General features: G+C 35.6%; 47 protein-coding genes, 3 tRNA genes and 1 pseudogene (2 of these 51 running past the window's edge). 19 read left to right on the plus strand and 32 right to left on the minus strand.

Features of this window, described 5'->3' with window-relative positions; genetic code table 11:
• A protein-coding gene (locus FNW21_RS05970) for a nitrate reductase (RefSeq protein ID WP_144255829.1) crosses the window boundary here: on the minus strand, nucleotides 1-2,380 show its 5' portion. 1,133 nt of this gene lie to the left of the window's left edge; the window shows 2,380 of its 3,513 coding nt (coding positions 1-2,380); its start codon is at nucleotides 2,378-2,380; its stop codon lies off the left edge, out of view.
• Nucleotides 2,381-2,658: 278 nt separating this feature from the next.
• Here FNW21_RS05970 and FNW21_RS05975 point away from each other — a divergent pair, with 278 nt between their 5' ends.
• The 5 genes from FNW21_RS05975 to FNW21_RS05995 all read left to right on the plus strand — a co-directional run bounded on the left by FNW21_RS05975 (nucleotide 2,659) and on the right by FNW21_RS05995 (nucleotide 8,643).
• Nucleotides 2,659-3,363, plus strand: coding sequence for a Crp/Fnr family transcriptional regulator (locus FNW21_RS05975; protein ID WP_144255830.1), 705 nt, complete (start codon nucleotides 2,659-2,661; stop codon nucleotides 3,361-3,363).
• Nucleotides 3,364-3,939: 576 nt separating this feature from the next.
• On the plus strand, nucleotides 3,940-5,391 hold the full coding sequence (locus FNW21_RS05980) for an alginate export family protein (RefSeq protein ID WP_144255831.1): 1,452 nt from the start codon (nucleotides 3,940-3,942) through the stop codon (nucleotides 5,389-5,391).
• A gap of 37 nt (nucleotides 5,392-5,428) precedes the next feature.
• Nucleotides 5,429-6,655, plus strand: coding sequence for a CmpA/NrtA family ABC transporter substrate-binding protein (locus FNW21_RS05985; protein WP_144255832.1), 1,227 nt, complete (start codon nucleotides 5,429-5,431; stop codon nucleotides 6,653-6,655).
• 151 nt (nucleotides 6,656-6,806) lie between these two features.
• Nucleotides 6,807-7,673, plus strand: coding sequence for a nitrate ABC transporter permease (gene ntrB, locus FNW21_RS05990; protein ID WP_144255833.1), 867 nt, complete (start codon nucleotides 6,807-6,809; stop codon nucleotides 7,671-7,673).
• Nucleotides 7,674-7,836: 163 nt separating this feature from the next.
• Nucleotides 7,837-8,643 (plus strand): ABC transporter ATP-binding protein, encoded by an 807-nt coding sequence (locus FNW21_RS05995; protein WP_144255834.1) that lies wholly within the window; start codon nucleotides 7,837-7,839, stop codon nucleotides 8,641-8,643.
• 56 nt (nucleotides 8,644-8,699) lie between these two features.
• Here the strand turns inward: FNW21_RS05995 and FNW21_RS06000 are convergent, their stop codons facing one another.
• The 6 genes from FNW21_RS06000 to FNW21_RS06025 form a co-directional block, all read right to left on the minus strand.
• Nucleotides 8,700-9,056 (minus strand): helix-turn-helix domain-containing protein, encoded by a 357-nt coding sequence (locus FNW21_RS06000; RefSeq protein ID WP_144255835.1) that lies wholly within the window; start codon nucleotides 9,054-9,056, stop codon nucleotides 8,700-8,702.
• Nucleotides 9,057-9,059: 3 nt separating this feature from the next.
• On the minus strand, nucleotides 9,060-9,353 hold the full coding sequence (locus FNW21_RS06005; RefSeq protein ID WP_144255836.1) for a type II toxin-antitoxin system HigB family toxin: 294 nt from the start codon (nucleotides 9,351-9,353) through the stop codon (nucleotides 9,060-9,062).
• Nucleotides 9,354-9,436: 83 nt separating this feature from the next.
• Nucleotides 9,437-10,438: a hypothetical protein gene (locus FNW21_RS06010; protein ID WP_144255837.1), complete on the minus strand. Its 1,002-nt coding sequence runs from the start codon at nucleotides 10,436-10,438 to the stop codon at nucleotides 9,437-9,439.
• A gap of 235 nt (nucleotides 10,439-10,673) precedes the next feature.
• Entirely contained in the window at nucleotides 10,674-10,973 is a 300-nt protein-coding gene (locus FNW21_RS06015; RefSeq protein ID WP_144255838.1) for a helix-turn-helix domain-containing protein, read from the minus strand.
• The gene (locus FNW21_RS06020) at nucleotides 10,960-11,310 is read right to left on the minus strand and encodes a type II toxin-antitoxin system RelE/ParE family toxin (protein ID WP_144255839.1); all 351 of its coding nucleotides are present in this window, start codon (nucleotides 11,308-11,310) and stop codon (nucleotides 10,960-10,962) included. The genes FNW21_RS06015 and FNW21_RS06020 overlap by 14 nt, the downstream gene beginning before the upstream one ends.
• 229 nt (nucleotides 11,311-11,539) lie before the next feature.
• Nucleotides 11,540-12,520 (minus strand): endo alpha-1,4 polygalactosaminidase, encoded by a 981-nt coding sequence (locus FNW21_RS06025; RefSeq protein WP_144255840.1) that lies wholly within the window; start codon nucleotides 12,518-12,520, stop codon nucleotides 11,540-11,542.
• A gap of 1,113 nt (nucleotides 12,521-13,633) precedes the next feature.
• Between FNW21_RS06025 and FNW21_RS06030 the strand changes: the two genes are divergently transcribed.
• The gene (locus FNW21_RS06030; RefSeq protein ID WP_235889596.1) at nucleotides 13,634-14,311 is read left to right on the plus strand and encodes a M15 family metallopeptidase; all 678 of its coding nucleotides are present in this window, start codon (nucleotides 13,634-13,636) and stop codon (nucleotides 14,309-14,311) included.
• On the opposite strand, the gene FNW21_RS06035 is transcribed toward FNW21_RS06030, so the two are convergent.
• From FNW21_RS06035 to tsaD, 7 genes are all read right to left on the minus strand, one after another.
• The gene (locus FNW21_RS06035; protein ID WP_144255841.1) at nucleotides 14,308-14,874 is read right to left on the minus strand and encodes a hypothetical protein; all 567 of its coding nucleotides are present in this window, start codon (nucleotides 14,872-14,874) and stop codon (nucleotides 14,308-14,310) included. The genes FNW21_RS06030 and FNW21_RS06035 overlap by 4 nt on opposite strands.
• A gap of 2 nt (nucleotides 14,875-14,876) precedes the next feature.
• Nucleotides 14,877-16,058: a THUMP-like domain-containing protein gene (locus FNW21_RS06040; protein WP_144255842.1), complete on the minus strand. Its 1,182-nt coding sequence runs from the start codon at nucleotides 16,056-16,058 to the stop codon at nucleotides 14,877-14,879.
• Nucleotides 16,059-16,060: 2 nt separating this feature from the next.
• The gene (locus tag FNW21_RS06045; RefSeq protein WP_144255843.1) at nucleotides 16,061-17,152 is read right to left on the minus strand and encodes an AI-2E family transporter; all 1,092 of its coding nucleotides are present in this window, start codon (nucleotides 17,150-17,152) and stop codon (nucleotides 16,061-16,063) included.
• Between the two features lie 82 nt (nucleotides 17,153-17,234).
• Nucleotides 17,235-18,185, minus strand: a complete 951-nt coding sequence (locus FNW21_RS06050) for a zinc metalloprotease (protein ID WP_144255844.1) — start codon at nucleotides 18,183-18,185, stop codon at nucleotides 17,235-17,237.
• Between the two features lie 348 nt (nucleotides 18,186-18,533).
• Complete coding sequence (locus FNW21_RS06055) at nucleotides 18,534-19,172, minus strand: DUF4159 domain-containing protein (protein WP_144255845.1); 639 nt, start codon at nucleotides 19,170-19,172, stop codon at nucleotides 18,534-18,536.
• A gap of 63 nt (nucleotides 19,173-19,235) precedes the next feature.
• Nucleotides 19,236-19,946 (minus strand): 16S rRNA (uracil(1498)-N(3))-methyltransferase, encoded by a 711-nt coding sequence (locus FNW21_RS06060; protein WP_144255846.1) that lies wholly within the window; start codon nucleotides 19,944-19,946, stop codon nucleotides 19,236-19,238.
• A 3-nt stretch (nucleotides 19,947-19,949) separates the two neighbouring features.
• Nucleotides 19,950-20,972, minus strand: coding sequence for a tRNA (adenosine(37)-N6)-threonylcarbamoyltransferase complex transferase subunit TsaD (gene tsaD, locus FNW21_RS06065; protein WP_144255847.1), 1,023 nt, complete (start codon nucleotides 20,970-20,972; stop codon nucleotides 19,950-19,952).
• Nucleotides 20,973-21,267: 295 nt separating this feature from the next.
• On the opposite strand from tsaD, the gene FNW21_RS06070 reads away from it, so the two are divergent.
• Nucleotides 21,268-25,638 carry a translocation/assembly module TamB domain-containing protein gene (locus FNW21_RS06070; protein WP_144255848.1) on the plus strand — a complete coding sequence of 1,457 codons (4,371 nt, stop codon included), beginning with the start codon at nucleotides 21,268-21,270 and terminating at the stop codon, nucleotides 25,636-25,638.
• A 508-nt stretch (nucleotides 25,639-26,146) separates the two neighbouring features.
• On the opposite strand, the gene FNW21_RS06075 is transcribed toward FNW21_RS06070, so the two are convergent.
• The 3 genes from FNW21_RS06075 to FNW21_RS06085 all read right to left on the minus strand — a co-directional run bounded on the left by FNW21_RS06075 (nucleotide 26,147) and on the right by FNW21_RS06085 (nucleotide 26,422).
• Nucleotides 26,147-26,220: transfer RNA gene (locus tag FNW21_RS06075), tRNA-Arg, on the minus strand.
• A gap of 23 nt (nucleotides 26,221-26,243) precedes the next feature.
• Nucleotides 26,244-26,318, minus strand: a tRNA-Pro gene (locus tag FNW21_RS06080).
• A 20-nt stretch (nucleotides 26,319-26,338) separates the two neighbouring features.
• Nucleotides 26,339-26,422: transfer RNA gene (locus tag FNW21_RS06085), tRNA-Ser, on the minus strand.
• Between the two features lie 239 nt (nucleotides 26,423-26,661).
• On the opposite strand from FNW21_RS06085, the gene FNW21_RS06090 reads away from it, so the two are divergent.
• Together FNW21_RS06090 and FNW21_RS06095 are read left to right on the plus strand one after the other, a co-directional pair.
• Entirely contained in the window at nucleotides 26,662-27,840 is a 1,179-nt protein-coding gene (locus tag FNW21_RS06090) for an acetyl-CoA C-acyltransferase (protein WP_144255849.1), read from the plus strand.
• 54 nt (nucleotides 27,841-27,894) lie between these two features.
• Nucleotides 27,895-28,656, plus strand: a complete 762-nt coding sequence (locus FNW21_RS06095; protein WP_144255850.1) for a C40 family peptidase — start codon at nucleotides 27,895-27,897, stop codon at nucleotides 28,654-28,656.
• Nucleotides 28,657-28,723: 67 nt separating this feature from the next.
• Here FNW21_RS06095 and FNW21_RS06100 read toward each other — a convergent pair whose 3' ends face one another.
• Nucleotides 28,724-29,608, minus strand: coding sequence for a hypothetical protein (locus tag FNW21_RS06100; protein ID WP_144255851.1), 885 nt, complete (start codon nucleotides 29,606-29,608; stop codon nucleotides 28,724-28,726).
• 89 nt (nucleotides 29,609-29,697) lie between these two features.
• Between FNW21_RS06100 and FNW21_RS06105 the strand changes: the two genes are divergently transcribed.
• Complete coding sequence (locus FNW21_RS06105; RefSeq protein ID WP_144255852.1) at nucleotides 29,698-30,741, plus strand: formimidoylglutamase; 1,044 nt, start codon at nucleotides 29,698-29,700, stop codon at nucleotides 30,739-30,741.
• A 118-nt stretch (nucleotides 30,742-30,859) separates the two neighbouring features.
• The gene (locus tag FNW21_RS06110) at nucleotides 30,860-32,113 is read left to right on the plus strand and encodes a DEAD/DEAH box helicase (RefSeq protein ID WP_144255853.1); all 1,254 of its coding nucleotides are present in this window, start codon (nucleotides 30,860-30,862) and stop codon (nucleotides 32,111-32,113) included.
• On the opposite strand, the gene FNW21_RS06115 is transcribed toward FNW21_RS06110, so the two are convergent.
• From FNW21_RS06115 to aroC, 3 genes are all read right to left on the minus strand, one after another.
• Complete coding sequence (locus FNW21_RS06115; protein WP_144255854.1) at nucleotides 32,110-34,317, minus strand: tetratricopeptide repeat-containing hybrid sensor histidine kinase/response regulator; 2,208 nt, start codon at nucleotides 34,315-34,317, stop codon at nucleotides 32,110-32,112. The genes FNW21_RS06110 and FNW21_RS06115 overlap by 4 nt on opposite strands.
• Before the next feature lie 192 nt (nucleotides 34,318-34,509).
• Nucleotides 34,510-35,778 (minus strand): dicarboxylate/amino acid:cation symporter, encoded by a 1,269-nt coding sequence (locus tag FNW21_RS06120; RefSeq protein ID WP_144255855.1) that lies wholly within the window; start codon nucleotides 35,776-35,778, stop codon nucleotides 34,510-34,512.
• Nucleotides 35,779-35,841: 63 nt separating this feature from the next.
• Nucleotides 35,842-36,903 carry a chorismate synthase gene (gene aroC / locus FNW21_RS06125; protein WP_144255856.1) on the minus strand — a complete coding sequence of 354 codons (1,062 nt, stop codon included), beginning with the start codon at nucleotides 36,901-36,903 and terminating at the stop codon, nucleotides 35,842-35,844.
• Between the two features lie 188 nt (nucleotides 36,904-37,091).
• Here aroC and FNW21_RS06130 point away from each other — a divergent pair, with 188 nt between their 5' ends.
• From FNW21_RS06130 to FNW21_RS06140, 3 genes are all read left to right on the plus strand, one after another.
• A complete protein-coding gene (locus FNW21_RS06130) occupies nucleotides 37,092-37,931 on the plus strand; it encodes a UDP-2,3-diacylglucosamine diphosphatase (RefSeq protein ID WP_144255857.1) in 840 nt (279 codons plus the stop codon).
• A gap of 75 nt (nucleotides 37,932-38,006) precedes the next feature.
• On the plus strand, nucleotides 38,007-38,441 hold the full coding sequence (locus tag FNW21_RS06135) for an outer membrane insertion C- signal (RefSeq protein ID WP_144255858.1): 435 nt from the start codon (nucleotides 38,007-38,009) through the stop codon (nucleotides 38,439-38,441).
• A gap of 162 nt (nucleotides 38,442-38,603) precedes the next feature.
• Nucleotides 38,604-39,110: a hypothetical protein gene (locus tag FNW21_RS06140; RefSeq protein WP_144255859.1), complete on the plus strand. Its 507-nt coding sequence runs from the start codon at nucleotides 38,604-38,606 to the stop codon at nucleotides 39,108-39,110.
• A gap of 63 nt (nucleotides 39,111-39,173) precedes the next feature.
• Here the strand turns inward: FNW21_RS06140 and bshA are convergent, their stop codons facing one another.
• The 7 genes from bshA to FNW21_RS06175 form a co-directional block, all read right to left on the minus strand.
• A complete protein-coding gene (gene bshA / locus FNW21_RS06145) occupies nucleotides 39,174-40,307 on the minus strand; it encodes an N-acetyl-alpha-D-glucosaminyl L-malate synthase BshA (RefSeq protein WP_144255860.1) in 1,134 nt (377 codons plus the stop codon).
• A 68-nt stretch (nucleotides 40,308-40,375) separates the two neighbouring features.
• A complete protein-coding gene (locus tag FNW21_RS06150; RefSeq protein ID WP_144255861.1) occupies nucleotides 40,376-40,993 on the minus strand; it encodes a phosphatase PAP2 family protein in 618 nt (205 codons plus the stop codon).
• Between the two features lie 69 nt (nucleotides 40,994-41,062).
• Nucleotides 41,063-41,545 (minus strand): ABC transporter ATPase, encoded by a 483-nt coding sequence (locus tag FNW21_RS06155; RefSeq protein ID WP_144255862.1) that lies wholly within the window; start codon nucleotides 41,543-41,545, stop codon nucleotides 41,063-41,065.
• Nucleotides 41,546-41,625: 80 nt separating this feature from the next.
• On the minus strand, nucleotides 41,626-42,417 hold the full coding sequence (locus FNW21_RS06160; protein ID WP_144255863.1) for a (Fe-S)-binding protein: 792 nt from the start codon (nucleotides 42,415-42,417) through the stop codon (nucleotides 41,626-41,628).
• A gap of 133 nt (nucleotides 42,418-42,550) precedes the next feature.
• Nucleotides 42,551-43,879, minus strand: a complete 1,329-nt coding sequence (locus FNW21_RS06165) for a (Fe-S)-binding protein (RefSeq protein ID WP_144255864.1) — start codon at nucleotides 43,877-43,879, stop codon at nucleotides 42,551-42,553.
• Between the two features lie 5 nt (nucleotides 43,880-43,884).
• A complete protein-coding gene (locus FNW21_RS06170) occupies nucleotides 43,885-44,850 on the minus strand; it encodes an MlaD family protein (protein ID WP_144255865.1) in 966 nt (321 codons plus the stop codon).
• 50 nt (nucleotides 44,851-44,900) lie between these two features.
• On the minus strand, nucleotides 44,901-46,067 hold the full coding sequence (locus FNW21_RS06175) for an N-acetylmuramoyl-L-alanine amidase family protein (protein WP_144255866.1): 1,167 nt from the start codon (nucleotides 46,065-46,067) through the stop codon (nucleotides 44,901-44,903).
• A gap of 82 nt (nucleotides 46,068-46,149) precedes the next feature.
• Between FNW21_RS06175 and FNW21_RS06180 the strand changes: the two genes are divergently transcribed.
• Both FNW21_RS06180 and FNW21_RS06185 read left to right on the plus strand, forming a co-directional pair.
• Nucleotides 46,150-48,900, plus strand: coding sequence for a putative LPS assembly protein LptD (locus FNW21_RS06180; RefSeq protein WP_144255867.1), 2,751 nt, complete (start codon nucleotides 46,150-46,152; stop codon nucleotides 48,898-48,900).
• 203 nt (nucleotides 48,901-49,103) lie between these two features.
• A complete protein-coding gene (locus FNW21_RS06185) occupies nucleotides 49,104-49,484 on the plus strand; it encodes a RidA family protein (protein WP_144255868.1) in 381 nt (126 codons plus the stop codon).
• A gap of 24 nt (nucleotides 49,485-49,508) precedes the next feature.
• Here the strand turns inward: FNW21_RS06185 and FNW21_RS06190 are convergent.
• Both FNW21_RS06190 and FNW21_RS06195 read right to left on the minus strand, forming a co-directional pair.
• A pseudogene (locus tag FNW21_RS06190) lies at nucleotides 49,509-49,739 on the minus strand (N-acetylglucosamine kinase); the annotation flags it as partial.
• 40 nt (nucleotides 49,740-49,779) lie between these two features.
• The gene (locus tag FNW21_RS06195) at nucleotides 49,780-50,328 is read right to left on the minus strand and encodes an REP-associated tyrosine transposase (RefSeq protein ID WP_144255869.1); all 549 of its coding nucleotides are present in this window, start codon (nucleotides 50,326-50,328) and stop codon (nucleotides 49,780-49,782) included.
• Nucleotides 50,329-50,636: 308 nt separating this feature from the next.
• Between FNW21_RS06195 and FNW21_RS06200 the strand changes: the two genes are divergently transcribed.
• From FNW21_RS06200 to FNW21_RS06210, 3 genes are read left to right on the plus strand one after another with little or no spacing between them, the layout of a single operon-like run.
• On the plus strand, nucleotides 50,637-51,011 hold the full coding sequence (locus FNW21_RS06200; protein ID WP_144255870.1) for a helix-turn-helix domain-containing protein: 375 nt from the start codon (nucleotides 50,637-50,639) through the stop codon (nucleotides 51,009-51,011).
• A gap of 1 nt (nucleotide 51,012) precedes the next feature.
• On the plus strand, nucleotides 51,013-51,228 hold the full coding sequence (locus FNW21_RS06205; protein ID WP_144255871.1) for a hypothetical protein: 216 nt from the start codon (nucleotides 51,013-51,015) through the stop codon (nucleotides 51,226-51,228).
• Nucleotides 51,218-51,544: a type II toxin-antitoxin system RelE/ParE family toxin gene (locus FNW21_RS06210; RefSeq protein ID WP_144255872.1), complete on the plus strand. Its 327-nt coding sequence runs from the start codon at nucleotides 51,218-51,220 to the stop codon at nucleotides 51,542-51,544. Before FNW21_RS06205 ends, FNW21_RS06210 begins: the two co-directional genes overlap by 11 nt.
• A gap of 48 nt (nucleotides 51,545-51,592) precedes the next feature.
• Here the strand turns inward: FNW21_RS06210 and FNW21_RS06215 are convergent, their stop codons facing one another.
• Together FNW21_RS06215 and FNW21_RS06220 are read right to left on the minus strand one after the other, a co-directional pair.
• Nucleotides 51,593-52,054, minus strand: a complete 462-nt coding sequence (locus FNW21_RS06215; RefSeq protein WP_144255873.1) for a hypothetical protein — start codon at nucleotides 52,052-52,054, stop codon at nucleotides 51,593-51,595.
• 2 nt (nucleotides 52,055-52,056) lie between these two features.
• A protein-coding gene (locus FNW21_RS06220; RefSeq protein WP_144255874.1) for an FG-GAP-like repeat-containing protein crosses the window boundary here: on the minus strand, nucleotides 52,057-57,671 show its 3' portion. Its footprint extends 733 nt past the window's final position; the window shows 5,615 of its 6,348 coding nt (coding positions 734-6,348); the start codon falls outside the window, past its right edge; its stop codon occupies nucleotides 52,057-52,059.

Below are 57,671 nucleotides of genomic sequence, written 5' to 3' on the forward strand. Positions count from 1 at the left end.
CCGTGATGGTATTGTTTTCTTTGTCAACATGCTCGATACCTACTTCGGTTTTTAAGGTGATGTTGAGTTTGGCAAGGGCATCTTCTTTTATTTTCAAAAGCTGCTCCCATGTTAATTCTTCGGTTAAATATTCAGGCAATAATACCCGATTGTAAAACGGATTTTTTTCATTCGAAAAAACTATAATTTCATCCTCGGTATTGATTTCTCGATAATTTTGAATGAATCTAAAAGCGGCAGCTCCAGCACCCACAATAGCAATTTTCTGAAAAGGCTTTACATATTTAGTGATCGACACGGTGGTGTATTTAAAATCAGGTTCCTTCGAAACAGGATCTACCAGCGTATTGGTCAAATTATTGGTTCTATTCAAGTCGTTTTCCAATTGTTTTCCCCAGTGCATAGGCAAGAAAACGACCCCTTCCCGAATTAAATCCGACACTTTTGCTTTTACTCGCACCGTCCCATTCTTGCTGGTTACCACAACAATATCGCCAGTTACAAGTCCTAATTTATAAGCATCTATAGGATTTAGATCTAATAATGGACTTGGTGTATGGGTCATTAATCGGGATACTTTTCCAGTTTTGGTCATAGTATGCCATTGATCTCGAATTCGACCTGTGGTCAAAATATAAGGAAATTGTTCGCTTGGCGGTTCAGAGGTATTGTCAATAGCCGTTGGGATATTAAAAATGGCTTTTTGTGAGGGCGTATAAAACTTTTTGTCGGTAAATAAACGAGGCGTTCCGGGATGTCCGTAATCAGGAACAGGCCATTGAAAAGTACCTTCGTTTTTGAGTCGGGTGTAATTTAAAAATGAAATATCAATATTCGTGTTCTTGGTCAAAAGAGTGTGTTCCTTATAAATTTCTTCGGTGTTGTTGTAATTGAAACCATTGAAATTCATTTTTTTGGCAAAGCGAGTCACTATTTCCACATCCGATAAGGCTTCGCCAGGTGCATTGATAGCTTTTGGCAAATAGGAAATACGTCTTTCGGAATTGGTCATGGTGCCTTCTTTTTCTAACCAACCTGCAGCTGGCAATAATAAATCGGCGTATTTTGAGGTATCTGCGTTGTGCGAAATGTCTTGAACAACAACAAATTTGGCGTTTGCCAATGCTTTTTCTACTCTACGAGCATCGGGTAAACTCACTAGAGGATTGGTACAAATAATCCAAATCGCTTTCATTTTTCCCGATTCTAATGCGTCAAACATTTCGGTCGCCGTAAGTCCTGGTTTTTCGGATATGCCATCAACGCCCCAAAATCCAGCTACTTCTTTGCGGTGTTCTGGATTGTTCAATTCTTTGTGCGCAGCCAATAAATTAGCCATACCACCCACTTCTCGACCACCCATAGCGTTGGGTTGACCCGTTAAGGAAAATGGTCCAGATCCTGGTTTTCCTACTTGTCCAGTCAGTAACGAGAGGTTTAGCAAGGCTGTGTTTTTGTCCACGCCAATAGCACTTTGGTTCAAACCCATTGCCCAAAGCGATAGGAAACCTTTGGCTTTGCCTATAATATCAGCGGCCAACTTGATGTCATTCAAAGGAACGCCGCATAATTTTGAGGCTTTTTCTAATGAACTTGAGAGCACTAAATCCTTATAAAGGGAGAAGTTTTCGGTGTGGTTTTTTATAAAATCGGTATCGGCATATCCTTTTTCGATTAATCGTTTGGCTAATGCGTGGTATAAAATAATGTCGGTTCCGGGGATGATTTGTAAATGTAAATCGGCTGCTAGGGCTGAATCCGTTCTTCTAGGATCGACAACTATGATTTTTGTTTTTGGATTTTTCTCTTTGTGTTGTTCGATGCGTCTAAAGAGAATAGGGTGGCACCAAGCAGGATTGGCTCCTGTGATCAGGAAAGTATCCGCCAATTCAATATCGTCATAAGCAATTGGCACGGAATCCTCACCAAATGTTTTCTTGTACCCCGCCACCGCTGAACTCATGCACAAGCGAGAATTGGTATCGATGTTATTGGTTTTCAGAAATCCTTTTACGAGTTTGTTGATCAAATAATATTCTTCGGTTAAGCATTGTCCAGAAATGTAAAAACCAACGCTATCTGGGCCATGTTTTTTTATAATTGACGAAAAAACCGCTGCTGCTCTATCTAGTGCCGTGTCCCAACTCACTCGTTCCAAGGGATGGGATTTGCTCCAGCGCATTTCGGGGTGTAAAATCCTATCCGAAGTGTCATTGACCACATAATGCAGGTTCATTCCTTTGGAGCAAAGCATGCCTTTATTTACGGGATGATCTTTGTCGCCAGTAACGGTTACGCCATTTTTAGGATCATTGGTAACGATAATTCCACATCCAACTCCACAATAAGAACAGGTCGTTTTGATTTCTGAATTTTGCATTATAGTACTTCTTAATTTATAGTTTCTCTAATATAAAAAGCAAAAAATCGCTTTTCTATAATTCGATTGTAAAAATACGTATTTTTACGTATAAATACGTATTTCATCATTATTTTTTTATAAGTTTGAACAAAATAAATGACAAAGGTGTTTATTGGAATTTATTTTTTAGAATTATTAAAATAAGGGGTGCAATATTGCGAAAAGTACTATTTGAAAAAGTGGACATTGCCCTACCGCAATAAGTTCACTACTAATTTGACTATAAAAAAGAGGTTATGAAAGAAGCATTAGCCAATTGTAACAGCTGTTTGAATGAAAATTGTTTTATAAAAAAGCACCTTCATTTAGAACAAATGAAAAGTTACATCGAGAAAAAGCATAGTTTTATTTGCAAAAAAGCACACCAATTTATCATTGAAGGAGCCCCCATTCAAGGTCTTTATTTTATTTACAAAGGAAAGGTAAAAACGGTAAAAACAGGAATTAATGGGCGAGAGCAAATAGTTCGTTTTACAAAAGAAGGCGATACGGTGGGTTTTAGAGGTTTTGGTACTAGTAAGCGGTATTTGATTGGTGCTTATGCACTTGAGGATACGGTTTTATGTAATTTCAGCAACGAAATCATGTTGGAAATTTTGCATACGGTTCCTGAATTCACTTTTGATTTAATGCTTTTCTATGCCGATGAGTTGAATAAAAGCGAAAATAATATTCGGAAAATTGCCCACATGAATGTTCGGGAACGCGTGATTGATACCTTATTATACATACATCGAAAATTTGGACAAACCAATGGCATGATCGATCTAGAATTATCCCGTAAGGAAATTGCTGATTTTGCAGGAACTACCGAGGAGCAAGTGACGCGAATGATTTCAAGTCTGAAAAAAGAAGCCCTCATTAAAACGGTGGGAAAAAAAATTGGCTTGCTAGCAATCCCTAAACTCCAATCCGAAATCATAGAACACAAGTATATTTAGAGAATGGCACGACAGCTTATTTTTCGTCAAAAGCCACTGCTGTAGCACTTTCTCATTAATCCTAAAGCTTTAGTCTATTGAAAATTAGGGATAAAGTACTTCCCAATTTAATAAGATACCCATTCGCTTTTAAAAAATTAGCCACGGATTTAACGGATAAAACTGATTTTCACAGATTTTAATTCAATTTTTGGCACACTAAATAAAAAAAATCCATGCGAATCTGTTAAATCCGCATCATCGTCAACAAATTTTATAATTGCTAATACAGTGATTGCTGTAATTAATACCCCCAATTCGTTGGGCTTTTTTTTATAGAAAAACTTCCAATTGCAATACTACTACTTTCTATTATTTGCTTCTTATTCTTCAATAAGTACGTATTTCACACTATTTGTTTCATTTGTAAGTCCAGTAAACTAGGTGTTTAGCTGGGTTTTCTGCGAAAAAACAGGTTTTTTAATGGTATTTAAACCTTTTATGCAGTGTAAAAAAGTGTTTCAGACCGTAAAAAACACAATACTTAAGTATAAATACGTACGTACATTTGCTTCATACTAATTAAAACATATCATTATGCAAAAGAGTACCACCACATTACAAAAAGTTCAAGGTTTTACAGCCAAAAAAATTGGAGCTGTAAATGTATCTAAATCCGTTTTTTTAGGAATCGCTTTAACCGTTTTGGGTTACAACAACACATCGGCACAGTTGACGGCTACGGGTCAAATTAGAGAAAGAACCGAAATTAAAGCAGGACAAGGAACATTGCAGAAAAAAGGCGAAAAAGCAGCTTTATTCAACTCGCAACGTACACGATTAAATTTAGGATTTACAGGATACCGATTCAAAATATACACGTCCATTCAAGATGTGCGCGTTTGGGGACAAGATGCTTCTTCTATCAATAGAACAACTACCGAGGCCAATAACGGAATTTTAGTGCACGAAGCTTGGGCCGAAGTAAGTTTGATTGATACCATTAGCACCATTCAAAATTTATCACTAAAAATGGGTCGCCAAGAAATATCCTATGATGATCAAAAAGTATTGGGAGGATTAGATTGGTTGCAACAAGGGCGCAGACATGATGCGATTGTACTTAAATATGCTAACAAAGGATGGATTGCTGATTTTGGAGCGGCCTTTAATCAAAATAAAGAACTCGCAGTTGGGACAGTATATACAGGAACAAATCCTGCTTATGGCGCAGGAACAAACGCAATTGGTACCATGTACAAATCGTTTCAATATGCTTATGTAGATAAGAAATTCTTTTTTGGAGACATTTCCTTCTTGTTCTTTAAAGATGATTTTAATAAATATACCACTGTAACTTCAGGAACACCAGCTGTGACTAGCAAAGTATATGGCGAAGGCGTTTGGAGTCGCAATACTACAGGTATTTATTTCAACACCAATCCTACCAGAAAAATAAATCTTACGGGAAGTTTTTACCACCAAGGTGGTCATGACAAAGACGGTCGCTCGTTGAGTGCAAATCTAGCTTCTATATCATCAACTGTGCAACTTGGACGTAAATTATTTGTAGGTCCTGGAATTGATTACTTATCAGGAGATGATGGAACCAAAACAGTAACAGCAACATCCGAGAACAATCGTTTTGATCCATTGTACGGAACACCACATAAATTCTGGGGAGGTATGGATTATTTTTATGCCGCAAATGGTTTTGGAAAACAAGGATTGTTGAATTATTTTTTCAAAATGAAATACAACGCCAAAGACAATTTGACTCTTTTACTAGACATTCACGGTTTTGAAGCTGCAAACACACTTTCGAACGGTACAGGCGGAAAACTAAATTCGTATTTAGGTACCGAAGTTGATATGGTTGTAAAATACAATCTTACCAAAATGATCAACCTGGAAGCTGGATATATGTTCATGAAAGCTACCAATTCTATGGCATCTGTCGCTGTCAAAAATGTGGCTAATGCGGATCTTTCTCCTGATTTCGCCTATATTTCATTGAATATCAAGCCTAATTTTTTAGCCAAAAAATAATATAAATTCCAATAGTAATTTTGTAAAAACAAATACGATGAAAAAATCAAACCAACAATTGACAACGATCAAAACCTTATTTTTAGGATTGATGGTTCTTATTCTTACTTCTTTTTCAGAGGTTGCGGCTCAAAATGATCCTGTTCGATTGGGATTTATTCCCCTAACCGATTGTTCGCCAATTGTTATGGCAAAAGAATTGGGATTGTTCAAAAAATATGGTGTCGAAGTGGTAGTAACCAAGGAATCTTCTTGGGCAAACATTCGTGACAAAGTCCTTACTGGCGAGCTTGACGGCGCACATTGCTTGTATTCTATGCCTTTTTCAGTATACACTGGAGTAGGCGGAAAAGCAGGATCCGAAATGATGATTGCCATGATGCTTAACGTAAACGGGCAAGCCATTACCTTATCAAATGACTTTTGTGGAAAAGTAGGTTTCAAACAAATGAACAAAGTAACACCCGTTGTTGCTGCAAAATTGAAAGCCGAAAAAGAAGTAACCTTCGCCATGACTTTCCCTGGAGGAACGCACGATTTATGGTTGCGTAACTGGATGTCTATTGCTGGTTTGAACCAAAAAGCGGTCAAAATCATCACGATTCCGCCTCCGCAAATGGTAGCTAATATGAAAGTTGGGAACATGGATGGATACTGCGTAGGAGAACCTTGGGGCGGAGTTGCCGTAAAACAAGGAATTGGTTTTACTCAAATAGCGTCGCAAGACATTTGGAAAGACCATCCCGAAAAAGCATTGGTTGTCAACAAAGAATTCAGCGAAAAACGCAGAACTGATCTTGTAAAAGTAATGAAAGCCATCATGGAAGCGTGTATCTGGTTAGACAATCCGGCTAATCGTAAAAAAGCGGCTGCAATAATTGGTAAAGCACCGTATGTAAACGCTCCAGCAGATGTAATCGAAAACAGATTGATGGGGAATTATGACCTAGGTTGCAACCAAGGAACCGAAGTATATAGTAATGATTATATGTTATTTCACAAAGGCGGTATGGTAAATTACCCTCGTAAATCCTACGCAATATGGGCTATGGCACAATATGTACGTTTTGGCTATTTGAAAGAAGCACCTAATTATAAAGCCATTGCTGACAAATTAATATTGCAAGATTTGTATGAAGAAGTGGCTAAAAGCATGAAAGTAAAAGTGCCTAATGACGATATGAAACCGTTTTCTCTTACTATGGACAAAACCGTTTTTGATCCCAATAACCCAGCTGCTTATCTAAAAGTAGTGAAACGATAATATCCCCAGTCCAGCATGAAGGGAAGGGAGTACTTTACAAAAATATCCTGCAAGGTCTTTTTTGACCTTGTAGGTATAAATAAAAAGGATATTCGACCCTTACCAATAAAAACTTAAAAAAAAGATTACAAAACGTTTAAATTCTAGTACCATGTCTGATAAAAACACGCTAACTATCGAGAACTTATCATCAGAAATCATTGCCGATTCAGCCGAAAATAGTAAACTCAAAGAAACCTTAATTACCCTTTTAGAAAAATCAAAATCAGTCCTATTGGCAGGAGTTGGATTACTCTGTTTTGGCGGATTCTGGAGTTTGTTAAGCTTTTATACCAAAGATGCACTTCCGGGACCAACAGCCACTTTAACGGTATTGAAAGAAATGTTGAGTGACCCATTTTACGATTATGGCCCTAACGACAAAGGAATTGGGTTGCAATTGTTTCAATCCATAAAAACGGTACTTTCGGGGTTTTTGTTAGGATCATTAATCGCAATTCCTATTGGGATTTTGATGGGTGCCAGCACAATTTGCAAACAAATTTTTTACCCCATTGTACAACTGTTAAAACCCGTTTCGCCCTTGGCTTGGTTCCCAATAGGGTTGGTAGTTTTTAAGGACACAGGTTTAGCAACTATTTTCATCGTTTTTATCACCTCACTTTGGTCAACGCTTATCAACACCTCTTTTGGCGTTGCATCAATACCACAAGATCATAAAAATGTAGCCAAAGCGTTTGGATTTTCAAAATGGCGGTATTTGACCAAAATTTTAATACCCTACAGTTTGCCTCACATCATAACCGGATTGCGATTGAGTATAAGCGTAGCGTGGTTGGTAATTGTTGCGGGCGAAATGCTATCAGGTGGTGCAGGAATAGGATTTTTTGTATGGGACAGCTGGAACGCCTTGAGTTTAGAGAAAGTAATTTCGGCCATTATTATCATAGGAATCGTAGGTTTATTGTTTGACAGAATCTTCACTTTTATCGAAAGTAAAGTCTCCTACAAAGCCTAATTACTATGGCGTGCCCCTCCGTAAAAACTACGGGTCGTGCTGTACGTTCCCGCTTTTTTTGAGCCAAAAAAAGGCTCAAAAAAGAGCTCCACTGCCATCACTCACGCAAACACATCACGCAAACACATCATGCAAACACCAAAAACGTAAAACCATCAAAAACATGAGTTATTTAGAAATCAAAGATTTGGAAATCTCATTTCCAACTCCAAAAGGAAAATACATTGCCGTACGAGATATCAACTTGTCTATCAAAAAAGGAGAAATTATTTCAATTATCGGGCATTCCGGTTGCGGAAAATCGACTATTATGAACGCCATTGGTGGGATGCTTACCCCAACAGGCGGAACCGTACTTTTAGACAATAAAGCCATCAAAGGCCCAGGCCCAGATCGAGGAATTGTGTTCCAAAATTATTCCCTATTGCCTTGGATGTCCGTACATGAAAACATTTTTCAAGCCGTCGATTCGGTTATGGATTGCTCCACAAAGGAGAAACATGAAATCGTAGACAACAACCTTAAAATGGTCAATTTAATCGAGCACCGCGATAAATTACCCGGACAATTATCCGGCGGAATGAAACAGCGTGTGGCCATTGCCAGAGCATTTGCCATCAATCCAGGCGTTTTGTTGCTTGACGAACCCTTTGGCGCACTCGACGCACTGACCAAAGGTTCCATGCAATTAGAAGTTTTAAAACTATGGAATCTTAACAATCGGGAAAAAACCATTGTAATGATTACCCACGACATTGAGGAAGCCTTGTTTTTGTCCGATAGAATTGTAGTCCTAAACAACGGCCCAGCAGCAACCATTAGAGAAATTGTCGAAGTGCATTTGCCAAGACCAAGAAACAAAATCGAAATTGTAAAAATGCCCGAATACATTGAGTTACGTGACAAATTACTACACCTATTAACCGATAAATTTTCTATTGAGGATATGGGAATGGTCTATAAAAATTAGTTTAGATTGGTTGTTTTTTAGAATCCCTGTGATGAGAATTGCAGGGATTTTTTATACTAATAGGTTTGGATCAAAACTTCGGTAGGAATATTTAAACTCGTGTGCAATTGCCGAATCATTTCTAATGATAATTTTCTTTTTCTGTTTAGAATTTCACTGGCACGGCTTTTAAATCCAATAATTTTAGCCAAATCATTCTGATTGTAACCCATTTGCTCCATTCTGAATTTTATCGCCTCAATTGGATCTGGTAAATCTATTGGGAAATGTTCGTTTTCGTATTGGTCAATCAGCATTCCCAAAAGTGCTAGCTCATCGCCTTCGTCAGTTCCTTTTTTTGCATCAAATATGATTTCAAGCCTTACCAATGCTTGATTATAATCATTTTCAGTTTTTATAAGATTGATGTTCATAATCTAAATAGTGTTAGCGTTAATTTTGTCATATTCGGCGTGAGTTCCAATAAACCGAATCCAAACCATTTCATATTCATAGTTTATTTTTACAATTAACCTGTAATTATTCCCTTTTATATTAAAAACTGCTCGATTATCATTCAAAATACTAGCACTTGGATATTCGTTTTTTATTTCGCTTGGATTTTTCCATTCAGCTTTGGAAGTTTCTCGAAACCAAGATTTCAATTGTTGTTCACAATCGGAATGCGCTTCCCAGAAGTCTCTCAAAATCTTTTTTGCAACTACTCTCAAACTTTATTTTTTTACAAAGATAGAATTAAATTACCAATTTGGGAACAAATGTTTTTATTATTTGCTTTTCAAAATTCCCGTATTTATTCCAAGCTTACTTCTGTCTTTAAAATATCCTTAAAATCATTTTCCAATTCAGCAAAAGTTTCATAGTTACTTTTTAATGAGAAGGAAGATTCTCCCCACCAACCGGTTATATTCCTTTTATAATATTCTTCAACGCTTCTGCGCGGAAATTCAGAAATATAACTGTCAAAAAAAGAAGTGTGTAATTCTAAATGACCGTTTGAAATTTTAGAGAAATGCTCCCAAGAATCATATAATTCGTCTCTGTCTTCTTTTATATCAATAATTTCTACATTATCTAAATATCGAGTATTCGTACCATATCCTTTTTTTAATAAATTTAATGCTCCTTCATCAGTTTTAGGAGCGCCATATCCAAAAATTGTAATAAGTAAAGATTGTTGTAGATAATCATGAATTTTATTCCATTGTTCAGAAATAAAAATGTCTTTTGTGTAATCTTTATTTTTAATTGGATACAACAAAGGAATAAACTCAAATCTATTTCCACATATTTTACATTTAGAACGAATATGCCCATATTGGTTATCTTTTCTGCATATTCCTGCATGAACATTTCCATGTAAAAAAATCAATTCAGGTAAATCTTTAGTTATTTTACTTACTCGGTGAAAAGCTTCAAGTAGCAACGGATCCCAATTGAATGATGCAATTGCATCTTTTCGCCTTAAACTTAAAACTAATAAATCATATATTGTTGGTTTGTCCGGTAATCGAAGTTGAGAGAAATGATTACGTATGGCAGTTTCTAGAGTTAACTTTATTTCAAGTGCATCTTCACGTTCATTAATTTCAGAATAAATATCTTCAAGGTTATTACTTTTTGTTTTAAATTTAATTTTGTTGAGGCAATCATTTAATCCAAGTTCTGAAATAAAGTTATTCATTACGGAACTTTTTCGTCCGTTTTTATCTCCATTTGGAATCGTTGCCATAGTTGCTCCTGCTCCTAATATTACCAAATGTGAACTGTTTTTTAATTTTTCTAATTTTTCCAAATTATTTTAGATTTTCATAGAACAGGTTAATTTGCAATACGAATCAAATTATTCCCTATTATAATTCAACTTCAGTCAGCTATATTCCTCCCAAATATACACTTTTTCAACCACAAAAAAAAGCCTTTGAAATCTATCAAAGGCTATGTTTAATAGAAACTTACAATTTAAATAAGTGCCAGTTGTAACTTTCTATGCAGTGAAGGACTTGTCATTTTAGGATAATATTTCCTATTTATAGTTTAATGGCAAGTTCTAATTTCCCTCCTAATCCCAATTCAACGATTTTTTGTAACGTAGAAAACCGTACTTCTTTTACGTTGTTTTCTATTCTTGAAATATACGATTTAGTTGTACCGCTTTTGGTTGCAAGTTCTTCTTGAGTCAATCCTTTTTCAATTCTGGCATCATGAATTAAAGCACCTAGTTTAAATTGCTCGTATCCTTTTTCTAATTTATCTCGTTTTTCAGTTCCATTTTTACCGTAAAATTCCTCTTTGAATTCAGCGAGTGTTTTTAAGTTATTTGTTTTCATTTTCGTATTCTTTTTTTATTTTTAATGCTTTTTCAATTTCTTTTTTTTGCGTTTTTTGTTCTTTCTTTTGGAAACCATTAGCTAGAATTATTAATTTTCCTTTATCGAAAAAACAAAATATTCTAAAAATATCACTTCCTTGTTTTACTCTTATTTCGTATAATCCTTCTGTATTTTCAATATGCTTTAAATAAGTTTCAGGAATTTTTTCTAATTGTTCTATTAATTCTAATGTCCAAGTTATTTTGTCTTGAACTTTTTCACGTTGTTTTACAAAGAATTCGACAAAGTAATTTTTGTAAAATGTTACGGTTCGTATTTTAATTTCTTTCTGCACAAAAGCAAAATTAATAAAGTTGTACTAAAGTACACTATTTTTATTCTTTTATCTTTATTTATATTTTATAAATTTATTTTCCCAAACCTTTTTTTGGGTTTCAATCAACTTATAATTTCAAAATATAATCTTTTTCCATTCACAAAAAAAGCCTTTGAAATCCATCAAAGGCTACATGTAGTCGCTGTTAGTTTACTCCAGTTTCAGTAAATAAAAGCACGTTTTTTCCTTATTCATAAAACTCAAAAGCATCAATAATGTCTAAATAAGCGCCATCAAAATGGGCATTTATTATTTTTTTGAGGTACGAATTTTCATTGCCATAAATGATAGTTTGCCATTCGGGAGTCCAATATTTTACTTTATAATTGCCTGGCCAATCGGGATTTTCGGCATCTATCCAAGTGGGGTTGTTGGGTTTCCAGCTGGGTTGCCAATAGTACCTGTAGTTTTCGGCTTCGCCAATGGAGAGGTACGAAATCACCAATCGTTTGCCACCATTGGCTTTGTTTTTTAGTTGATCGATTTCGGTTGCGGTAAATTCGCTGCCATCATGAAAATACAAATCCATAATAAGCAAGTCATAATTGGTTGCGGTTATGGCATTTATAAAGGCGGTTTTTGTGGTAAAATTATCAGGATTGATGAGGTACAAAAAGTTTTTGACCTGCTCCATAGCGCTTACCACAGCATTGTTTTCCTGATATATCGTGCTGGGAACATTTGGAATGGTGTTGAGCTCTCTTTGGCTGGCCGCAAACGAAACGTATCCTGCGGCATGGTTATCGGCATACGAAGTAGTCATTTTGGAGGGCGTAGAACAATAATCGGTCACCAGAATTTTTTTGCCTGCATTTTTTGAAATCGCCAAAAAACTTTTTAGATAATTAACCGTAGTAGCAGGAGTTTCTTGGTTGTCATTGTCATAGCCATAAAACAAATCCTCTTGCCCATTGCCGTCAATTGCGTTGAGGTACGCGGTGTCTGGCGCACCAGAACTTTCGCCTGTACTGCTCACTAACTCTATTCCGTTTTGTGGAATAATGTTGAATTTTGGATTAATTCCTTTCGAATACTGACTGATTCCTATGACAAAATCACGCATTTTTTGCTTGGCATCCGTCACCGAATCGCCATTAGAAACAGTTTCATCTTTGCTGCACGATGAAAGAAATAGTAAGCCAAGTACCGTAAGGGATAGAAATCGCATAGTTGTTTTTTTATAGGATAACAACGCCATTTGCTGGTGTAAATTGTTTTGTAGTAATTAAAATCTATTTTGGGTTAGCTGTTGCCAAAGTGGCAATGTGAATTTGGATACTGCCAATGCAAAATTTACCAAAACCTTTGGCGTAATGCCAAAGACAATTCGGCATAAAGAGAACTACTCGTTTTTTGGAAGATAAAAGTAGTCTTATGCTATAATAAAATAGGTTAATACTATTATTTTATAGTGTAACACTATAATAAACGAGTTTTATACTATTTTATTGTAGTATAAAACTACAATAAGTGGAGTAACTTACTATAAAATTATAGTGTACTACTATAAAATAGTAGTATTATACTATAATAAAGTAGTATTAACATACAATTAGTCGTTTTTTTTACCATTTTAACCTGTTTTACAAAAAAGGAAAAAATATTTTTTTGCTATTTTACCTCATTTTATGCTACACAATCAATTGATTCTAGTTTTAGTTGGAAAAAAGAGGGCTAGTTTTTAATGACTTCAACCAAATACAAGGCTACTTTTAGAGAAAACTGGATGCAATGTAACTTTTTCAATAGGCTAAAAAGAGCTGCTTTTTTTCAAGTCATTCGCTTTTAACGCCAGAACGTTAGTATTGGATACAATTTGCCCACGGGTGAGAGCGATGTAACAGATTGTATAGATTTTTTTTGTTCAGTGTGTCAAAAATGGAATTAAAATGGGGATAAACTTGTTTTATCCGTCAAATAAAACACTCAAAAACCAAAATTTTACAGATATTATTGAATGTATTTTTCGGTTTTGATTTCCATTTTCGATGAAATTTGTGTAATTTAAGATTCAACATAATTTAGGGAATTCTATTTTTTTTAAACACTTAAAAAACAAAACATTACAGATGTTGTTGATTGTGTTTTTCGGTTTTGATTTCCATTTTCGATTGAATTTGTGTAATTTTCAATCCAATATAATTTGTGTTAATTTGTGAAATTTGTGGCAAAAAGAAACAATTAGTATATATTCGAGTTAGCTTCACGTTGTCAAAGTACTTTCGTTTTCTTCAAATCCGGGGCTAACTTTTTTTAAAACCCGTACTGTTGCTAATTTAAAATGCCTATTTTTATAGAAAAAAATATGTATTTCCGAAACCAGTTTGGTCTGCTTCTCTGTTGCTTTTTTGGGAGTATTTCCTGTAAATCGCAAACTACAAGCCATCTTCCTAGAGTGTTGCCCGCGGTGAGTGACACCACATTTGTAAACTTAAAAGACTATAGTTTAGATTTTGTTTATGATATGAAATACGCCACCGATGCCAATTTCCTGAAAGCCAAAGTATACGATTGTGCCGAATGCTTTCTTCGTTTAAAAACCGTGCGCGCATTGCTCGAAGCCAATGAAAAGTTTATGAAAAAAGGCTTTCGCATTAAACTATTTGATTGTTACCGACCTTTGGATATCCAAAAAAAGATGTGGATCCTAGTTCCCAATCCCGAGTATGTTGCCAATCCTGCCAAAGGATCCATTCACAATAGGGGTGGAGCGGTCGATATTACCTTGGTGGATGCCACTGGAAAGGAATTGGATATGGGAACTACATTCGATTTTTTTGGAAAAGAAGCGGGACATAATTATCTTAATTTTTCACAGGAAGTACTGGAGAACAGGGCTTTATTAAAAAAAATAATGAACAAAAAAGGCTTCAATTCTTTTGATTCGGAATGGTGGCATTATAATTTAAGAACCGCCTTGAAGGATCCCGTTGCAAATACTAAATGGGATTGCAATTAGTTTTCGATACACTTAATGGTATCCATAAAATAGGTTTCTGGTTTGTAAACTACATTATTCAACTCTGATGTGAACTCTTTTTTGAGGACATAATCCTCGGTATCGGTCAAATATTTTATGCGCATCATGGATATTGGGGAGCTTTTAAGAGCTGCAAAACTATCTTTCATAAACATAAAAACCCCAGTCGTTACTCTATTATCAAAGCCTTTGTCGTCACGCAATAAGGTGCCACAATTCTCGTCGTTCATGTGCAGGAGCGTGATTATTTTTCCGTCATTTAACTGCAGGAAAATTTTTGAATCTTTATCAAAACAATTAGCCTTGATGAAACTTTTACTTTTTTGAATTAATTGTACGTTGACTGTAGGCAAACCATCGGTTAAGGACAACGAGAAAAATACATAATTGGCAGTTCCTGCAAAGTTTTTTTCGCACAACATGTATTCTTTGGTCGATTTGTAGGTACCAAGCGAGTCTGTAACATTTACGCTGTATTCGCATGGTTTTTGGGCATATAGATTCAAACTTAACAGTAAGGCGAGCAGTAATAGGTATTTCATTTTTATTTTATTTTGGTGCAAATTAAAACTATTTTATGATTATTTTCGGTTGTTGTAAAAAAACAATAGGTATTTCCACCTTCTTTTATTTTCCATTTTTTACGAATGCTTTCTACCGAGTCTGGAAAATTCCGAGTGGTGATATTTGTTTTGGTATTTTCGAGGTTCCTTTTCATGTCGTTTTTGCCATACGGAATCACTTTTTGTATTTCAAAAATTCTGCCCGGAAAGTCAATAATCATTTCGGATGTGTACAAATGCGACTGTTTATGCAGTTTTTTTAGGTTATAAAAAACACCAATTTCATCAAACCCACCCGATTTCATGACGGCACTATTGGGTTCATACAAATAGTTTTGAGGCAAACCAAAAGTGGGAACTTGTGTTTTGGCATTCCAAACAAAGTCAAAAGTTTCGTTTTTATCTTTTGTAATATTCACCGTTTTAAGGGTAATTTCCCCATTGTAGTGGTGGTGCAATTCCCATAATAGCTCTTTTACTTCGTTTTCTAATGCTATAATATGAATGGTTTTAACATTTTTTAATTCTAATAATCCAGCTGATAGATCCAGTAAAGGTGCTGTTTTTATTAAAATCGAAGGAGCATTTTCAAAATAAAAATCTAAATTTTCAGGAACATTGGGCAAGCAATCTTGCAGCATAAATACTTTGCCTTTGGCGTCATTTCGACGGGAGGGATCAATGTAAATCCAATCCCATTTTTGGTGCATTTTTTTCAAAATAGCGGCACTATCTCCCGCATAACAGCTCATGTTTTGCACCGCTAATTGCTTAAAATTGTGTGCTACAATTGTTGACAAAGTGGTATTTATTTCGCAATGAACAACCGTTTTTAGTTGTTGGGCAAAGTAGTAATCATCTACACCAAAACCTCCAGTAAGATCAATTAAGGAATTTCCAGAAACGATTTTTGATTTATAATCAGCTGTTTTTTCGGAGGAGGTTTGCTCGATTGAAATTTTGCTGGGATAAAAAATAGAGGGCGTATTAAACCAAGTGGGCAACTTGTTTTTGGCTTTGGCTTTGGCTTCAATTTGGTTCAAAATAGCAATCCAATCCAAGTCTGGAAACGGATTTTTTTGCAACGCTAATTTTGAAACTTCAATAGCAATCGAATTGTTTATAAATGCCTGCACATCAGGATTTAGAATTTTTAAATCCAAAATTAAATGTCTTTAGTTAGTAATGCAACAATCTTATTTTCGGGAAAAAATTCTTTGCCTATCACTTTCAAAATAGTGAGCAAAGGAACAGCGACAATCATTCCTAAAATCCCAAATAGAAATCCTGCTATAAGGATAATTAGAAAAATTTCCAGCGGGTGCGAACTCACACTTTTAGAAAAAATAATGGGTTGAGATAGATTGTTGTCAATGATTTGTACAATCCAAAAACCAATCAAAATATAAATGGTTTGGGGTAAAATCTCCGTCTGAAAATCGCTTCCAAGATTGCTCAACATAGTCAATCCTCCTGCTAGTACAGAGGCAATTAACGGGCCAATATATGGAATGATATTGAGTACTGCGCATAAAAAAGCTATAACCAGCGCATTAGGAATCCCAAAAATGAGTAATACGATAACATACAATATAAAAACAATAAATAATTGAAGCAATAAACCAATGAAATAGCGGGAAAGTAGGTGGTTTATTTTTTCTAAAGAGCTCAAAATTTTGTCCTCGTGCGTGTCGGGAATCAATGTTTTGGCACCAGTTACGAATAGTTTTTTGTCTTTTAAAAAGAAAAAAGTAATGAACAATACGGATCCTAATCCCATACCAAAACTACTAATCGTTCCCAAAACAGCATTCAAAAAATTAGGTATAAAATCAAAATTGATTTTTGATGTGATATTGGCTTCTTTCATCATTTTGCCACTATCGATATGATGGTTTTCGAGGAATGTTTCTATTTGACGCAACAGTTGAATGCTGTTTTGTTCTATTTTGGCGGTATTCAAAAGTGATAAGTTTTCGCCTTGCGATAAAACCAACGGAATAAACAGCATGATAAAACCAGCAATTATCAAAACAAAAAACAGTAGAGTCACGACTGTGGCTAGGGTATGGTTGAATTTTAACCTTTTTTTCAAAAAATCCAAAATAGGATTCCCAATGAGGGTGAGTATCAAAGAGACCAAAAGGTAAATAAGAACGGACTGAATTTGGTATAAAAAATAGAGAATCAAGGCAATGATAACAAGCATTGCAATGGCTCGAACAATTCCGTTTCCAATAATTTTTGAAGATAGCATAGTATTTCTTTAGGTTATAAAGGTAAAAAAAACTCGCTAACCAGTAGCGAGTTTAAAATCTAAAAAAAAAAATTAAAAAAAATTATTTTCCAAAAGCTGCTCTAGCTCCACCAGAAACAAATAAAGCAGTCATTCTTGCTTTTTGACCATTGGTAAACATGTACATACCTCTATCATCAGTATAATCCATGTAGTTCATCGTCATTTCGTTATGAGCTGGCAAACAAGTGCTTACGTATGGGTAGGTAGGAACTCCAAAGTTGGATGTTTTATGAACTGGAGTATCCGAAACTAAATCATCTCCGCAGGAAGCATCACCCCAAATATGACGAAGATTCATCCAGTGACCAACTTCATGAGAAGCGGTACGTCCCAAATTGTAAGGGTAACTTGCTGTACTTGATACTCCAAAATAGTTTGAATCAATAACAACTCCATCTGTAGCTGAAGATCCTCCTGGAAATTGCGCATATCCTAAAATACCTCCACCAATTGTACATGCCCAAATATTTAAAGTTGTTGTTGGTGTAGTTGGGTCTAAACCTCCTTGTTTTGTTTTTTTCATCGCATCTCTAGTTCCCCATGAAGTTTTGGTAGTCGATTTTCTATTGATTTTAATCAATTCGAAAGTAATACCAACATTTGCTGCAACGCCTGCAAACTCTGCAGGAGTATTACTGAAATCAGGATTTGTAGCCGTATAATCTTTATTTAATACATCAATTTGGGATTGAATTTGTGCATCAGAAATGTTTTCGGCAGCAGTTCTATACAATACATTAACAACAACTGGAATCACCACTTTGCCGTTCACTAAACGTTTAGTCAACATTACTTTTTGAGTAAATGTTTCAATTTGGTTCATTCTTAAAGCTAATGTAGGATCGGCTTTTAACTGTTCGGCTAATACATCTTGAGCGGCACATAAGCGTCTAGAAGTTGCATTTGGAGCCGACGTGTTTACATCAGTTTGGTCATTTTGACAAGAAAATAGCATTAAAAATGCTGTTGCACTTAAAAGAATTTTTTTCATAATAGCAGTGGTTTTTTGTTATAAAAAAATGGTTTAGGTTATATTAATTGCAATAATATAACATTTTTTCTGATAAAACAATTTTTAAAAAAAATAAAAAAAAACGGTGATTGGTATGCGAGTTCTAATGAAAAACAGTTGCTTATTCGGTTAGAATTGGACTTTTGAATTCCACTGCAAAAATAAAGGGAGAATGTAATGAAAGAACTTCTATAAAGTTTTTTTTGTCTTGAAAGAGGGTCTTTAATTCCAATCAAGGCTTGTTTTTATATTATATAATTACCACTAACAACGCTTGGTGTAATACGAGAGTTATGCTATTTGCATATTTTTTGACTGTAGGGGTACTTAATTATTAAAAATATAATTAATAATATTAGCTCCCATTTTGAGCGCTTTTTCTCGAACTTCGGCGGGGTCATTGTGTACTTCTGGATCTTCCCAGCCATCGCCCAGATCGCATTCGTAGGTGTACAACAAAACGAGTTTGTTGGCTACAAATATCCCAAAAGCTTGGGGTCTTTTGCCGTCATGTTCGTGTATTTTGGGTAATCCATTGGCAAACAAAAACGGTTTTTGAAAAAGCGCATGATTGGCAGGAATCTCCACTAAAGTAGTGTTAGGGAATATTTTTTTTATTTCTTTTCGAATGTATTGATCCATGCCATAATTGTCATCAACATGGAGGAAACCGCCAGAATTGAGGTAATTTCTTAAATTGGTAACATCGGCATCGCTAAAAACAACATTCCCGTGCCCTGTCATGTGGACAAATGGATACGAAAGTAAGTCTGGACTATTCGGGGTTACAACGGCTGGTTTCGCTTTGATTTTGGTAGCAATAGTAGTATTGCAAAACCGAATTAAATTGGTTAACGATGTAGGATTCGCATACCAATCTCCGCCTCCGCTGTATTTTAGCAACGCTATTTCTTGCGAAAAACTGGCATAGGAAACCAAAAATATGACAAAGAATAGCTTTTTCATTTGGATAGAGTGTGCTTAACAGGGTGGTTTTTATTGCTTTTTTTCGGGGTTAGTTGTCAAAAGCTATTCGTTTTCGTTAAAAAAAACAACACTATGGCAGGCTACAATTGCTGCCGTTTCGGTGCGCAATCTCGTGTTGCCTAATGAAACGGGAATGTAATGATTAGCTAATGCTAGTGCAATTTCTTTTTCGGAAAAATCGCCTTCTGGTCCAATGAGAAGCGTACAATTTTCGTTGGTTTTCAATACCGATTTTAATGTTTTCTTATTGGTTTCCTCACAATGTGCAATGAATTGTAATCCTTCATTTTGCTGTTTTAGGAACTCTTTGTAGGAGACCGCTTCATTCAATTTAGGGAGATACAATTGGTTGCATTGTTTCATTGCCGTCAATATTATTTTGTCAAAACGCTCTTTGTTGACGACTTTTCGCTCGGAGCGATCACATATAATGGGTGTGATTTCGTGAATGCCAATTTCGGTGGCTTTCTCCAGAAACCATTCGTAGCGATCATTCATTTTAGTAGGAGCAACAGCCAAGTGCAATTTGAATTTTGAAGGTGCTACTTTTTCGAATGACAAGATTTTTACGGTGCATTTACTATCGGAGGCGAGTGTGATTTCGGTTTTAAATAAAAAACCTAATCCATTGGTGACATAGAGAATATCAGTATCTTTTTTTCGTAAAACTTTGATAATATGTTTGCTTTCTTCTTTATCAAAAGAAAAATTTTCGGTCATTTCGGTAACAGAAGGATTGTAAAATAATTGCATAATTTAGAATTGTATTCGTGCTTTGGAAACTACGGCAGTGGTTTCGAATTGTTGGGATAAAAACTTTTGATAACCTACAATTCCAATCATTGCAGCATTATCGGTAGTGTATTCAAATTTAGGGATAAAAGTTTTCCATCCGTATTTATTTTCGGTTTCTTTTAAGGTGGCTCTAATCCCAGAATTGGCCGATACACCTCCGCCAATTGCAATCTGCTTGATACCCGTTTCTTGTACGGCAAGGGTCAATTTATCCATCAAAATTTCAATAATGGTATGTTGTATCGAAGCACAAATATCCGTTAGATTTTCGGTTATGAAATTGGGATTTTCTATTTTTTTCTTTTGGATAAAATACAAAATAGCGGTTTTTAATCCCGAAAAACTAAAATCCAATCCAGGTACTTTTGGCTTGGTAAAGGCAAATGCTTTAGGGTTACCCAATTGTGCATATTTATCGACTAATGGCCCACCAGGATAGGGGAGTCCTAGTATTTTGGCACTTTTGTCAAAGGCTTCTCCCACGGCATCATCCGTAGTTTCGCCTATAATGGTCATGTCAAAAAAGGAATCAATACGCACAATTTGAGTATGTCCACCGCTAATTGTGAGTGCCAAAAATGGAAAAGTAGGTTTTTCGAATCCTTCCTCGGCGATAAAATGAGCCAAAATATGTGCCTGCATGTGATTGACCGCTATCAAAGGAATTTGAAGTGCCAAAGCCAGAGACTTTGCAAACGAACTTCCTACCAGCAGGGAGCCCATAAGTCCCGGGCCTTGTGTAAATGCAATGGCAGACAATTGGTCTTTTTTGATTCCCGCTTTCTTCAATGCCGCGTCAATAACGGGGACAATATTTTGTTGGTGAGCCCGCGACGCCAATTCAGGCACTACGCCACCGTATTGATTGTGAATGAGTTGGTTAGCTACAACATTTGACAATACTTTGTCGTTATGTAAAACGGCTGCAGCGGTATCATCGCATGAACTTTCGATTGCAAGAATAAAAACATCAGAATTTTGCATAAAAAGGCATAAAATTTGAATTATATTTGATAAACCGCCATAAAAATCTTTATTTTTACAGCGATGACAAAATTAACGATTTTTTTATCAAACGAATGCTTTAGTATTCGCATTATCCATTTTAATTTTCGATGTGCCAAACGAAACGAATTGATCCAAACTAAAAATACCACGAAGCATCAAAAAATTTAAAAAAATAGTCTTTCGTACCCTTATAGGACTACTCTTGCTCTTGCTAGTGCTAGGTATTGCGCTTTCATTACCTGTTGTGCAAACTAAAATTGCACAGTATTTTATGAAAAGTATCAACAAGGATTATGGTACTCATATTGCCATTGATGAAGTGGCAATTTCTATTTTTGGGGGTGTAAAGTTCAAAAACGTATTGATTTTAGACCATCATAAAGACACGTTGATTTATGCGAATAGGATAAAAACCAATATATTAGAAGGAAAGAAAATTTTAGACGGCGATTTGATTTTCAAGGACATTCGGTTAGACGGATTGTTGTTTGATTTAAAGACCTACAAGCACGAAAAGCAAACTAATATCGATGTTTTTATAAATGCATTCAACTCTGGAAAACCTTCTGGAAAGCATTTTTTGTTGACTGCCAAAGAGGCTTATATTACCAACGGGCATTTTATTTTGACCGATGAAAATAGACCTGTTCCCAAGGATGTCGATTTTACCAAACTCAATGCCAAGATTAGCGATTTTAAATTATACGGGCCTAATGTAAATACTATCATAAATAAAATGTCTTTTCAGGATCATCGTGGGTTGTATGTGGTCAATTTGAGTTCGGTTTTTAGTTACACCAAAAAACAAATTAAGCTCGCAAAACTCGATTTGTTGACACAAGAATCTAAATTGCGAGGCGATCTTACCATGAATTACAAAATAGAAGACTTTTCTAATTTTACGAATAAAGTACAGTTTGATGCCACTATTTTGACCTCCTCGTTGGCAACTAATGATATACGGTATTTTTATGCGGAATTGGGTAAAAATATTCATTTTGAAGCTAAAGCAAAAATAAAAGGAACCTTAAACGATTTAAATCTTACCCACTTAACAATATCGGATTCTAGGGATTCTAAAATCATAGGTGCTATTCATTTTAAAAACCTTTTCCCCAAAAACGGGCAACAGTTTTTTATGGATGGAAAACTACATCAAATGACGTCGAGTTATGCGGATTTAGTAGCAATATTGCCCAATGTTTTAGGCAAAAAACTCCCAGTTATACTAAAAAAATTGGGTAAAATAAATGTAAAAGGCAACACCCAACTAACCACAACAGCTATCAATGCCGATTTTTATATGACTACAGCATTGGGAAATTTGAAGTCGAAGTTGGCCATTCAAAACATGAATTTAACGGATAAAGCGGCATATAAGGGCAATGTTGTTTTAGAAAATTTTGATTTGGGAACTGTTTTAGACCGAAAGGATATTGGCAAAACTTCTCTAAATCTGGATATTAATGGCAAAGGTTTTTCGAGCAAATACCTTAATACGGCTGTAAAAGGAGTAGTTTCTCAATTCAAATACAACAATTATAACTATACCAATGTTGCTTTGAACGGCATTTTCAAATTGCCTTTTTACAAAGGACAAGTAGCCATAAACGATCCTAATTTGCAAATGACATTTAACGGATTGCTTGATTTAACTAAAAAAGATACCAAATACGATTTTCATATAGTTGTTGCCAATGCCAATTTGCATCGCTTGAATTTTGTTGATGATCCGCTTTCGGTTTTCAAAGGAAATGTAGTCGTGCAAGTGGCTGGAAACACAATTGACAACCTGCAAGGCGATGTTTTTATTAAGGAAACAACATATCAAAACTCAAAAGGACTTTATGTTTTTGACGCCTTTGATATCAATTCTAGTTTTGATCAAAATAGAGTGAGAACGATTGCTTTGAATTCGACAGATATTATTCAAGGACAAATTGTGGGAAAATTTCAGTTCAATCAATTGCAACATTTGGTGACCAATTCCTTGGGAAGTTTGTACACCAATTACAAACCAGATAAAGTTGCCAAAGGGCAGTTCTTGAAATTTGATTTTACCATTTATAACAAGATTATCGAAATCTTGTATCCGCAAATTTCAATTGGTGACAATACCAATATAAAAGGAACCATCAATTCTGACAGTAGCGAATTTAAACTGAATTTTAATTCGCCCAAAATTACGGCTTCGGATACGACTCTTGACAATATTCGGGTTGCTGTTGATAATAAAAACCCGCTTTTTAACACCTTTATAGAGCTTGATAGTATCAAAACCAACTATTATAAAATTCGTGATTTTAGTTTGATTAATGTCACGATGAAGGACACGTTAAAAATGAGAACCGAATTTAAAGGAGGTACCAAGGGGCAAGATTATTTTAACTTGAACTTGTACCATACCATCAATAAGGAGAACAAAAACGTAGTAGGAATAAGCAAATCCGAAATAAAACTGAAGGATTATTTATGGTTTTTGAACGAGAATGACACACCAAACAATCAAATTGTTTTTGATAAATCGTTCAAAAACTTCACTTTTGATGATATTATATTGTCGCATGAAGCCCAGCAAATTGCATTGAAAGGTGTTTGGAACGGGAAAAAACAAAAAGATTTAAAGTTGAGTTTTAAGGATGTAGATTTAAACAAAATCACGCCGCCTGATAATAAATTTGTTTTTCACGGCAACATAAATGGCGACGTGAATTTTAAGCAAGATAATGACGTATATCAACCCACAGCGTCTATAGTGGTTGATCATTTGAATGTTAATAAAACCGATTTGGGCGATTTGAATTTTGATATAGAAGGCGATAAAAATCTTAAAAAATTCACGATAAAATCATCTTTAGAAAATCAAAATTTAGATTCGTTCCATGCCGATGGAAGTTTTGAAATTGTAAATCAAGAAACCGTTTTGGACTTGAATTTAAAATTCAACGATTTGAATTTGGCTTTGTTAAGTCCTATTGGAGGCGAGGTAATTTCTAATATTCGGGGTTCAGTTTCCGGAAATGCGACCATTCAAGGAAGTCTTAAGAAACCCGATATTAACGGCCGTCTTTATGTAGACAAAGCAGGAATGACAATTCCGTATTTGAATGTTGATTATGAATTGTCAGACAAAACTATTGTTGATTTGACCAATGAAAAGTTTTTATTTCGAAACAACATGTTGACTGATACCAAGTATGGCACCAAGGGAATGTTGAACGGAACGGTTGAACATCACAATTTTTCGGACTGGAAATTGGATTTGGCTATAAGTTCCAAACGATTAGTAGCTTTGGATACCAAAGATTCCGAGGATGCTGCTTATTTTGGAACCGCTTTTATTAATGGAACCGCTACTATAAAAGGGCCTACCAATAATTTGTTTATAAAAGTGGACGCCAAATCAGAGAAAGGAACGGCTGTAAAAATTCCCATCAATAATGCCGAAAGTGTTAGTGATAATGCTTTCATACACTTTGTTACCGTTAAGGAAAAATACAATTTAAAGAACGGAATTGTCGAAAACACTAAAAATTACAACGGACTGGAATTGGAGTTTGATTTTGACATTACACCCGATGCCGAAGTCGAAGTTATACTGGATAGAAATACGGGACATGGTATGAAAGGCAAAGGTTTTGGATCGTTGCTGTTCAAGATAAATACATTAGGAAAGTTCAATATGTGGGGCGATTTCCAAGCGTATGAAGGGACTTATAATTTTAAATACGGAGGATTAATCGATAAGAAATTTGCCGTAAAAAAAGGCGGATCCATCACCTGGGAAGGCAACCCAATGAAAGCGCAATTGAATTTAGAAGCAGTTTATAAAACTACGGCTAATCCAGCGGTTTTATTAGAAAACTCCTCTTTTAATTCCAAAGTTCCTGTCGAAGTTGTAGTAGGTATTCGAGGCGATTTAGCCAGTCCAGAACCTGATTTCAATATCGAATTCCCAACGGTGAGTTCTGTTTTAAAATCAGAAATACAATACAAGTTAAACGATAAGGATGTACGTCAAACGCAAGCCTTGTATTTATTGTCGTCAGGAAGTTTCTTGAGTTCCGAAGGCGTGAGTCAGTCTGATTTTTCGACCAGTTTATTCGAAACAGCGTCTAGTTTGTTGGGGGACATAATCCAAAATGAGGATCAAAAATTCAAAGTTGGCATCAACGTAATTACAGCCGATAGACGAATTGGTAGGGAAACGGACGGTCGTTTTGTGGCTACAATTTCCTCTCAAATAAATGAAAAAATAACAATAAACGGAAAAGTTGGAGTCCCTTTTGGAGGCGTTAATGAGTCGGCAATTGTTGGCGATTTAGAGGTTTTATACCGTGTTAATCAGGAAGGGAATTTGAATTTAAGATTGTTTAATCGCGAAAACGACATCAATTATATCGGTCAAGGAATTGGGTATACACAAGGAATTGGGATTTCGTATGATGTTGATTTTGATACTTTCAAAGAGTTTATAAATAAAATTTTCACCAGTCATAAACTATCCCAAGAAACGCAACCCACCGAAGTAGATCAAGATTCTAACTTGTCTCCGGATTACATCAAGTTTGCCGTACCCAAAAAAGAGGATCCAGAAACGCCAAAAAAGAACCAAGAAGGCGTAGTTCCTGATGAGGATTAGGGAGTTGAGTTGTGCGAAAGCTTAAAAAAAGGAGAGAAATTAATCAACTTCAAAAAAAAAATTATTCCACCAGCTGATTATCAAAGTCGGAATGGTTTTAGTAACGAATAGATCATTTTTTCTCTTTCAGAAGATGAAAAAGTGGAAGTTGAGCAAAACTGATACCAACAATTTATATATAATGGTTCATTTTGTAAGTTCGAGCGCAGTCGAGAACCATTAGTGCATCTCGACTTTTACCAGTATTAAGCGAAGTCGAGAGGCTCGATGTGACAAAAACAGGATTGGACTATATTGTACTAATGTTTGGTATAACAATAGACTTTAATAGAAAGTTAGTTTTTTGGGATAATTTGGCAAACCCGATTGAGTTCCAAAATGCTTTAAGTAGCTTTTAGTTTTATTATAAAAAAATCGGAGGATTGTAAATTAAAAAGAGATTGCAACAGTTTAAATAACAAAAAGTATAAAAAACCAAAAAACCCACTGAAATCAGTGGGTTTTTCTGTGAAGGCAGAAGGATTCGAACCTTCGACCGCCTGCTTAGAAGGCAGGTGCTCTATCCAGCTGAGCTATGCCTCCATGGCTCATAAGTAAAAAACTAGTCGGGGTGGCAGGATTCGAACCTGCGGCCTCCTGCTCCCAAAGCAGGCGCGATAACCGAGCTACGCTACACCCCGAAAAACAAAAATCATAAAAGCGGAGGGACAGGGACTCGAACCCTGGCACCGATTACTCGGTGACAGTTTAGCAAACTGCTCCATTACCACTCTGGCACCCCTCCAAGCTCAAAGAAACGTATCTTGTTTTGCGGTTGCAAATTTAGTATATCTTTACGTTTCTCACAACTATTTAATGCCTTTTTTTTAATGTATTTGTATAAAAAGGGCAAAGAACTTAACTATCAGTACGATAGCGGGATGCTGAAATCAATTTTTTTCCATAAAATATATTGCCTCTTTCAAAATTTGAATTTGTTTAAAAAAGATTAAATTTGCTAGATAAATCATTATATAATTCATCATGACTACAAAAGTTGTTATTGTTTCTGCCGTTAGAACACCTATCGGAAGTTTTATGGGGGGATTGTCAACTGTTACTGCACCACGATTGGGTGCGGTTGCCATAAAAGGTGCTTTGGATAAAATAAATTTAGATCCTCAACTCGTCGATGAAGTCTATATGGGCAATGTTGTTCAGGCTGGGTTAGGACAAGCACCTGCACGTCAAGCGGCATTATTTGCAGGATTGGCTAATGATGTTGCTTGTACAACTGTCAATAAAGTATGTGCCTCTGGTATGAAAGCAGTAATGCTAGGAGCGCAAGCCATACTGTGTGGCGATGCTCAAATTGTGGTGGCTGGTGGAATGGAAAACATGAGTTTGATTCCTCATTACACGCATTTAAGAGCGGGAACAAAATTTGGCCCTGCAACAATGGTAGATGGAATGCAAAAAGACGGACTTACGGATGCATATGATAATAGTGCTATGGGCGTTTGTGCTGATTTATGCGCCACTGAATACCACTTTACTAGAGAAGATCAGGATAAGTTTGCTATTGAGTCCTATGTGCGTGCCGCAAATGCTTGGAAAACTGGAAAATTTGATAATGAAGTTGTTCCTGTTGCTGTACCACAACGCAAAGGTGACCCTATAGTAATCTCCCAAGACGAAGAGTTTACCAATGTTAATCTGGATCGAATTCCTTCTTTAAATCCTGTTTTTACCAAAGATGGAACCGTAACAGCTGCCAATGCATCGACTATAAATGATGGCGCAGCCGCTGTAATCCTAATGTCCGAAGCGAAAGCAATCGAATTGGGATTGCAACCGTTGGCTTACATAAAAGGCTATGCCGATGCTGCTCAAGAGCCAAAATGGTTCACAACAAGTCCTGCTAAAGCCATCCCGAAAGCACTTGAAAAAGCTGGTGTTGCCATTAGTGATGTCGATTATTTTGAATTCAATGAAGCCTTTGCGGTGGTTGGATTAGCCAACTCAAAAATTTTAGGTTTGGATGCTGACAAGGTGAATGTAAATGGCGGAGCTGTTGCATTAGGACACCCATTAGGTTGTTCCGGTGTTCGTATTATTGTAACGCTTATCAATGTTTTGGAACAAAATAATGCCAAAATTGGTGCCGCAGCAATTTGTAACGGCGGAGGTGGCGCATCTGCTATTGTTATCGAAAGAGTTTAGCTTATTGTCAACTGATCGTATACGCCTAATTGTAGAACTTATAAAAGATTTTTAATGTTTGGAATTTGTAATTTAGCCATAATCCCTCTTCGTTTTGAACCTAGCGACAAAAGCGAAATTGTGTCTCAAGCCTTGTTTGGGGAGCATTTTGAAATTTTGGAACAGTTCAAGCAATGGTCAAAAATCAAAATGCAATTTGATAATTATGAGGGCTGGGTAGATAGTAAACAATTTCAAATTATTACCGCAGCTAGTTACAATCAATTGTCCAGCGACGCTATTATTTTGAATGCCGATTTGATTGAATACATTACAGCCCCTACTAATGTATTACTACCAATTCCACTTGGAGCATCAGTATCTTTCTTGAATTATTCCGAGATAAATACCGCTAATTTTGATTTTGAGGGAACCAAAATCAGCGGTGTAAAACCCAAGAATGGTCTCTTGAATACAGCATTTATGTACTTGAATGCCCCTTATCTTTGGGGTGGCAAATCGCCATTTGGAATTGATTGTTCTGGATTTACTCAAATGGTTTATAAACTCAATGGGTATCAATTATTTCGGGATGCTTCGCAACAAGCATTGCAGGGGGAAGCCTTGAGTTTTATTGAAGAAAGTGAACCAGGTGATTTGGCTTTTTTTGATAATGAGGAAGGAAATATTATTCACGTTGGTATTATTATGGAGAACAATTACATCATTCATGCCAGCGGAAAAGTTAGAATTGATCGACTGGATCATCTGGGAATTTACAATCCAGAAACGAACAAGCACACCCACAAACTGCGGGTTATCAAGAAAATAATATAGATTTTTCGCATAAAAAAAACCTGTTTAGAATTGTCTAAACAGGTTTTTTTATGCGCTGTGTTTTGTCTTATCGTAGAGAAAAACTTGTTTTAGAAACCAATTCGTCTTTATCAAATACATTGATGAAGTAAGTTCCTTTTTCAAAATTCTTTCCGGGTAAATCTTCAGAAATGTTTACGGTTTTGTTTTCGTATTTTACAGTGGTATCAAAACTATAACTTAACGTTTTATCGCCAAAAGTAGCTACTTTTTTATCGCCCAAAACGTTGTTTTTACTGTCAATTACTTGAACATAATAGGTTTTATCACCTGATTTTGCAATTTGATTTTCGGCTATAGTGAAACTGATTTTTAAGATATCGGCTCTGCTGGCTTTGTCTGTTTCAATTTGTTTTCCAGAACCTTTCAATTTGTATGCCGATGTTTTAGTGTTTAAAATAGTTAATTTAGAACCTTTTTCTACGGTTTTAGACAACTCATCGTTTTGACCTACTAATACTTCGTTGAATTTTTTAGACTCTCCTAATACCATAACTGTGCTGTCTCTTTGAGTTGTCAATACAGTATTTTGTTTTTTCAAACCATCGTTTTCTGCCATTAACACTTTCATGTTGCTTTGTAAAGCAAAAAATTGAGTTTTGTATTTCGCCATAGATGCGGCATCCCCTTTTGATTTATTCAAATCATCCATCAAGGTAACAATTTTATCTCTTTCTTGAATTAACTCGTCAGACATTGTTGTGTTTTCAGCAATTGCAGCATCATAAGTCGCTTTTAATGTTTGCAAATCCTTCATTACCGAATCTTTTTCGGAAACAGTTGTTTTCAATTCAGTTTGCACCACTTCGGCATCTGATGACATTTTAAAAATATAAACTAAGCTTCCTACTAATAAAACGGCTAAAACGGCTATGATTGCTTTTAGACTTGAATTGTTTTGTTGATTTTCCATTCTTTAATTAATTTTTGAACAAATTTAATAATATATATTAGGTATTAACGTATGTTAACACAATTATAGTATTTTTGGAAAAAAAATTAATGGAAAAGCTGATTTTATTCACCAATAGTGATCTCTCCAAAATTACAAACCACCGAAGTGGGGAAATAAAATTTGGCGAAAAAATGATAACTATTCCAAAAGATACGAATGCTTTTTCGTTTTTAAAAACTACCGAAGCTAAATATGTGCTCTTTGGAATCCCAGAAGATATTGGCGTTCGGGCTAATTTTGGACGACCAGGAGCTGCATCTGCTTGGAATAGTGCCATACAAAGCATTGCTAATATTCAGCACAATAGGTTTAATAAAGGAAATCAAATTCTAGTTTTAGGGCAATTGAATGTTTTTGATGAAATGCAAGAAGTCCAGCATTTGGATTTTAATGACATTGACGACCGACTTAAATTAAGCCAATTAGTCGAAAAAATTGACAAAGAAGTGTCGCATGTTATTTGCAAAATCATTCAATCTGGCAAAATTCCTATAGTTATAGGTGGTGGACACAATAATTCGTATGGCAATATAAAAGGCGCTGCTTTGGCCAAAGGAAAACCCATAAATGCCATCAACTTTGATGCGCATTCTGATTTTAGAATTCTGGAAGGACGCCATAGCGGAAACGGATTTTCGTATGCGTATGAAGAAGGTTTTCTAAAAAAATACTTCATTTTTGGTCTACACGAAAACTATACTTCCAAGAGTGTTTTGGATACCATCAAAAAATTAGAAGATCGCATTCGATACAATACGTATGACAGTATTAATGTTAGAAAAGAGAAAGATTTCAATCACGAAATGTTTGATGCGTGCGAATTTATAAAAAACGATCCTTTTGGTGTCGAAATTGATTTGGATGCTATTCCTAATATTGCTAGTAGTGCCATGACTTTGAGTGGTTTTTCTATCGAGGAACTGCGCCAATTTATCACTTATTTTGCCCGAAATAAAAACGCAACTTACTTGCATATTTGCGAAGGTGCGCCAGATTTAGATGGAGGTAACAACAACCATTTGATAGGTAAATTAATAGGGTATTTAGTGACTGATTTTATAAAATCGCACAATACTATTTTTGTTGTTTAGGCTGTTTTTTGTTTGCAAAAAGAGGAAGACAATTTTAAAAAAATAGGCATCATAAATAATAACACTATCTTTGCAAAACTATTGCTGTACTTATTACAGGATATTTAATACCAAAATTATGTTATTCGAAGATTTATCGCTTTCCAAAAGTATACAAAAAGCCGTATTTGAATTAGGCTATCTTACCGCAACTCCCATTCAAGAACAATCCATTCCATTAGTTTTATCAGGTAGAGATTTAATTGGTTGTGCGCAAACAGGTACAGGTAAAACGGGCGCATTTGCGATTCCTATCATACACCAACTCCATCGTATAGTGGGTTCGTCCAAAAAAGCAAAACAAATTCGTGCCCTTGTAGTAACTCCAACTCGGGAACTTGCGGTACAAATAGGTCAAAGTTTTGATCAATATGGCAAATATACTAACTTGACACAGCTTACAATTTTTGGAGGTGTTTCGCAAAATCCACAAGTTGATGCCTTGAAAAGTGGTGTCGATATTTTGATAGCAACTCCAGGACGACTTTTGGATTTACACAAACAAGGATTTATCGATTTAGATCATTTGCATACATTAGTGCTCGATGAGGCGGATCAAATGCTGGATATGGGATTTGTAAATGATGTCAAAAAAATTGTAAAACTCACTCCTAAAAATAGACAAACCCTCTTCTTCTCGGCCACGATGCCCATCGCTATTAGAGAACTAGCCGAAATGTTTTTGACAGATCCAGCAACTGTTACTGTTTCGCCAGTATCTTCTACTGCCGAGAATGTGGAGCAACGCCTTTATTTTGTTGAAAAAACAGAGAAAAGAAATTTATTATATCATTTGATAAAAAACGAAAACTTATCGGATGTGTTGGTTTTTTCGAGAACCAAACATGGTGCTGATAATGTTGTAAAAGCGTTGCGAAAAAACAATATTGCCGCCGAAGCCATTCACGGGGATAAATCTCAAAATGCCAGACAACGGGTTTTGGACGCTTTCAAAAATAAAGAAATTGGGGTACTAGTAGCTACTGATATTGCCGCTCGAGGTATAGATATTGATCAATTACCATTTGTAATTAACTTTGATTTGCCTAATATTCCAGAAACCTACGTTCATCGTATAGGACGAACGGGACGTGCAGGAAATGGCGGAATAGCAATTTCTTTTTGCAGTAAGGACGAACACCCGTATTGGAAAGACATTCAAAAATTGATAAAAGTAGATGTCACAACCGTTAGCAATCACCCGTATCCTTGGCATTCAGGAAGTCCCGAAAATTCGGCTACTGCCAAACCAAAAAATTCGAATAGAAGTGGTGGAGCTCATAAATCGAGAAAATCAGACGCTTCGAAACAAAATAAAAAACGTTGGTACTAACCAGCGTTTTTTGTTTTTAAAATCAGCGCATTGATAATTTTAAATAATTTACTAGGTTCGAACGGTTTTATAATAATATCATTCATACCGGATGAAATTGCTTCTTCGGTGATTTCTTCTTTGTCAAAAGCGGTCAAAGCAACAATGGGAGTACTGATGTTTTGAAGTCTAATTTTTCGGGTAGTTTCAAAACCATTCATTAAGGGCATGTTGATATCCATTAAAATAATATCAAATTGTTCTTTTTCTAATAGTTCCAATGCGGCAAAACCATCATCGACAACACTACATTTATAATGGCTTTTCTCCATTATTTTTTTGGTTACGAGTTGGTTAATTTTATTGTCTTCTACCACCAAAACCTTGAAAACAGCACTTTCGGACAAATCAACTTGGATGTTTTTTATTATTTCATTTGTTTTTTCGGCATTGTGTTCAAAGGCAATTGTAAAAATAAAGGTAGTTCCTACGCCCAATTCACTTTCGATTGCAATGGTGCTGTTGAATAAAAGTAACAAGCGTTTTACAATCGATAGTCCAAGCCCTGTTCCTTGATAATCGGAATCGTTACGACCCACTTGAACAAATTTATCAAAAATCTTTTCTTGGTCTTCAATAGCGATTCCCACTCCAGTATCTTTGATTTTGAATTCGATAAAATTCATTTCGAGATCAATTTTTATCAAATCAGCACTAATGATTACTTTTCCGTTTTGGGTAAATTTCAGGGCGTTGCTCAATAAATTCATTATAATTTGTGAAAATCGTAATTTATCGCCAATTAAATATTCAGGGATTTTTGGGTCAATTCGCAACTCTATTTCGTTTTTATTATTTTGAGCCAAAAACGAAAGCGAATTTTTAATCATTTCAATTTCATCCCCAACGTTAAAGGTCAAACATTCGAGTACGACTCTGTTTTCTTCGATTTTATTAATTTGAAGAATATCATTTACAAGCGATAATAAATACCGAGCCGAAAATTTTAGGGAACTTAAATGAGGGCTTTTGGCTAAATCTTTGTATTCGTCCAGCAGCATATTAGTAATGCCAATGACACCATATAAAGGCGTTCGTAATTCGTGGCTAATGGTAGAAACAAATTGTGATTTTAGCAACGAAGCTTCCTCGGCTATCTCTTTGGCTATTATTAAGTTGGTATTGGCAATGGTCAGTTTGGTATTGGCTTTTTTCTTAAAACTAACATTTTTATATAGTAAATACAGCAATAATAGTAAAACAAATAAGACCAGAATAAACAAGGCTACAATGATTTTGGACTTTTTTAAACCTTGTGCTTGCAATTCTTTTTCGGACTCAATTCTATTGATTTCTCGTTTGTATTCGTCTAATTCTAAATCAATTCCTGCGGTTTTGGCTTTTTTTAGTTTTTCTTGGTCGTCAAATTCATCGGTAATAGTATTGTAGAGGGCTAAATTTTTATAGGCTTCTTTGTAGTTGCCATTTTTTAGTAAGAACTTGGAATATTCTTGGTGTGAATAGGATAAATCTGCTTTTTCATTGCTTTTATTTCCTAATGCTATCGCTTTCAAAAAGAAAAAATCGGCTTTTTTATTGTCGCCTTGATTGCCATAATACATGCCATTGAGCATATTCAAAACGACATTAAATGATTTGTCGCCGTATTTATCAAAGTATTTATTGGCGAATTCTAAATGAGGAAAACCAGCTTTGTATTGATTAATGTCAAAATAGGCCCAAGCAACATTTATTTTTGTGAAAATAATTTGGCTCGTGTCAGCGATTTTAGAACTGTAGGCGATAGATTTTTCATAATACTCGATTCCAATTTTGTATTGCTTTTTTTCGAAAAAAAACATATTTCCAAGATTGTTGTTTACTCTGTTTTTTAGGGTATCATTAGTAGTTTTTTCGGCGTAGGACAGTCCTTTTTTATAAAAATAAATTGCTTTGTCGTATTCCGAAAATTCATCGTAATTGGAAGCGATAGTGTTATAGCAATTAGCTATTAGATTGTCATCTTTTATAAGTATAGCTTGCTGCAATCCGAGTCTCGAAAGGATTAACGATTTTTCGAAATCACCTTCTTTTAATTTTTTTTTGGCTTCAAAAGTTAGTTTTGAAACTTGGCTTTGAGTTGGGATTTTGGTTTGGGCTGATGAAGCAATACTGATGGAATTCAGTAAAACAAACAAGTACCTAAAAAAACAAGTTCGAGTCATCAATGGTAATAATTTTATCAAATATACAGCTAAAACAGATTAAACGTTGTTTTTTGTAAAGAAATAGTATTGGACTAGTGTTTTTTTGAAATTTAATTTTTTTTAAGCAAAAAAAACTCCTTGCTTTTACAAACAGTTTTGGTTTCGATTTTAAGAAATTATGTCGATACTATTTTATAAGCAGTAATTGTATTAAGCCTTATTTTCTTGTTCGTCCTCCCATTTTCCAACGACCGATGTTGCCAAAGCATTTCCTAATACATTGGTAGCGCTACGAAACATATCACAAAAATGATCAATTGGTAGGATTAAAGCAATGCCTTCAATAGGTATTTTAAACATACCACAGGTTGCAGCTACGACCACTAAACTTGCTCTTGGAACACCTGCAATACCTTTGCTGGTTAGCATTAAAACAAATAACATTGTAAATTGAGTGGGATAATCAAGGTGAACGCCATAAGCTTGAGCAATAAAAATCCCTGCAAAAGTCATGTACATCATGCTTCCGTCGAGATTAAAGGAATAGCCCAGCGGTAACATAAAGGAGACGATTTTACTTTTGACCCCAAATCGTTCGAGTTCTTCGGTAAGTTTTGGGAAAACGGCTTCGGAACTAGTTGTTCCAAAAGCAATAATTAACGGACTCACAATATGTTGCAATAATGCTTTCATTCGTTTTCCTAAAAAAACGTATCCTATAGCAATTAAAACCACCCAAAGTGTAGCAATTCCGATTAAAAAAGAACCAAAAAACTTGAAATAGGTTAAGGCTAATTCTTGAAAATCTCGTACCGCAAAAACGCCAGCAATGGCACCAAAAACACCTATTGGAGCAAATTTCATTACAAAGTTGACCATTTTGAGCACAATATGCGATAAAATCTCCAAAACATGAATTACGGGTTTGGCATAATTGCCTAATGATGCCGCTGCTAAACCAAAGAAGATTGAAAAGATTACAATTTGCAATATTTCATTGGTGGCCATAGCTTCAAAAATACTTTTGGGAACAATATGTTCAATAAAACTTTCGAAAGATAAACTTTGTGTTTTTGCCGTAACATCAGTTGTGGATGCCAAATCGATATTCGACAAATTCAACCCTACGCCAGGTTGCAAAAGGTTTACGTAAAACATTCCTATTAGCAGCGAAATAAATGAAGCTGTAAAAAACCAACCCAAAGCTTTTCCGCCAATCCGTCCAACGGCTTTGATATCGCCAAGTTTAGCAATACCTACCACAAGTGTGGTTAGCACTAATGGGGCAATTATCATTTGCACCAATCGGATGAATATGGTGGCTAGTATTTTTATTTTGTTGCTAAAATCCAAAGCAGCTTCTTGAGCAATTGAATTGTGAATGACGGCTCCTAAAACCGCTCCAAGAACCATTGCGATTAAAATTTGTCCAGTTAATCCTTTAAAAAAAGATTCTTTTTGGGTGCTAGTTGTCGTCATTAAATGCTTTATTTTAAAATTAATTGCGTGTTTAGCTCGTCAAAACAGGCAATAAAACAACTCTTATTTATAGGTCTTATTGATCAAATAAAAATCAGCCAAGACAATGGCCGCCATAGCTTCTACAATAGGTACCGCTCGGGGAACCACACAAGGATCGTGTCTTCCTTTTCCTGTCATTTCGGTAATGTTTCCTTGATTATCAAGCGATTCTTGTTTTTGCATAATGGTAGCGACTGGCTTGAAAGCAACTCTAAAATAAATATCCATTCCGTTGCTTATACCTCCTTGAATTCCTCCCGAAAGGTTGGTTCTAGTGGTGCCATCTGGGTTGTATAAATCGTTGTGCTCGCTTCCTTTCATTTTGACACCTTCAAATCCGCTGCCAAATTCAAAACCTTTTACGGCATTGATAGAGAGCATGGCTTTGCCTAATTCGGCATGTAATTTATCAAAAACAGGTTCTCCCAAACCAATAGGCACGTTTTGAATAACACAACTTACGGTTCCGCCTACGGTATCGCCTTGTTTTCTAATTTCGCGAATGTATTCCTCCATTACCATGGCGGATTCCTCATCAGGGCAACGAACTGGATTGCTTTCAATTTTAGAAAAATCTAATTCTTGATATGGTTTTTCCAGAAAAATAGGACCAACAGACGAAACATACGCATTAATTTTTATTTCGGGAAGCATTTGTTTGGCTATAGCTCCCGCAACAACTCTACTGGCGGTTTCTCTAGCCGAGCTGCGACCGCCACCGCGATAATCTCTAAAACCATATTTTTGATCGTACACATAATCCGCATGACTAGGTCTGTAATTGTCTTTTATATGTGAATAATCATCTGATTTTTGATTGGTATTTGGAATAATAAATCCAATGGGTGTTCCTGTGGTTTTACCTTCAAAAAGTCCCGATAAAAACTGAACGGCATCGGGTTCTTTTCGTTGGGTAACAATGGCTGATTGTCCTGGTTTTCGTCTTGCCATTTCGATTTCGATGGCCTCAAAATCAAGTTCAATTCCTGACGGACATCCGTCAATTATGCCACCCAAGGCTTCGCCGTGAGATTCTCCAAAAGTGGTTATTCTATATAGTGTTCCGTAGCTATTTCCTGCCATTGTATTTAATTTTTAACAAATGTAAGTTTTAAGACGTAAACAAAAAAATTTAGCATTGCTAATGTGTAACAAATTTAACACGCAACAGCATTACAATTCGTTTAAATTGTGGTCTGTTTGATAACAATTTAGTAAAACTCAATTTTGTGATTTAATTTAGATTTGTTAAACCACAAAATACTACAGAATTGAAAAAAAGAAAAGTTGAATTAGTTGTCCTTTCCGATGTGCATCTTGGAACTTTTGGAAGTCATGCCAAAGAATTGAACAATTACTTATCTTCTATAAAACCGAAAATTTTAGTTCTAAATGGCGATATTATTGACATTTGGCAATTTAGAAAATCGTATTTCCCAAAATCCCACCTCAAAGTAATTCAAAAAATTATAGGATTGGCTTCTAAAGGAACCAAAATATATTACATCACTGGAAATCACGACGAAATGCTCCGGAAATTTAGTGATATGCACATGGGAAATTTTTCGTTAGTCGATAAATTACTGTTGGATTTAGACGGAAAAATGGCTTGGATTTTTCACGGTGATGTTTTTGATGCCTCGGTGCAACACTCCAAATGGATTGCTAAATTAGGTGGTTTAGGATATGATTATTTGATTGTTATCAATCGTTTTGTGAATTGGATTTTATCCAAAATAGGAAAAGAGCCGTATTCGTTTTCCAAAAAAATCAAATCAAGCGTAAAAAAAGCAGTCAAACACATTTCGGATTTCGAAAATACTGCCACGGAATTGGCTATCGAAAAAAAATACGATTATGTCATTTGTGGACACATTCACGAACCCAAAATGAACCGTATTGAAACCAAAAATGGGACAACATTATATTTGAATTCAGGAGATTGGGTCGAGAATTTAACGGCTTTGGAATACAATCGAAAACGCTGGAAGCTCATTAAATACAATGATTCTCATTATTCTGAAATGGAAGCCGAAGAAGAAGAAGATTCCCTATTTGAAATGGAAAATCTAATAAGTGCGCTGAAAACAAACGCTGTTTTAAAAAAATAAAGAAGTTTTTGAGGGCAACAATTTTTAAATTAACTTTGAGTTATAGTATCATTAGTAATTTAAAATTGTTTTTTTATGAAAAAAATCATTGGTTTTTTATCGTTTTTTTTAGCGAGTCATTTGGTTTCGGCGCAGGAAGTAGGTATCCGTTTTGGGGATGTTGCTGGTGGCAATGATGTGGCTGTAGATGGCGTTTTTTCATCTGGAAAATTCAGTAGAATTCATGCCGATATTTCCTTTGGTAATGGAGGAGTTGGTGCCGATGCCCTTTGGGATTTTGTTTACAAACCAATAGATGGCGATAATTTAAACTGGTATGCAGGAGTGGGGCCATCCGCTTTTATTGGTGACAATTTTTTGTTGGGTGCTAGTGGCGAAGTAGGTTTAGAATACCGCTTTGAAGGTGCACCAATTGCTTTGGGTGTAGACTGGAGACCCACACTTTGGATTGTTGAAAACACGGATTTTCACGCTGGAGGTTTTGGACTTAATGTGCGATACGTTTTTTAAAAAAAGAAAATTAATACCCATAAAAAGGATTTGTATAGTATGCAAATCCTTTTTTTTATATCCAAAAATGGAGAGAATATGTGAATTATGTAATTTTTTGCAATTATTGTATAACTATTAACTTTGTTTGTTCCTGCATCTTTGCGCCATAAACAAATCATTATGAAAAGAATTATTTTAGTAGCTATTATGCTAATTGGATTAGTAGGAACTACGCAAGCACAAGACATTTCAAAAAACGCATTAGGTCTCCGTTTTGGTGATAGTGGCGGTTTTGGTGGAGAAATTTCATACCAAAGAAAGTTAGCTACAGACAACCGTTTAGAGTTGGATTTAGGCTGGAGAAACCGTAGTAATTTTAACAATAATGGATATGATGACAAAGCAGTTAAATTAACTGGTTTGTACCAATGGGTTTGGAAAATTGACGGAGGATTCAACTGGTATGCTGGAGTAGGTGGCGGATTGGGTAGCTTTAATTATGATACCAATGGGAATTCCTACCACGATACATTTGTGTTTGGTGCAGGAGATATTGGGATTGAATATGGTTTTGGAGAAGTTCCAATTTTGCTTTCATTAGATTTCAGACCTGAATTTGGTGGGAATGGGTATTACAAAAACAGTTACAACTCTGATGTGGCTTTGGCTATAAAATACCAATTTTAACACCAAAAAAAAACCGTCTTACAGCACAGTAAGACGGTTTTTTTTGTTTCAAAAACGAAAGGTTTAGCGGTATATATTTATCGCTTTTTCGTATAATTCCTCATAAATAGGCAAGATATTTTTGATGTCAAATTTTTGAGCAACCAGCAGAGCATTTTCTTTAAATGTGGCAAGAATGGCATCTTCTTTCAAAATTCGTAACGCATTGTGAGCCATTTCTTCAATATGGCCTACTTCGCTCAAATAACCCGAAATTCCTTCAAAATTTACCTCGGGTAAACCACCTGAATTACTGGAAATTACGGGAACACCACACGCCATAGCTTCTAGGGCTGCTAGACCAAAACTTTCGGTTTCTGATGGGAGCAAAAACAAATCGGTCATGCATAAAATTTTATCAATTTCATTGCTATTCCCAAAGAAAATTACTTTGTCCTCGATACCATATTTGCGGCACAATCGTTCTGCTTTTTCTTTTTCGGGACCATCACCAACCATCATTAATTTAGCTGGAATTTTCTTTTGAATTTTATAAAAAATCTTTATAACATCCGGAATTCGCTTCACTTTTCTAAAGTTACTAATGTGGGTGACAATGCGTTCGTTTGGGTTTGCCATCACATAACGGTGACAGGGTGTGCTGCTATCTTTGGTGTTTTTATCTAATTCGATAAAATTTGGAATAACTTGAATTTCATTTTTGATCTGAAATAATTTCAAAGTAGCATCCTTCAAACTTTGGGAAACCGAAGTTACAAAATCCGATTTATTGATACTGAAGGTTACGGCTGGTTTATAAAAAGGGTGATTTCCTACCAATGTAATATCGGTACCGTGAAGGGTCGTAACCATAGGAAGATCAATTCCTTCGTCTTTGAGCATTTGTTTGGCCATATAACCTGCGTAAGCATGTGGTATGGCGTAATGTACATGCAACAATTCTATTTGGTACAACTTGACCATATCGACCAATTTGCTTGATAAAGCCAATTCATAAGGCTGAAAATGAAACAATGGATATTCTGGAACAATTACTTCGTGGTAATGTACATTGGGATTTAATAATGCTAAACGTACGGGTTGGCTGTAGGTTATAAAATGAATTTCGTGACCACGACGGGCTAATTCAAGACCTAATTCTGTAGCAACTACGCCACTACCACCAAAGGTAGGATAACAAACTATGGCTATTTTCATGTGTTTATTTTAAAGGCACGAATTTACTCAAAATAGCGATGCAGTTGTGTAATTAGTTGTAAAAAAAGCTATTGTTTTGTGGATTGAAAATCTTTTGGAGTTCTTTTTTTAGCCATCCATTTATTGATTTTGTAGGTAAGATAGGCGCTGCCACTTCCTACTAGTGCACCTGCAAAAACATCGGTAGGATAATGAACTCCTAAATGCATTCTGGAATAACCAACGGCTGTAGCCCAAGCAAATGAGGGCGCAATAACATACCATTTTGGAACTGCCATACTCAAGGAAGTCGCTGTGGCAAAAGCGGTTGACGTGTGTCCAGACGGAAACGAATAGCCACCACCTGTAGCTTCTTTTTGGATTTCAGGATAGGTTTCATAAGGTCTTTGTCTTTTTACAACGTCTTTTAAAATAGTTGTAATAACTGCGTTGACCAAGAATGTTTCGCCTATAAAAATAGCTTGTTTTTTGACCAAACTATCGTTGTTAATTAATCCCACAGCATAGAGTGCTACTGGGGTTGCTATGCTTATGGTAACTGCGGTATTTGTTACCAATTTAAAGGCGGGATCTAATGATTCATTCCTGTTAATGTTGATTTTGCGTAGGGTATTAATATCAAAATTCTGGGCTTGCAAAATGCTAATACAAAAAAAGAACAAGATACTATAGATCGTTTTGCACATACAAATTTATATTTTTGCGTTAAAAAGAAAGGACGGAAAAATCTATTTTTATCCAATAAAATAAAAAAGCTAAAAGAACCGACTGTGCCAGCTATCGATTGCGGGAACTTCCCAGGATTCATTAAACTCTTCGATGTTATTGACCAAATTATTAAATACAATAGTGTTTTCGGTAACGGCTTTGTCTTTGACCATTTTCTTGAAATCAAGCAATGGTTTATGAGCCACATGTTCCCCTAATTTGAAGGTAACGTTCATTTTGTCTAATAAGTCAACGCTGTATTTTTTTTCTAAACTTTGAATAAATTCTACCGATGCATCTATAGAACAGCCTGTAGCTGCTTGCACATCCGAGTTGACAGCTAGAATAATAAACCGATTGTATTTTAAGAGATAGGACGATTCTAAACTCGTTCCGTGTGCCGCCCAAGTCTCTAGAAACAACTGTAACGCTGTTTCAATTTCAGAAAATTCGGCATCCGAAAACTTTCTATTCGATTGATAAATCCAGATTCTAGATTCTTCGGGTAAATTTTCAAAGGGAACAAGCATAGTAGTTATGGGTTATGGGTTTTGAGTTATGAAATCAAAATTAGAAATTTTTAATTCTCGATTTTTAATTTTTAATTAACTTACAAGTCCTGTGCATTGGCAATAAGTTCAGCAATGTCCAAGACCTTGACTTCGCCTTCTTTTTCTTTGTTTTTAATACCGTCCGTCATCATGGTATTACAAAACGGACAACCAGCCGCTATAATATCAGGTTTGGTTGCAAGCGCGTCTTCGGTTCTTTCGATGTTTACCTCTTTGTTACCCGGCTCTGCGTCTTTAAACATTTGAGCTCCACCGGCACCACAGCACAAACCATTGGCTTTGGAACGCTTCATTTCTACTAATTCGGCATCGAGTTTTAGAATTAAATCTCTGGGTGCTTCGTACACATTATTGGCTCTGCCCAAATAGCAAGGATCGTGAAAAGTAATTTTTTTACCTTTAAACTGTCCGCCTTCAATGGTTAATCTTCCATCGTCAAGTAATGATTTTAGGAATTCCGTATGGTGTATTACTTCATACGAACCGCCTAATTGAGGATATTCATTTTTTAAAGTATTGAAACAATGCGGGCAAGCAGTAACAATTTTTTTGGCTTCATAGGCATTCAAAACCTCGATATTCATTAGGGCTTGCATTTGAAACAAAAATTCGTTTCCCGCTCTTTTTGCTGGATCACCGGTACAACTTTCTTCGGTGCCAAGAACAGCAAAAGAAACATTTGAACGGTTCAAAATCCGAACAAATGCTTTGGTAATTTTTTTGGCTCTATCGTCAAAACTTCCTGCGCAACCTACCCAAAACAAAACTTCGGGTTGTTTTCCTTGTGCAAGCATTTCGGCCATGGTGGGTACTATCAAAATTTCTGACATATAAAAAAAATTATCCCTCCCCAATCCTTCCCAAAGAGGAGGGAGCCGAGAGGCGAATGTGTTATTGAATTATTATTATTAATTCCTACTTTCCAGTTTCAACTCCTCCCCAAAGGAGAGGGCTGGGGAAAAATTATTCGTTTTTCCAATTTAAACGATCTTGCTGGTTGTATTGCCATGGCGCACCATTATTTTCAATATTGGTCATCATCGCATTTATAGGCATTGGCGCAGCACTTTGCTCCATGACCAGATAGCGTCGCATATCCATAATTATAGAAAGTGGGCTTATGTTTACGGGACATTCCTCGACACATGCATTGCATGAGGTACACGCCCACAACTCCTCGGCGGTGATGTAATTGTTTAACAATGAAATGTTATCCGGTACAAAAACGCCTTTGTTTTTATCAATATTTCGTCCTACTTCTTCCATGCGATCTCTGGTACCCATCATGATTTTACGAGGCGAAAGTTTTTTGCCTGTAAGGTTGGCGGGACATGAGGAGGTACAACGACCACATTCGGTGCACGTATACGCATTTAAAAGTTGCACCCAATTTAAGTCTTGAATATCGCTCGCTCCAAACTTACTTGGCGTAGCATTTTCTATTGGTGCTGCCGCAAAAGGATCGGCATTGGGATCCATCATCAATTTCACTTCGGCAGTTACCGATGCTAAATTATCAAATTGTCCAAGTGGATTCAAATTGGCATAAAACGTATTTGGAAAAGCCAATAGAATATGCAAGTGTTTCGAAAAATACAAGTAATTCATAAAAATCAAAATCCCAACAATATGCAACCACCAAAATCCTTCGTTGAGTATCAGCACCAACTCATTGGACATTCCGTTAAAAACGGGAGCGATAAATTGACTTACAGGAAAAGAGCCCGCTTTTATAAAATGAGAAAACCCACCAGATACATTTTGCAAATGCAAATCTGAAGCATTCATTAATAAAAACAAACTCATTAATACAATTTCGAAATACAAAATATAATTGGCATCGCTTTTTGGCCAGCCTTTTAAATCGGAACTTATAAATCGTTTTAATTTAATTACGTTTCGTCTCATCAAAAAAATGATTACGGCAACGAGTACCAATACCGCCAAAATTTCGAACGAGGCAATCAATACATTATAAGTAGTTCCTAAAAATGCAAAAACCCGATGGGTACCAAAAAGCCCGTCGATGATAATTTCAAGAAGTTCGATATTGATGATGACAAAACCCACATAGACTATGATGTGTAGTAGTCCAGCAACAGGTCTTTTGACCATTTTTGATTGCCCCAAAGCAATTTTAGCCATGTTTTTCCATTGCGCTCTTGGGTTGTCATTTCGGTTGACTGCAATTCCTAAATTGATGTTTCGGATGATTTTTTTTACATTCATGAAAAAATAACCAAAACCAATACTCAATACTATCGCAAATAAAAGATTGTCTAAATAACTCATAATTGCTATTTTTTAACTTTTGGAATTGAATCACTTATTGGCGTTACATACGGTTTGTTTTTCTTTCCAAAAAGAGAAACATTCACGTATCGAGTAGGGTATAAGCGCACATCTTGCAGTAAAAGTTCCAGCTCTTTGGATGTTGATGTTAAGTTTTTGTACAAGGTTTCGTCCTTCAAGAGTTTTCCCGCTGTTCCTTTTCCAGTTTCTAGGTTACTCATTATAGCGTCTACTTTGGCTAGAGTAACGTTAAGATTTTTTACTGTTTTTCCTAAATCTACTTTGTGTAACGAATCAGAAATTTTAGAAAAATTGCTGGACATTTTATTGAAATTAGTCAAAGTACCTTTTAGTTGCGCTTTGTTTTCATCAAAAATAGTATTCACATTCGTTGACGTTTTATGCAATTGCTTCATGGTTTCGCTAAATTCAGCTAGACTTGTTTTTAAGTTTTCTTGCCCTTTTTCGTCTAGAACGGTATTCAAGCCAGTTACTAATTTATCGACATTGGCTAGTAATTTTTCAACTTTTTGTTGCACGGGAACTAATTTTTCGGCAACGGTTTCGGTTAGTCCTAATTTTACATTTCCGGCTAATTGGCCTCCGTCTAAAACGAGTGTTTTATCCTCAAAGTTAGGATAAATCGCAATTTGCTTTCCGGCTATAATTCCCGGCTCATAAATGGCTGCGATACTGGATTTAGAAATTGGAAAATCGGTTTTTAATTGCAATTCAACGGATAATTTTCCGTTTTCAGGATTGATGGTAATCGAATTTACTTTACCAATAGTTAGTCCGTTTAAGGTTACTGGAGCTGATTTTGACAATCCCTCAACGTTATCATATTGCACATATAAGGTGGTGTAGTGCGAAAAAAGGTCTCTTCCTTTAAGAAAACTGTAGCCCCAAATGAATAATAAAATGGCTGTAATTACTAATATGGCAGTTTTAATTTCTCTAGTTATTTTCAAAATATAAGTGTTTGGACAAAATTAATATAAAATAATTGAACTTGCTTGAATTATTTAAGAGCTTCTTGAATGCTTACTTTTTTTCCGTCTTTTAAAGCTATTAAAAAAGCCGAATTGTATCCTTTTGATTTGGCTTCTTTCAAGTTATCTTTGGCTTCTTGATAATCATCAGTCTCTCCGTATAGGTATTTGTAGAGTTTGGTTTCTTGCTCTACAGTAACATCTTGCAGTCCTTTAAAGTTTTTGGGTTCTAAATCTAATTTTTTGTAACTAGCCGAAAGTTGTACTTTGAAAACAACACCTTCTTTAATTTCAATTGGAATTAGTCTACCTATTTTTGGAGTATCAATAGTTGCTTTTATTTTTATTGGCGCAGTAGTATCGGCTATTTCTACTCGGCGTTGTGCGGGTTTAATTTCGATATTATCCGATGCATCCCCTCCAAAATACTCGTTTTTGTAACTTATAATTGCACCTGCAATAGATTGTGCAATTTGTTGTTGACCACTTTCGGATTCTAATATTTCAGCGTCCGATGGGCTGGAAACAAAACCTGTTTCAATCAAAACGCCAGGCATTACGGTAGCATCCAAAACCCAAATTGGTTCTTGTTTTATCCCTCTTGACTTGATTTCCGATGAAATCGAAAAATTATTCTGTACTTTATTGGCAAGGTCAATACTACTGGTCAGATTATTTTCTTGAACTATTTTGAGACCTATTAATGTTTCGGGATTGTTAGGGTCAAAACCTTTATAGGTTTTCTTGTAATTGTCCTCTAAAAAGATTACCGAGTTTTCTGCTTTTGATACTTCAAAATTCATGTTGGCACGGGACATTCCCATAACATAGGTTTCACTTCCACTGGCTCCTGAATTTCTATTGGCGTTGCAATGCACGGATACAAATAAGTTGGCATTGGCTCGATTGGCAATTTTGGCTCTTTCGCGAAGTTCAATAAACTCATCGGTTTTACGGGTGTAGATTAAACTGATGCTGGAGTTTTGTTCTAATATTTTTCCCACTCTCAAAATGACTTCTAGCGTGATGTCTTTTTCGATATGGCCGTTATAATGCGCTCCTGAATCGTGTCCTCCGTGTCCTGCATCCAAAACGACAATAAATTTGGAACCAGATTGTGCAAAACTGGCAACTGCGAAACCGAAGACTGTAAAAAGTAAAGTTATCCGTGCTTTAAATTCTTTTTTTGAAAGCATAATTCTAAAAGTTAATATTATTAAAACCCTGTGGTTATAAAATTTTTATTTGTTTATTTTTGACAAAAAATTATATGTAAGTTTGACATCTCAAAAAACAAGCCATCATTTTACAAAAATAGCATTTAAACCTTTGCATACAAACTTATTTAATATCGTTTTATTATCAATTTTCCTAACATTGGGTTCTGCGAAGGTATATTCACAAGATATTGTCAAAAAAACAGTACCTATTGCCACAAAGAGTCCAAAATCAACAACAAAAGGCAAAAACAAAACGAAGAATAAAGCTATTCCTTCGACTATTGCCACTGCGGATACCATCAAAAAAGATACTGTTGTAGTCAAAAAAGCGTTTCTAGAAGGCAAAGTAAAATACAAAGCCGAGGATTATGCCAAAATTGATCAAAAGAAGAAACTCATTACCTTATACAACAAAGCCGAATTGTATTACCAAGACATCGAGTTAAAATCTGGTATTATTGTTATGGATTATGAAAAAAACGAAGTCTATGCGGGAAGAATAAAGGATTCATCAGGTGCTTACACACAGTTTCCTAATTTTAAACAAGGGGCTAATGAGGTTGAACCCGATTCTATTCGGTTTAATTTTAAAACCAAAAAAGCAATAATTTGGAATTCCCGATCTGATCAAGGCGAGTTCAAAATCAAAGCTGCGATAACCAAAAAAGAAAATGATTCGGTTTATTTTCTAAAAGGCGCTCGTTTTACCACCTCAAAAGATGTCGATAACCCCGAATATTATTTTCAAACCAATAAAGTAAAATTTATTCCAGGCAAAAAAGTAGTTACTGGCTTGACCAATATGGTAATTGCAGGCGTTCCTACGCCTATTGCGCTGCCATTTGCCTATTTTCCTATGAGTAAAGAAACCAGTGTTTCTGGAATCCTTTTGCCTAGTTACAACGACTCGAATACACGAGGTTTTTCATTGCAAAACGGTGGGTATTATTTTGCTTTAAATGACCATTATGATTTAACGGTTTTGGGCGATTATTATACCAATGGGAGTTATGGAATGCGTTTTGAATCCAGTTATGCCAAGCGATACAGCTACCGTGGGAATGTAAACGTTCGGTTTGAAAATTTAATTAATAGCGAGCGCGGTTATCCCGATTATTCTAAACAAACCATTTATAATATTCAATGGTCGCATGCTAGAGATTCGAAGGCGAACCCAAATTCTAGTTTTTCGGCCTCTGTGAATTTAGGAAGTAGTAAATATTTTAAACAATCTATTAATCAGACCAATGTGGGTTCAAACCTTAACAATACATTGAGTTCTTCAATTTCCTTTTCCAAAACATTCAATAGTATTCCTCAAATTCGAATGTCGTTATCAGCCACACATTCGCAAAACACAAAAACTCAAGAAATCAACATGACCTTGCCTACACTGCAATTAAGTGTGGACAGGATTTATCCTTTTGCGCCAAAAGAAGGTATCAAAAAAGGATTCTTCAAAAACATCAACTTACAATACAACTTGAACGGTAGAAACAGTTTTGTAACCACCGATTCATTGTTTTTTAAACCCGAAATGTTCAAAAATGCGCAAGTGGGCATGCAACACACCATTCCTATAAGTACTAATTTCAAAGTATTTAAATACTTTAGCGCATCGAGTTCCTTCAATTATCAAGAGGTTTGGTATCTGAAAACCATTAGTAGGAATTATGATAAAGACCAAAGCAAAGTTATTGATAAAGTCGTTAATGGATTTGATGCCTTTAGAACCTATACCTTCTCTAGTAGTATTGGTACTACAATTTACGGGACTTTTAATTTTGGCGATGACAAAAAAATAAAATCCATTCGTCACGTCATGCGTCCCTCTATATCTTACGGGTATACGCCAAGTTTCAAAAAATATTACGATACTTACGCATCGGATGCTACGGGTACAATGACCAAACAATACACCCGTTTTGAAGGTGGAATTTACGGTGCTCCGGGCATTACAAATTCGAATGTTTTGGGTTTTGATTTAAGCAATACTTTTGAAGCCAAAGTTGCCGATAGCGATACCACCAAGGTTGAACCTAAAAAAATAATGCTGCTTAACAATTTGAATCTTTCTACCAGTTATGATTTGAATGCCAACGGAACCACTTCACTAGCATGGGCGCCGGTTCGAGTTAGCGGTGGGACACAACTTTTCAAAAATAAAATGAATGTGAACTTTGGAGCCACATTAGATCCTTATGCGGTAGATAATTCAGGAGGTCGAATCAACATATACAACATCAATAATGGTGGAAGTCTGTTCCGAATGACCAGCGCCAATATGACCATAAATTATTCGCTTGCGAGTACTGAATTTGATAAAAAAAAGAAAGACGACGACAATCAAGTAGCCAGAAATGGGGGACGTGAAGATGATTTATTTGGAAAAAACACCGATGTCCGTAACCAAAAAAGTCAATTTGACGATAAAGAAGACGCCGAAGATCCAATAACCACTTTTTTTAGATCAAAATTGCCTTGGGACATGACTTTTGCCTATTCCTTAACCTACGGAAATACAAATCGAGAAAAGAAAATAATTAACAATTCAATTATGATTTCTGCCAATGCCGATTTAACCCCAAAATGGAAAGCAGGACTATCAACAGGATTTGATTTTGTTCAAAAAGGCGTAACGTTTACCCAAATTCGTTTTGAAAGAGATTTGTTAAGTTGGCGAATGGATTTTAACTGGACTCCATTTGGCGATTACTCGAACTGGAACTTTTTTATAGGCATAAAATCAGGTGTTTTGAGTGATGTAAAATGGAACAAACGACGCGTTAATGACAAAACCGTTCGTTAATACAAATGGCTTACGCTTTAGTAACTGTTTAAGTTTTATTTAATTATTTTTTTATGGATTATTTTCCGCTATTCATCGTTAAATTTATTCAAAAATAAGCTGATTATTCTTTCAAAATTTGCCTTGCCTATCGAAAAATAATCTCATAAAAATTTAATATCTAAAAATTTAAACAGTTACTTATAATTTCTTAATATAAAATCATGAAAAAAATCATCTTTACCCAAAATGCCCCAGCGCCCATAGGTCCTTATAATCAAGCGGTTTTAAAAGGAGATACGCTTTATACTTCGGGACAAATTGCCATAGATCCTGCAACAGGAGAATTGATTACAGCCACGATAGAAGCAGAGACTGAACAAGTCATGCAAAACATGAAAGCCGTTTTAACCGCGGCGGGTATGACCTTTGAGAATGTGGTAAAAACATCAATATTCATTACGGACATGGCTGATTTTGGAAAAATAAACACCATTTACGGTTCGTATTTTAACGAAAAAATCGCTCCAGCACGGGAAACGGTTCAAGTGGCTTGCTTGCCAAAAAATGTAAATGTAGAAATTACTATGATTGCAGTTTTATAAACAACAATCATAGTCAATTATTTATTATTGATTAGCAACGTGGTAAGCAATTAGACCATCGATAGGTCTTCTTAATACGTTACCTAATGTCATTTCGTATTTATCAAAGGTAAGTTGCAATTCGTCTTTTAGATAAAAAGCGATAGAACCTACAAAATGCACGGGAACTTACTTGCAATTATCATATTGTCTGATGTAATTTTTCACAAAATATTTCATTCCTTTGAAGATGATTTTTTTACAAAATTCCTTATCCCCGCTAGTGCGAGCGTCTCGCTCGTACCCACAACAAAAGTCAATTCAAATCTATTTCCAAAACGGTATGGTCATTATTGGAATAATTTCTTGCACTACTGTATTTCCAGTCTGTTGGGTCGGTTACAAACCCTGCTTGAACAGGATTGTTGTGATTGTAGTTTAGTTTTTGTTCAAATACTTTCAAACTCCAAATTTCAATAGGTTGGTTATTTTGTTGCCAAAATTGTTTTTCTTTTACATTGCTACTTTTCTTACCAGCTCTTTCAAACATCCAAAGCATCCATTCTCGCCTGCTTTCCTGAGGATTGTCTTGAATTGTTTTGAGTATTTTTCTAGATGTAAAACCTTTTAAATCCCGCATTAATCCTGATGGATCGCCCAAAGCTGACCTAAAAATCAAATGCACATGACTTGGCATAATGCAATAACCATAAATTTCCATTCCCTTGTTTTTCCTGCAATGGTCTAATGATTCGTTCATTATTGCAAAATACAAATCTCTCGTAAATACATCTATCCAATTGACTGTTGCAAAACTTACAAAATAAGCTCCTTCTTTCTCGTGGAATTTATATTTTTTACTCATTTGTTTTTTTTAGTAAATATAAATAAAAAACTACAACTTTTTTAGGGTTGTAGTTTTGTTTTACCTGATTTTGATTGTGGGTACGAGCTTGAAGCTCGCACTAGCCATTGACTTTATTTCTGCTCGCACCAGCTGGGGCTATGATTTGCGATATTTCCATTGTAAAACTATTTTATTCCATTTTGATAAGTGCAAAAGTAAATATAAATTATCAATTAGGAAAGTTTAATTTTCCTTATCTATCTTTTTATTGCATATATTTTCCTTTTTGACTAATTTTGCCCTGTAAACACAAATAGTTTATTCATATGGTAAGCGTAGGTAAAAACATAAAGAAGATTAGAGAGCAAAAGGGCTTAATGCAAAAAGAAGTGGCTTCGGTGGCTGATATGCAAGCTTCTAACTACTCTAAAATAGAAAGTGGGCAAAGAGATGTTTCTGTAGAAGCATTGGATAAAATCGCCCAATTTTTCGGAATGACGGTAGATGAGATTATCCATTTTGAAGATGCCAAAACTCCTGCACCCGTAAAAGTGGAAGATAAAACAGCTAATGAAAAAGTACAGTTGATTTCTCAACTTGACGATGAAGATAAAAATGCAGTCTATCGTATCATTGATGGAATGCTCACTAAAAATAAATTTCAAACGTTCTTTGAACAAAATATTCAAACTGCTAAATAGTATGAGACACGTAACCGTATATACAACAGATAAGGAATACAGCCACTTTGTAGAACTGGCTAAAAACCTGCACTACGTTAAAAAAATTGAAACGGATGATGAGCCTACAAAAGAAGAGATTGTAAGCAATTTAAAAAGAGGTTTTGAAGAATTGCAATTGATTAAAAAAGGCAAATTAAAAACCACTTCTTTAAACGATTTTTTGAATGAGTTATAAAATTGAACTTACCGACAACTTTAAAAAAGAAGCTAAAAAACTGATTAAAAAATATGCTTCGCTTCGTACAGAAATTGCAGAGCTTGGCAAAGAACTTGCAGAAAACCCAACTACTGGAACACCTTTAGGCAATGACGTTTACAAAATACGCCTTGCCATCGCTTCTAAAAACAAAGGTAAATCTGGCGGTGCAAGAGTTATATCTTTTGTGAAAATTATTGATGAAACGGTTTTTCTGCTTTCCATCTACAATAAAGGCGAAAAAGATACTATCTCCGATAAAGAAATTGAAGAACTTTTGAAAGGGTATTTGTAAAGCAAAAGCCACCGAAAGGTGGCTTCGCTGTTTCTATTCTGTTACTTTTTAACTCAAAAGCTTTTCTAAATCCGCTTTGAGTAAATCCATTTTCGTATCTAATTTTTTCTTCTTCACTACTTCTACAAGTAAATCCAATTTCTGTAAAATAGATTGCTTTAAAAAGCTGTACCGCCCTTCTTCGGACTTACTAAAGAAATTTTTATCGTTTACAACTATTGGAATACCAATTGATTTTTCATTCTTACGGTAGGCTTCTATTTCTTTTAAAGCTTGCTCCATCATTGGTATTGGATTTACATAAAACTGAAACAGTGCCAATTTCAAATCCTTGCCGTAATCATCTTGGTTCAACTTCTTTAAAGTATCGCAAATACCTTTTTCTCCCCATATATAAGTCCTAAATAATCGCCCTTGCTCTGTTGCTAAATCTTTTGTTTGTTGGTCAGCATCAGGATAAGCCTGTGTAACTGAAACATAACAACCTAATATATTTTTATCATCACTCATTGTTAGTGCATATTGAAGTTTAACGGCCCACGTAAAATTTGATTTTGTCCGAACTCCCATTGGTAAGCCCCAAGCCTGTTAGGGAATGGGATTGCTTCCATATACTTATCAGACATAAAAGCTTTAGTGTATCGAGTTTCGGGAATGAGTTTGTTTGTGATACCATTCTTTAAGAACGTTCCGTCATTAGAAAATAGTTTGTATCCCCACGTTGGTTTGGTGCTTAACAATGAATTTCCGTGTACGGCTGCTTGCTCTACCGCATTAACTCCCGTCTTAGCGGCACCATGCGCCACCACCTCATTCAGTGCAATGGCACTTTCATCAACAATAGGGTTAATACCACTAACAGCGACAGATTTTAACCCTTCAAGATTTGTCGTAACCTTGAATGTTATCCCGCTTTTAGCTAGTTCTTTACTAGTTTCATTTACAGCTTTAGAAGCTACATTTGCCATTGTTGTTGGTCCAGTAGTCGCTGCAATTGTGCTTTCTGCTTGAATGCCTACTATACCTGTAGGTGTCAATTCTGAAACAGTGCTTACTGGAACTCTTGGTACTCTAAACAAGCCGCCAGTAACAAAAGATACTCCAGTCGTTATTGCCAACTCTTTTGGAGTCATTAATGGATCTCCAAAAGCTATGTGGTTTGCTGTACTTGTGAAGAGTGATGATGTTACTGCCGTTGCTGCAACAAGAGAACCCGCTTGGAAAAACGAAAGACCAGCTACGTTCCCATAAGAGAGCATTGCCCCACCTACGGCACCAATACCAAAAGCTAAAGCACCTTGGCTGTTTAATTGAAATCCGTGTATGCCCCAATTAATCACTCCCCCTAAAATAGCTAATCCCAAAGTATCCCACCCAAAGAATTCTCCGTTATAATCGGCATATTTCAGCGGATTATTCCAGCAATACGCATATCGGTTATAACTTTGGGTATTGTTTGGATCTTGCACATAATTATCAGGTTGCAGGAAACGATGTAATTTAGGGTCATAAATACGACCGTTCATATTTATGAGTCCTACACTTTGCAAATGTTCGTGTCCTGTGTAACCTCTGTCAAGAATAGTAAGACCGTTTAATGCAACTCCAGCACCATTTTGTACTTTTAGAATTGCACCCCAAGCATCAAACAAACGTTTTTCTAAAACAACTGCATTGGCATCTGTAATGGCTAGAATACTTCCTTGATAATCGCGGTGTAAATATAAATAATTTTGGGTTGTACCGTCGCTTTTTAACACAATTGGTGCAGAGTAGCCATCGCCACCTATATAAGTTACAAACTCTGTGCTTGTTGGAGTGGTTTTTATTTCCATACTGCCATCGGCAGAGTAGTCCTTTCGGTTTGGGCGTAGGGTTTTGTCTGGATTTGTACTACCATAAAACATTGCACTACGGTCGTTGTTGTCATTATAAGTAAAACTTATTCGATCTATACCGTCTTCTATTATTTCTACTGGACTTTTAAAGGTGTTGTAGCTTATGCTTTGATTCTGTCTGTTTAGATAATAGGGTAAGGTTACATCTGTTAGTGTTACGGATGTGTTTTGATAGGCTTTGGCAGTACTAGTGTAATTGTAAGTTCCTAAATTATTTTGAGTTATCCTGCCACGATCATCATAGTTTTGGGTTTCTATTGCACCTTGTGCGTTTTTGTAAGAGGTTAATCTGTCTAGGTTGTCATAGCTGGTTGTAAAGTCTTCAGTCCAGTTAAACATATTGTTGTTGCGACTTTTTAAATTTCCTTTTTTTTCATCAAAGGTCGTAGTCAGCGTCATTATATTTGTAGGACTTGCACTAGTTTTGTCGTGTTTGATTTGGGATGCAAAGCCATAGGTATCATAGTCATTGGTTATGGCAATGCCATTTCCTAAATCTGCCGTTAGCAATTGCCCACGAGCATTAACGGTCTTGGTTTGCCATAATATTTTTTGGTTGCTATCGTCTAGGATTTGCCAAGCATAACTGTTTTTGTAAGTGTTTTTTATGGTTTTGCTGCTTGTTTTACCATTGGCTGTTCCCGTGGTAGTTTCAGTTTCTACTCTTCCAAAAGCGTCAAAAGAATTGATTGTTTTGCTAAAAGTAGCATAAGGAGTTGTTTCGGTAGTACCTGTCAAACGTTTGTAATCATCATAGGAAAAAGTATTAGTGGTTACAGCGCCCGCTTCCAGTGTGTTTGTGAAAATACTGGAATCCAACAATTTTGATGTGACATTATAGTTATATGTCGTGCTACTGTTGGTATTGGTTCCTGATATGGTTTTTGTAGTGAGTTTACCCACAGCATCAAGCGTATAAGTTGTTGTGCCATTTGGTGTGATCTCAGTGGTGGTTTCACCAAATCCATTGTAGGCGTAACGGTATTCCCCAGCTGATGGGTCGGTTAGTTTTGTTTTTCGACCCCAGCCGTCTTGCTCTATAGTGGTAACAACCCCATCATAATTGCTAGTTTTTAGATTGCCATTAGCAAAATATGTATAGTTTATTGTGCCACCTGGTGTATCAGTCATACTAACCACATTGCCTATGGCATTTTTTAAGGAAGTCTTGGTTTTTGAACCATCGTTTACCGTTGTAGATAAGCCTGAATAACTAACTGATACTGTTTTTGTTGTGAAGGAAATATTTTGTTTTGTTCTGCCATACTCATCATATTTAGTTTCGTTCCATTGGGTGGCTCCAGTACCAAAATAGGGTTCACTCACTTTAATATTTCGATCATAAATATCGTATAAATAGGAAACGGAGGAAATAGCAACACCAGAAATATCTCTGACTCCTGAAGTTGTTTTTCTGCCTAAATCATCAAATAGTTCTTCGCTATAACTACCATCATCACCCGTTGTGGTAATTTTAGTATTTACGCTATTTATTCGAGAATAGGCGTAGTTGTTACTTTTACCCAGATAGTCGATTGTTTTTTTCTTTTTGAACCAAGGGTCATATTCATATGTTGTTAATAATGGGTATCCGGGTTTTGAAGGTAGTAATTCGGTTAATAAATTTCCGTTTGCATAGTTGTAAGTAAATACTGTTTCTAATTTTTCAATGTCAATACTTTTTGTTAAAAATCTTCCTGACGGGTCGTATTCATAATTAGTAACTCTTGGTGTAAGTCCTGAAGCTGTAATAGTCTTTTTGGTAATATTGCCAAAGGCATCATAGATATTATCTTCGTTAATATAGTTGGTATTGTTTCCTTTTTTCTTTACTTGAGTAAGTAATTGATTCGTATAGGCATATAATTCTTCGCTAGTGGTTGTATCTCCTGTAACGCTTATAGATTGTGTTTTACTCGTTGGTCTGCCTACAACATACGGAGATGTACTAGCGGGTACATAATTTACATTAGCTATAGAGGTTTGTTCTACAGCAGTTCCGTTACTCGCTGTTGTTATAGATTGAATGGGATTATTGTAAGCATCATACGTTGTAATAGTTTTTGAACTGGTATTGTCTAAACCATTCCATTGTTGGGCAACGATATTCTGAATTTTATAAACTTTGTTGGCCAACAACTCACTTTCATAAGTCAAAATCGATTTGGTAATGTAATTGTTTGGTGTATTAGGCGATGCGTTAGCATCAGGGTTTATTTTGGCTGTAAAGGTGCTTCCTGCTTTTATCCAAGAGTTTGGCTTTAAACTAATGCGCTGGGTTGCAACTAAATTTTCTGTTCCTGTTATGGTATATGTTCCTTCTTTTGAAATGATTCTAGAAGTAGGTGTATTATAGGAAGGGTTCAAAGGATTAGCTAAACCCAACACGGTATAATTTTCGGTATTTGCTCCACGTTGTTCTATGTCAAATTTGGATAAATTTGAAATAATTTGATTGGTTGAAACATCGGAACTAGTGTCGTCGAACCAATTGGTTCTCATTGTGGAACGAAAGCCAAGAAAACCAAGACCTTCAATATTAGAAACTGCCCCACTATAAGCAAATAATTGTTTTTTGTAAACGACAGACGAGGAAGATCTTCGTTCCTCGATTTTGGAAACGACTTTAAAACTGGGAGCTACATTTATATCGATGTTCGGATAAACACTTAAATATGGGCTTGGGGTATAAATCGTTTCGTACGGGTCTTGTTGGAGTGGCTTGTACGTTATAGATTCAGACACGCCGTTACCAGTAGTAACGGTGTTCAAAAGTCTTTCTTTGCTAAAATCCTTATTAGAAGTGAAAGTAAAAAGTTTTGTACCTGTTAATGCAGCTATTTCAAAATAGCGGTTGTTGGTATTTGGAGATAGAAATATTGGGACAGGAAAATCGATTATGGAAGGATCTAGGATAATGTCTGATTCTATTTTAGAGGAACTGTCCGTAAAGCTATTTACATCGTTTTGGAATGATGTTATTATTATTCTACCACCACCATAAGTAGTGCCGTAAAGAGATTTAAAACGAACAATATCGGTTTTGCCATCACCATTAATATCTAAAGGAATGAGATTATTAGTATAACTTCCTCCACTTACCCTGCTACTTCCTTCATTCGGAAAAGGATAGGTTTCACTTGTTTTTACAAGACCGTTGCCAGTTGATAAATACTTAAAATAATCATAGGAATATGAACTCGTACTTTTTGGAATTATAAAGTCCATTTTACCATCTCCATTATAATCACCTAATAATATGGGTTGACTGGTAACAATATTAGAATCTGTTGTACTCCATAACAAAGTTAGTTGGTTAGTATCATTTAATGTGTATACCTTTAGGCTTCCATTTGTGAAATGTATGATATCGGTTTTGCCATCACCATTTATATCTGCTGCTTCAATTCTATCAGTATCTGAAAAATTATTGGATAAAACTCCTGCTTGACTCCAGAAATTAGTTATTTTACGACTGTCTAAATCAATAAAAAAGACTTTATTTGTATAGCCTGCACTATCATCTCTTTTGTCAATTGCAACAATATCAGTTAGCCCATCACCATTAAAATCACCATTCAAGTATTTTTTTGCTAAAACAACGTTTCCATAAAAGCCATAGGAACTTACAAGAGTAGTAGGAAAAAAAACTTGTTTACTATTAATAATACCAACACCTCCATAAATAGAAGTAACATAAGTATTAAAATCAATTTCAAGAGTATATGGCACTCTTTGTATAGCCATAATTCCTTGGCCAGATGCCATTTTATTGTTGGAATCCAACCAAGTTGAAGCGAATATATCGTCAAAAGACCCGCTATTTTTTTCAATTGGATTTATACTTCCATTATTATTGTTAATGTTGTTATACAACCAAAACTTCTTTTTTGCATCTGAACCTATAGTAGGATATGCTACAAAATCCATTATACCATCTCCATCAAAATCCCCTGAAATCGTTGCTGTATTTTCAGATATTGCATTTGTTAAACCACTTGGAATAGCTGATGAGTGGGATATTGTGCTTTCGGTTACGCCATAAGTAAAATTTGTAGGATTATAATTTTTTGTTCCGTCACCACTTGTCTCGGTTATACTATTCAAAGTCTGATAGCCTAAATATGCAGTATTGTGATTTAATAAATATTTTCTAAAACCAACACCGTTACCATTTACTTGAATCTCGCTTAAAATTGTATTTCGCAAAATAGATTCACCACTTACAT

It is taken from the genome of Flavobacterium restrictum (genome assembly GCF_007097245.1).
In the GTDB taxonomy this organism is placed as follows: Bacteria; Bacteroidota; Bacteroidia; order Flavobacteriales; family Flavobacteriaceae; genus Flavobacterium; species Flavobacterium restrictum.

Coding starts and splice junctions, on each gene's coding strand:
- FNW21_RS06100 (WP_144255851.1), bottom strand. CDS start 29,608: ATGGAAAATCAACAAAACAATTCAAGTCTAAAAGCAATCATAGCCGTT.
- FNW21_RS06155 (WP_144255862.1), bottom strand. CDS start 41,545: ATGCTTGTTCCCTTTGAAAATTTACCCGAAGAATCTAGAATCTGGATT.
- FNW21_RS06105 (WP_144255852.1), top strand. CDS start 29,698: ATGGAAAAGCTGATTTTATTCACCAATAGTGATCTCTCCAAAATTACA.
- FNW21_RS05985 (WP_144255832.1), top strand. CDS start 5,429: ATGAAAAAATCAAACCAACAATTGACAACGATCAAAACCTTATTTTTA.
- FNW21_RS06185 (WP_144255868.1), top strand. CDS start 49,104: ATGAAAAAAATCATCTTTACCCAAAATGCCCCAGCGCCCATAGGTCCT.
- FNW21_RS06210 (WP_144255872.1), top strand. CDS start 51,218: ATGAGTTATAAAATTGAACTTACCGACAACTTTAAAAAAGAAGCTAAA.
- FNW21_RS06150 (WP_144255861.1), bottom strand. CDS start 40,993: ATGTGCAAAACGATCTATAGTATCTTGTTCTTTTTTTGTATTAGCATT.
- aroC (WP_144255856.1), bottom strand. CDS start 36,903: ATGGCAGGAAATAGCTACGGAACACTATATAGAATAACCACTTTTGGA.
- FNW21_RS06165 (WP_144255864.1), bottom strand. CDS start 43,879: ATGAGTTATTTAGACAATCTTTTATTTGCGATAGTATTGAGTATTGGT.
- bshA (WP_144255860.1), bottom strand. CDS start 40,307: ATGAAAATAGCCATAGTTTGTTATCCTACCTTTGGTGGTAGTGGCGTA.
- FNW21_RS05980 (WP_144255831.1), top strand. CDS start 3,940: ATGCAAAAGAGTACCACCACATTACAAAAAGTTCAAGGTTTTACAGCC.
- FNW21_RS06035 (WP_144255841.1), bottom strand. CDS start 14,874: ATGAAATACCTATTACTGCTCGCCTTACTGTTAAGTTTGAATCTATAT.
- FNW21_RS06070 (WP_144255848.1), top strand. CDS start 21,268: ATGAAAAGTATCAACAAGGATTATGGTACTCATATTGCCATTGATGAA.
- FNW21_RS06050 (WP_144255844.1), bottom strand. CDS start 18,185: ATGAAAAAAATTCTTTTAAGTGCAACAGCATTTTTAATGCTATTTTCT.
- FNW21_RS06160 (WP_144255863.1), bottom strand. CDS start 42,417: ATGTCAGAAATTTTGATAGTACCCACCATGGCCGAAATGCTTGCACAA.
- FNW21_RS06200 (WP_144255870.1), top strand. CDS start 50,637: ATGGTAAGCGTAGGTAAAAACATAAAGAAGATTAGAGAGCAAAAGGGC.
- FNW21_RS06090 (WP_144255849.1), top strand. CDS start 26,662: ATGACTACAAAAGTTGTTATTGTTTCTGCCGTTAGAACACCTATCGGA.
- FNW21_RS06135 (WP_144255858.1), top strand. CDS start 38,007: ATGAAAAAAATCATTGGTTTTTTATCGTTTTTTTTAGCGAGTCATTTG.
- tsaD (WP_144255847.1), bottom strand. CDS start 20,972: ATGCAAAATTCTGATGTTTTTATTCTTGCAATCGAAAGTTCATGCGAT.
- FNW21_RS06025 (WP_144255840.1), bottom strand. CDS start 12,520: ATGCGATTTCTATCCCTTACGGTACTTGGCTTACTATTTCTTTCATCG.
- FNW21_RS06030 (WP_235889596.1), top strand. CDS start 13,634: ATGCCTATTTTTATAGAAAAAAATATGTATTTCCGAAACCAGTTTGGT.
- FNW21_RS06215 (WP_144255873.1), bottom strand. CDS start 52,054: ATGAGTGATGATAAAAATATATTAGGTTGTTATGTTTCAGTTACACAG.
- FNW21_RS06140 (WP_144255859.1), top strand. CDS start 38,604: ATGAAAAGAATTATTTTAGTAGCTATTATGCTAATTGGATTAGTAGGA.
- FNW21_RS05995 (WP_144255834.1), top strand. CDS start 7,837: ATGAGTTATTTAGAAATCAAAGATTTGGAAATCTCATTTCCAACTCCA.
- FNW21_RS06015 (WP_144255838.1), bottom strand. CDS start 10,973: ATGAAAACAAATAACTTAAAAACACTCGCTGAATTCAAAGAGGAATTT.
- FNW21_RS06115 (WP_144255854.1), bottom strand. CDS start 34,317: ATGACTCGAACTTGTTTTTTTAGGTACTTGTTTGTTTTACTGAATTCC.
- FNW21_RS06095 (WP_144255850.1), top strand. CDS start 27,895: ATGTTTGGAATTTGTAATTTAGCCATAATCCCTCTTCGTTTTGAACCT.
- FNW21_RS05975 (WP_144255830.1), top strand. CDS start 2,659: ATGAAAGAAGCATTAGCCAATTGTAACAGCTGTTTGAATGAAAATTGT.
- FNW21_RS06000 (WP_144255835.1), bottom strand. CDS start 9,056: ATGAACATCAATCTTATAAAAACTGAAAATGATTATAATCAAGCATTG.
- FNW21_RS06055 (WP_144255845.1), bottom strand. CDS start 19,172: ATGAAAAAGCTATTCTTTGTCATATTTTTGGTTTCCTATGCCAGTTTT.
- FNW21_RS06175 (WP_144255866.1), bottom strand. CDS start 46,067: ATGCTTTCAAAAAAAGAATTTAAAGCACGGATAACTTTACTTTTTACA.
- FNW21_RS06195 (WP_144255869.1), bottom strand. CDS start 50,328: ATGAGTAAAAAATATAAATTCCACGAGAAAGAAGGAGCTTATTTTGTA.
- FNW21_RS06120 (WP_144255855.1), bottom strand. CDS start 35,778: ATGACGACAACTAGCACCCAAAAAGAATCTTTTTTTAAAGGATTAACT.
- ntrB (WP_144255833.1), top strand. CDS start 6,807: ATGTCTGATAAAAACACGCTAACTATCGAGAACTTATCATCAGAAATC.
- FNW21_RS06045 (WP_144255843.1), bottom strand. CDS start 17,152: ATGCTATCTTCAAAAATTATTGGAAACGGAATTGTTCGAGCCATTGCA.
- FNW21_RS06060 (WP_144255846.1), bottom strand. CDS start 19,946: ATGCAATTATTTTACAATCCTTCTGTTACCGAAATGACCGAAAATTTT.
- FNW21_RS06110 (WP_144255853.1), top strand. CDS start 30,860: ATGTTATTCGAAGATTTATCGCTTTCCAAAAGTATACAAAAAGCCGTA.
- FNW21_RS06205 (WP_144255871.1), top strand. CDS start 51,013: ATGAGACACGTAACCGTATATACAACAGATAAGGAATACAGCCACTTT.